The following is a 57,671-nucleotide window of genomic DNA, read 5'->3' as shown; positions in this document are numbered from 1 at the left end:
CGAGGACGGATGCCGCTGCGGGTTCCGGTTCGTTGCCCGTGGCCTCGCAGTCGCTCAGCTGTGCTTCGTGTTCAAGCGTGGCGGCCTGCACAGCGACCAGCGCGGCGATGAGATCATGCGCCGGCACAGGCGCCCGTTGCGCATTGATGCTGTCCAGCATTTCACCCAGCGCGGTGATGGCAGCGTCAGTTAGCCTGCTGTCTGGTGGCAGTGTGGCGACACTTTCGTGTAACTGGGTAAGCCATGCCTCCAGCGCGTGTGCGAGATCGGCAACAGCGGTGAAGCCGGTGGTGCCGGCGATGCCTGCCAGCGTATGGGCAGCACGCATGAAATCATACGCGACGGGTTCGCCGGGATTGATTTGCAGGTGCGCGAATTCGCGCCGCAAAGTGGTGTGGTGCTGCTCGGCTTCGCGCAGAAAAATATCCAGCAGCGGCGCGGAGATCAGATTGGTGCCGATGCTGACGCGGTCGTCTTCGGGCGGCGCGATCGACGCATCCGGACTTTCCGCAGCAGGGCTGATGCCGCTGATGTCCGCCGCGGATACGTCAGGAACGCTCAAGTCATCCGTAACGGCGATATCGGCGAGCACAGATTGACTGGCCTCGATTGCAGGCTCGGGCGCGGGGCCGGGCGCGAAGGTCAGATCGTGTACGGTATCCGCGGGTTGTGGCGTGACGTGGTGTTCCGCTGGCGGCAATTCGGCTTGTGCGGGTGTGGGTTCGGGCAATTCTCCGCTGCGTAATCGGGCGGCTTTTGTCACCAGCGCGTCTGCTGCAATGTGGGCTTGCCCGCTGGATTTGAGCGATCCAATCCAGCCGTCAAAACGGCCATGAGCGTCGGTCAGCACCTCCAGAAGGGCGGCACTGGCAGATTTTTCATCCTGCAGCCACTGGTTGAGCAATTGTTCAATGCTCCACGCGACTTCGCCCAGGTCGGTGAGGCCAACCATGCGGCCACTGCCTTTCAGGGTATGGAAATTGCGGCGCAGTGTGGTAAGGCTGGCGCGGTTATGCGGTTCGGCGCGACACATTTCCAGATGGGTGGCAATGCTGTCGAGCACTTCCCCGGCCTCTTCCAGGAAAACTTCCAGCAGCTCGGCATCAATAGCCTGATTGATGGTGGCGTCAGCGGATGCTTCAATGGCGGATTGTTGCGGCGCAGATTCGCCGCCACTGATGTCCTGGATGGCTTGACTCAGTGCCGGATTCGGGCCGCTGCCGGCAAGCTTGAGCGCATCGGCTGTCTGCTGCTTGAGCGCATAGTCACCGATGAGCTCGGCATCTTCTTCAAGCTCACGCAGTGCGCTTAAAAACTTTTTTTGGGTGTGTGCCTCTGCGGGCGCTTCCTGCCAGGCGTTAAGCTGCTTCCGCACGTCATGTTTCAGCGCATCCAGGCTGTCTTCCACACTGGGCGCAGGGGACTCTGCCTGCAGGTCTGCTGATGTGGCGGGTTCGGGACCGGCCAGTCCCAGTTGCCGGAGCGCGGGGAGCAGGAGGGTGCCGGCGCCGTTGCGCTGATGACGTAGCGCGTCAATATAGAGCCCCAGGCTGCTGAGGGCGTCGGCGATCACGGCAAAATCGGTCTCGTTAATCGGGCGCCGGGCGTCCTGAAAACCCAGCACGATAGCGTGCGCGGCGGTGAGCAGCCGGCTGGCTTCGTCAAGCTGCAGGATGTTCAGTGCGCCCTGCACTTGTGCCAGCGGCGCATTGATGCTGGCCAGGGCCTGGCGGCCATGCTGCGGATCGCGGAAGAAGGCATCCAGCACTTCTTCGGTTTGCTGCAGATTGGACTGAACCTCTTGCGCAACCTGGGCAATCAGCAGGCGCTCCTGCGCGTGACGCGACATTTCGTCGAGCAGCGGGATTTCGGGTATCTGTGTTACATCCACATCGCCATAAGCGGCAGCGCGCAGACGTTGCACTTGCACATCGGCTTGCGCAACCAGCTCGCCGGTGACGTGCTGGTAATTTTCCAGGGTGTTTTGTATCAACAACAGCGCGGTGGCCACTTCCAGTCCGAGCGCTTCGGTTTGGCCCTCGGGAAGCCTCTCTGCGGATGCTGCAATTTCGCTGATCTGGGCCAGCAGATTCAGCAGCGGTGTGCTTTTGAGTTCGGCAGTGCGCGCCAGCAGGGCGATGATCTGGGACTGGAACTGCGCCAGGCTGTCGCGGTTGCCTGCGGTGAATTTGAGCCAGGATTCCTTGGCGGGGGCGAGCAGGTTGCGCAGTTCCTTGAGCAATGGCAGCAGCGCGGCCATTGCGCTGGATTCGCCGGTGTTGTCAGGCATCATGTGGTCTAGCGCAAACGCCTGTTTGACGGCTTTGACGTGGTCGCTGACAGCGCGGCTTTTGGCCACGAAATAAAGAATGTCCTTGAGCAGGCGTTCGGCCACCTTGTAGGAGCCTTCGGCCTGACGGCGCATTTGCAGGTCAATGCGGCCACATAGTTGCTTGACGGCAAAATTGGGCTCGATGGCGTGGTTGGACAGGCAGTCCACAAATGCCGTCGCACCCCACCATAATGTACGGTTAGCGGGCAGCGTCATGGCTTGCTCGATGTCGTGCACGGCAGTACGCATCACCGCCAGACCCTGGTCTGCGTTTTGTTGGCGTAAAAACGCCAGCAGGCCGCGCTGGAACTGGGCGCGTGATTTTTTTACCAGCGCCGCCAGTTCCGTTTCGGAACGCGGCACTGCAGGCTGTGCCCTGGGTGCGCGCTGACCCAGGTCAGGAAAAAACAGGTCGCTTTCGGCGCTGTGCTCGACGCCCAGTGCGGCGCGAATTTCCTGATATAGCGGAAACAGGCGCAACTCCAGATTGGGCTTGCCTTTGATCAGGTCATCCAGATACAGGCAGATTGCGTCGATGGTACGCTGCAGCAGGTCGAATGCGGCGGCATCGACTGGCAGTGCCTGGCTTTCCAGTTGTTCCAGCAGCTTTTTCGTTTCCTGGGACAGGAGTGCAACGCCTTGCAGGCCGACCATCTCGATGGCGCCGCTGACCTGATTCAGGTAGGTGCGTGCATTGCGCAGCAGCGCCGGGTCGTCCTGCCCGATACGGAACTGGTTCAGTGTGTCGCGGGTTTGCTGCAGGGCATGGTCGATTTCGCCTTTTACCCAGCTCAGAGGGCCGGTATCGTATTCCACAATTGCGCTCATGGTGTGTCCTGTTCAGTCAGCTATTCGCAGCGCAGCGCGCCGTGCGCCACTCCGGCACCCGGTGCGTTATGCCAGTTTGAAGCCGGCAATCGATTTCTTCAGATCAGCTGCCAGACCGCTCAGCGCACCAATCGAAGATGCGGTCTGGCTGGTGCCGGTGGTGGTCTGCTCGGTAATGTTTTGAATGTCCTGCATGGTGCGCGCGACTTTGGCGGCTGCTGTGGCCTGGGCTTCGGTCGCGGTGGAAATGTTTTCGATCAGCGCGGCCAGATTGCGTGACACCTGACTGATCTCGGATAGCGCCCGACCGGCTGCGTCAGACAGCTTGGCGCCCTCCACCACACCCTGGGTGCTGGTTTCCATGGCGGCCACCGCGTCTTGTGTGTCCGACTGAATGGTTTTCACAATCGCCGCGATCTGCTTGGTGGCCTGGCCGGAGCGCTCTGCCAGACGCTGCACCTCTTCCGCAACCACCGAGAACCCGCGTCCGGCCTCACCAGCCGAGGCCGCCTGGATGGCAGCGTTGAGCGCCAGCACGTTGGTCTGTTCGGTAATGTCGGAAATCAGTTCCACAATTTCGCCGATTTCCTGCGACGATTCGCCCAGGCGCTTGATGCGCTTGGAGGTTTCCTGGATCTGCTCACGGATGCCGTTCATGCCGGCGATGGAGTTTTGCACCGCGTGGGTGCCTTTTTCGGCGGCTTCCAGCGACTGGTGTGCCACCTGTGCAGACTGGCTGGCACTGGCGGACACTTCATTAATGGATTGCGACATGTCCAGAATGGCGGTGGAGGTGTCCTCGATTTCGCGCGACTGGCGCTGTGCGGCGGACAGCAATTCGTCCGATACCTGTTTGGCTTGAGCAGTCGTCGTATTGACTTGTTCGGTTGCGCGTTCGATACCCGCAACCAGCGTGCGCAATTCGTCAATGGTGAAGTTGATGGAATCCGCAATCGCGCCGGTGATGTCTTCGTTCACCGTGGCGCTGATCGTCAGATCGCCTTCCGAGAGGTCGCCCAATTCATTGAGAAGGCGCAGAATCGCTTCCTGGTTACGCTTGTTTTCCGCCTCGCTTTGCAGGGCACGGCGTTTGGCTTCATTGGTGTTGATATATGCGAATAAAGCCACGCTGCCCGCGCCGAGCAAACCCAGCACGATGGCCAGTGCCACGCCGAGCGTGCCGAGCCCCTGATAGGCGGCAGTGATTTTTTGCGTGTCAGCCAGGAGCTTGTCGCTATCGGTAAAAATTGAATGGCCGGCCTGCTTGGCTTCCACCAGGGGCTGCATGCTGGCGAGAATGTTGTTGACGTCGATCTCGAACCCTTTGTAGGCAGTGATCAGATCCTCCAGCTTGGTGCGCACATCCGGATCCGTGACGGCTGACAGACGCAGCTTTTCGCTGCCGTCATGCAGACCGTTCATGATGTCCTTGAAAGTGGTCGCATCCTTGCCCAGCTGGAACGCCACGTCCTGGTCGATCACTTCACCGGACAGCAGCGTGTTGGCGTTTTTGGCCATGCGCTGGGTCAGCATGACCATTTCGCTGGCCAGCGCGGTGGGGCGTTGCGCCACGTTGGCGTCGTTCATGCGGCCCACAAGTTGCTCGGAGAGTTCCAGCAGTGTGCTACTGGATTTATTGATGTTGCCCACGCTCTGGTGCAGGCCAACCAGGGTTTTTTCCTGCCCCAAAATCAAATCGATCTGAGTGGCGATCGGCTTCCAGTCCCTGTCGAGACTGGACAGAAGCGGCTGAACGGAATTCGGTGAGGCGGGTATGTCGCTGTTGCCGCTCACCAGTCCTGCGAGGTCGTTTTTGTAGAGGATGCGACTTGCCTGGAGCTGTTTGAACGCTTCCGGCGTGCCGAGCACTGCCTGTTGTGCGCCCTTGGCGATGCGCTGCGAAAGCATTTGCATTTCAGTGGATGTGCCGATATATTTGGCCTTGTTGCCAGCCTGCATGTTGCTGTAAATCAACAGGCTGACGGATGCCGCAATCAGGATGACCGCCGCGCCGAGGGTGAGCATGTACTGCTTTTCGATGGGCAGGTGGCCGATCAGCGGCGTTTCTCCAGGCGCCTTGGCAGAAATTTTGCGTAATCCGCTCATGATGAGCGTGGTGTGCTCAGGCACGTCACCAGCGCTTTTCCTGGATTTGGCGGCTTTATCCTTGGATGGCTTCAGGTTGAAACCGGGAAAGCTGATGGCCATGCTTTTCTCCACTTAGAGTAGTTGGTGATTCAATGGATGGTTTGGGTGGAATACGCCTAGATGCCTGCCTGAAGAAATGCCGGATGCGAGACCAGCGCTCCCATGTCCAGAACCTTCCAGAAGACATCATGCGCATCACGATAATGGCGGGATATCCATTCCGTATCGGACGCGCCGCTTTCCTGGTGATCGATTTGGTCCAGGCTATGCAGGCCCAATGTCTGGCTGACGAGCAGTGCGGCATTGACCGCGAAGCGGCTGTGCACCAGCAATAAGCGCGTATCCGGACCCGGTGTAACGGCTGCATGGCCGGAAAAAGCGGGCAGATCGACAACGCTATACAATTTGCCGCGGATATTCGCGACTCCCAGGAACCAGGGCTTGGCAAGTGGCACCCGCACCCAGGGGGCGGGCGCAATGACTTCGCTGATATCGCCAAGTTCGACCAGCCAGTTTTCATTACCGACCCGCACCCCCAGGCTGGTGGCCAGGGTGGTGCGGGTGCCAGCATCTTGCAGGCGGGTGCTCAGATCCTGCTGGAATTGTTTGAGGCTGACGCGTTTGGACATGGCTATAGGTGAATTGTCAGAAAACAGGCGCTTACAAGGTACGAATTTTTTGCAGCAGAGCGGAACCGTCTATGGGCTTGACCATGTATTCAATGGCGCCCTGACGCATTCCCCATATCTTGTCGGTTTCCTGGTTTTTGGTGGTGCACAGGATCACCGGAATATGTTTGGTATCGTCGTCGCGCGAAATCGCGCGAGTGGCCTGGAAGCCATTGAGGCCGGGCATCACCACGTCCATCAGGATCAGGTCCGGCTTCAGCTGTTTGGCCTTGTCCAGCGCCTCGTTACCATTTTCAGCCATGCTGACATCATAGCCATTTTTGCCGAGCAGATCAGCCAGGAAAAAGCGTTCAGTGGGGGAATCGTCTACGATCAGGATGCGTTGGATAGCCATGGTAATAATCTCGTCTTAAGGTCAGGCAGCTAAGTGCTGGGTGGTGTGGCGTTGTACTGCAGTCAACAGGGTATCTTTGGTAAATGGTTTGGTCAGGTATTCGTTGGAGCCGACCATGCGCCCGCGCGCCTTGTCGAACAGGCCGTCCTTGCTTGACAGCATGACCACCGGCGTGGCGCTGAAACGGGCGTTTTTCTTGATCAGCGAGCAGGTCTGGTAGCCATCCAGGCGCGGCATCATGATGTCCACGAAAACCACATCGGGCAGATGCTCGGTGATTTTGGCCAACGCGTCAAAGCCATCTTCGGCGAGAATGACCTGACAGCCGGCCTGATTGAGAAAAATTTCTGCGCTACGGCGGATTGTGTTGCTGTCATCAATCACCATCACTTTGATGCCAGCCAGTTTTTTGGTGTCACTCACGCTGTACCCCATCCTGGTTGTGTCGGTTTGAAGCCCGCTTGTGGTGCTGTTGCAATCAGCACCGGTACGGGTTTTGTGTAATTATCGGACTGCGTGACGAAATCTTTAGCAATTGCTGTAGCTTGCTATATCTGGATCAGCTCAAAATCATCCTTGCGCGCCCCGCATTCGGGACAGGCCCAGTTGGGCGGCACATCTTCCCAGCGTGTTCCCGGGGCAATGCCATCTTCCGGGCAGCCTTTTTCCTCTTCATAAATGAAGCCGCAGATGACGCACAGATAACAGTTGAAGGGGGTTGCCATTGAATCTCCGCTTTTCGGTTAAAATGGACATTCTAATCCATCCGCACGCAGTATTTTAGTGCAGCCGCCGCGCGACCATGACCGACGAACTTCCGCCCATCGTACTCACTTTCGCCGCAACTGACCCCAGCGGCGGGGCGGGCATCCAGGCCGACATCCTCACTCTCACCAGCATGGGCTGCCATGCATTGTCGGTGGTGACGGCGATTACCGTGCAGGATACGGTGGGTGTGGAAGACTACCTGCCCATCGATGCCGAGTGGATTGCCGACCAGGCGCGCAGCGTGCTCGAGGACATGCCGGTGGCTGCGTTCAAGATTGGCTTGCTGGGCAGCGTTGAGGCGATTGCCGCGATTGCCGAAATCGTCAGCGACTACCCCGATGTGCCGCTGATACTCGACCCGGTGCTGGCATCCGGGCGCGGCGACGAGCTGGCCAGTGACGACATGCACGCGGCACTGCTGGACATGCTGATTCCGCAGACCACCATCCTCACCCCCAACAGCATGGAAGTGCGGCGTCTGCTGCAGGATGACGGCGAAGATGCTGCCGAACTCGAGCTGGGGGAATGCGCCCGGCGTCTGATTGATCTGGGTTGCGAATATGTGCTGATTACCGGCACCCACGAGAATACGCCTCAGGTCTTCAACACCCTCTACAACGAGAATGGCGTGCTGCGCCGGGATGCCTGGGACAGATTGCCGGGCAGTTATCACGGCTCGGGCTGCACGCTGGCGTCCGCCATCGCCGCCGCGCTGGCGCACGGTCTGGATCTGGCGGAGGCGGTCAGGGAAGCGCAGGAATTCACCTACGAAGCCCTGCGCGCCGCGTTCCGCCCCGGCATGGGGCAGTTCATCCCGGATCGCCTGTTCTGGGCGCGTGAGGGCGAGAAGCCGCAATGATCGGCGGGCTCTACGCGATCACCCGTGAAACCGACGACAGCGCGCGCCTGCTGAGCGAGGTCGAGGCCGCGCTCAGGGGCGGTGCAGCGGTTGTCCAGTACCGCGATAAAAGCGGCGACGTGGCGCGCCAGCACGAGCAGGCCAGCGAGTTACTGGCTTTATGCCGGCGCCACCGGGTGCCGCTGATTATCAACGACAGCCTGCGTTTGGCTGACCTGGTGGGCGCGGACGGTGTCCACCTTGGCAGTGACGACGGGGGCGTACGCGAAGCGCGTATTGTGCTGGGTGCGGACAAAATCATAGGCGTGTCGTGCTATCAAAGCCTGGATCTGGCCGTGGCAGCGCAGGCTGCGGGTGCCGATTACGTGGCGTTTGGCAGTTTTTTCGCATCCGCCACCAAACCCAGTGCGCCGCGCGCGGATATCACCCTGCTGCAGCACGCCAGCCGCGTGCTGCACCTGCCCATCGTGGCGATAGGCGGCATCACGCCGGACAACGCGGAGTCGCTCATCGAGACCGGCGCCGATGCGATTGCGGTGATTAATGCCTTGTTCGAGGCAGCCGATATCGAGGCGCGCGCGCGTTGCTTCGCCGATTTTTTCATTGCTGAAACTGAAGACTGAAAACCATGAGTAAAAATGAAGAGCTGTTCGCCCGCGCCCAGCGCCACATGCCGGGCGGGGTCAATTCACCGGTGCGCGCGTTTCGCTCGGTGGGCGGCACGCCGTGCTTTTTTGAGCGTGCGCTGGGGGCGCGCGTGTGGGACGCCGATGGCCGCGAATACATTGATTACGTGGGTTCGTGGGGGCCGATGATCCTCGGCCACAGCCACCCCGAAGTGTTGCAAGCCGTGTACCAGCGTGCTGCGCGTGGCCTGAGCTTCGGTGCGCCGACCGGGCTGGAAGTGGAAATGGCCGATCTGCTGACCGAACTGGTGCCGAGCATGGACATGGTGCGCCTCACCAGTTCCGGCACCGAGGCGACCATGAGCGCGATTCGCCTGGCGCGCGGCCATACCGGACGCGACAAGATCATCAAATTCGAGGGCTGTTACCATGGCCACGGCGACTCGCTGCTGGTCAAGGCGGGTTCCGGCGCGCTCACTTTCGGCCAGCCCAGTTCCGCCGGGGTGCCCGCTCAACTGGCTGCGCTCACGCTGGTGCTGGACTACAACGACGCGCAACAGCTGGCGGATACCTTCGCCCGCATCGGTCACGAAATCGCCGCCGTCATCGTCGAGCCGGTGGTGGGCAACATGAATCTGATTGCGCCGCGTGCGGAATTTCTGCAAACCATGCGCGACCTGTGCGCGCAGTATGGCGCGGTGCTGATTTTTGACGAGGTGATGACGGGGTTTCGCGTTGCCCTGGGCGGCGCGCAGGCGCTGTACGGGATTACCCCGGATATTTCCACTTTTGGCAAGGTCATTGGCGGTGGCCTGCCGGTGGGCGCGTTCGGCGGGCGGCGCGAGATCATGGAAAAACTCGCCCCGCTGGGTCCGGTTTATCAGGCGGGCACGCTGTCGGGCAACCCGGTCGCGGTGGCGGCGGGCCTGGCGACACTCAGGCTCGTTCGCGCAGCCGGCTTCCATGAGCGCCTGGGCGCAGCCACCACAGCTCTGGTGACCGGGCTGGCCGAGGCCGCTGCCCGCCATGGCGTGGTGTTTTCCGCGCAGGCGGTGGGCGGCATGTTTGGCCTGTATTTCCGCGCCACGCCGCCACAAACCTATGCCGAGGTGATGGAATGTGACAAGGAGGCGTTCAACCGCTTCTTCCACGCCATGCTGGACGCGGGTGTTTACTTTGCGCCCTCAGCCTTCGAGGCCGGGTTCGTGTCCGCTGCGCATGGTGACGCAGAACTCGAGGCCACACTGGCGGCTGCGGATCGGGTATTCGCGCAGATGGCGCGGTAATCTGGCTTGCCAATAAAAAACGCAGCCCAGGCTGCGTTTTTTATTGGGTATGACTGAATCAGCCCAGCAGTTTTTGCAACTCGCCATTCTGGAACATCTCGCGCATGATGTCGGAGCCGCCTACGAACTCACCGTTCACGTAGAGTTGCGGAATGGTCGGCCAGTTGGCATATTCCTTGATGCCCTGGCGAATTTCGGCGTCGGCCAGCACGTTCACGGTAAACGGATCGGTCACGCCGCAGGACTTGAGAATCTGTGTCGCGCTGGCGGAAAAACCGCACTGCGGAAACTGCGGCGTGCCCTTCATGTACAGCACGACTTTGTGTGAGGTGACTTGCTCGCGGATGGTGTCTAGTGCGCTCATTGCTGCGAATGCTCCATGAAAAATTAAACAATGCGGGAATACCCGACTAAATTCATCAGGAATAATACGCGTGAGCAGCCGCGTGCGTCAAGCATCACCAGTCCGCTTAATTACCGGGCTTTGCTTGAAATTGCGGTGCGACAGTCCAAAATGAGGGTGGATACAACTTATCCACAAAAAACTTATCCGCAAAAAAGGAAAAATCGCTGTGGAATACAAGGATTATTACAAGATTCTGGGCGTGGCGCGTGATGCATCGCAGGATGAAATCAAGCGCGCTTATCGCAAGCTGGCGCGCAAGTATCACCCTGATGTAAGCAAGGAAGCCAATGCCGAGGCGCGTTTCAAGGAAATCAATGAAGCCAACGAGGTGCTCAAGGATGCCGAAAAGCGCGCCGCCTATGACCAGCTCGGCAGCCGCTGGCAGGCGGGTGAACAGTTCCGTCCGCCACCTGACTGGGATGCGGGTTTTGAATTCAGTGGTGCCCCCCATCAGGGCGGTCAGGCGCAGGATTTCAGCGACTTTTTCGCCGAGCTGTTTGGCCGCCGGGCGCGCCATGCTGGCGCAGCGCAGCAGCGCGCGGCGGGGCAGGATCATCACGCCAAAATCATGCTGGATCTGGAAGACGCATATCGCAGTGGCACGCATCGACTCAGCCTGCGGGTGCCGGAAATTGACGCCAGCGGCCACCTTGTTTACCGCGAACGTAGCCTGAATGTACAGATACCCAAAGGTGTCCGTGCCGGCCAGCAAGTGCGCCTGGCTGGTCAGGGTGCGCCGGGTATGGGGGGAGCCGGGGACCTGTATCTGGAAGTGCAGTTCAGGCCGCATCCGCTATACCGTGTGGATGGCGCAGACCTTTACCTGAAACTGCCGGTCACCCCGTGGGAAGCTGCCCTGGGGGCGACGGTGAAAGCACCCACGCCGGACGGGACTGTTGAAGTCAAAATACCACCCAATTCGCAATCCGGGCGCAAGCTGCGCCTGAAAGGTCGCGGGCTGCCGGGCAATCCGGCGGGCGACCTGTATTTGACGCTGGAAGTGGTGCTGCCGGCGGCGACCACACCACGCGCGCGCGCGCTATACCAGACCATGGCGCAGGAGCTGGCATTTGATCCGAGGCATACGCTGGGAGTATGAAGCAGATGGAATCGCATACAAATTCAACACTCACCGCAGACTGTGTTTTTACGCTGACACTGGAGCAGCTTGCATGGACTTGTAGTGCCGAATCCACGTGGATATGCCAACTCGTGGACGAAGCCATCCTGAACCCGGCAGGCGCCACCCTGAGCGACTGGCGCTTCAGTGCGGAAGATCTGGCACGCGCCCGCCGCGCCTGGCGTCTGTATCACGAGCTGGACGCCAACCTGGAAGTGCTGGGGTTGATGCTGGATATGCAGGACGAGATCGAACGGCTGCGCGCACGCCTGCACCGCGTTTAATTTGTCGCCGCGCGTGGCGGAAACAGCGCCTTGTGCGCCAGATGGTAAGCCAGCAAGTGCGGCGGCATGCGCAGCCAGTGCGCGCGCGCATAGAGCAGAGCGCGCGCCGGCACAGACAGCGCATCGCGGCAACTGGCGTGATCGGGCGCCAGGGTGCGCTGCAGCAGTGCATTCATGAGTGTTTTCACTGGCGTAGACGGGCGCGCGCATGCGTCTATCTCGCGCAGCACGATGGGCGGCACCGGCGTGGCAAACAGCCGCGTCGCCCAGTGCAGGGCGTAATACAGCGGCCGTGCCAGATCCAGGCTTTGTGCGCGCGCCACCAGGCCATCCCAAAACCCTGCCACCGTACCGAATTCGCGCAGCAGCAAGTCTATGTCCGACAGATCGCGCAAGCCATGCCCGAATTCGCCGCAGAACAAATGGCTGGCTGAGTGCAGCACCATGTCGGCGGGTGCCAGCGTATATACGCCGGGTTCATCCGCAATAGGCTGTGCCGCAGCCAGCAGCAGGGCCGGGTCAGGACGCAGTCGCGCCGTCTCCGGCAGGATGGCATGGTGCACGTCGATCACCGACAGGCGCCTGATGTGCAGCAGCGGCGGAATTTCATGCATCCAGGTGCGGTAGTAGCGCTGGTCGTAGGCGTCATGCTGGGTGGCGACCCAGCCGTGCAGCATGAGTGCGGCTTCGACGTGATTGATGCGTTGCCTGGGCACGAGGATATCCACGTCGGAGAACACGCGTCCGCGCCCCGCCGCCAGTGCCGCCATGCAGTAGGCAGCACCCTTCAGGAGGATCAGGGGCGCACCGGTATGGGCAATCGCCGCGCGGATTTTGCGCACTTCCCAGGCGACTGCTGTCGCCTGCTTGTCGGCGACCACCCGTGCTGCCTGCAAATGGGCACGTGGTGCTTCAGGCAGGGATGCGAGCAGGTTTTTTTCTTGGACAAGCCCATGCAGCCGGGCCAGCAAATCGGCGCGTCGACCCTGACGAATGAGGGTATCCCATTCCGCCATGCTGAATTGATCGAGACGGTCTGGCTCGCGCAGCGCCCGGACAATGGCACAATCACATGTTCGCATGCCGTTGCTCCGCGATCCCATCGAACACGCTTGCCGCCTCTTCCAGATCACTATAGTGAAAACGGTAACTGGCGCTGGCACCCATCAGCGCAGTCAGGCGCCGAAAGCCTTCCTGCGCCAGCAGGCTGTAGTTGAAAGCATTTTGCGCCAGCCCCATAAAGGCTTCCGCACCCCCCATCGGCGTCAGGGTGGCGGACACGCCCGCCTGATATTTCGGGAAGATGACCCAGCCAGGCTGCGCCTGTTCATACACCCGGGCGACGCTGCCTGCGGGTGCGCGCATGTGGGCGACGGTTCCCTTGATGGTGTCCTTGACTATGCGTCCGATACAGGCCTGGGGGGCAAACTGGCTTATCACCTCTATGGACTGATTTTTCAGGCTGACGGGGCGGGCAACCGGCTGAATCATGCCCTCCCGCGATAGCAGCGTGAGTTCATCTGATAACAGGCGCCAGCCGCGATTGACCAGGCCGGCAGCAAGCGTGCTTTTGCCCGAGCCCGGCGGGGCGGGCAGGATGGCGGCAAAACCGTGCTTTTCGACGGCTGCGGCGTGGATGATGAGGTACTGATGGGCATGGCTGGAGATGCACCAGTTGAGCCCCCACTCGAACAGGGCGAACGCCTGGTCAATGGGTAAGGGTTTGAATGGTGCGTAGCCATCAGAGCGAAATATCACTTGCGGTTTGAACCAGCGCCGGTAAGTGGCGGGGGGGGCCAGGGTGACATGAAAATCCGCGAATCCGTGCGTGGGTAGAATCGATGCATCGGCATAGAGTTGATGGATGCCCTCTGCTACCTGCGAAACAGGGCTGCGGACACGGGCGACAAAAGCGCCGGTTTGAAGATATATTCCGTCCCGTGCCATTTCTTGGCGCAGACCGGCCAGGCTGTAATGTGCGACGTTCAAGCTGAAGTTTCAGTGATCAGATCGAGACGATGGAGATCGGCGAGCGTGCTCTCAAGCACTTGCAGGAGTTCGGGATCAGGCGGCGCTGGATATTGATCCGCGATCCGGTCGAGCAATATATCGGTACTCGCCGCGGTACTGCCAAGCAGGCTGATGACCTGAGCCGCCAGGGCATTGACCAGGTGGGTGTCGCCAGAAGCTGTATTGTAAATGACCGCAGCCTCTTCCGAGGCAGGCGCGTACACCAGCGTGTCAGCGGTCAGATGCCACACAGTAACGACCAGACTCAGTTGTCGTGCAAACTTTCAAGGTAGTTTTTTACGTCTTCGCTAGTCCAGGCCACACCTGGCTTTACCGTGTATTGATTATAAGTCACCACCTCATTCCAGATGCTTTTGACCTGCGCCACGCTGAGAGGGAAGTCGGGTGCAAAAGCTTGCGCATTAAGCATCGCGCCCACCACTTCACGCGCCAGTGCGCTCATGTCGCCACCATCCAGCCCTAGCACTTCCAACAGGGTTTTGGCGGTAGTAATCCCCTGCACATCCAATAGTGAACCACTCACGCCGCCTGCGTCCTTGAACAGCTGCTCAGGGTCGAAAGGTGACGGCCAAGCGTGTTTTTCGGTTTTTTTCCAATAGCCGTGACTCTTTCCAAAGATGGCGCAGTTCGTCGGTTGGCCGTGGCTGGAGACGTTGCCTGACGCGTGGCCAGAGATGGTGCATGCGTAAGGCACAGCGCCCAGCACCGGCTGGCTGGCGAGAGTGGCGATGACGGCACCGGCACCCAGACCGGTGCGGGTAAAGCGGCGCCGTGCATCGTTGGCAACACTGTCTTTGGCAATGGATTCGGTCGCCGTGGCCTGTGACTCGTCATGAATTTTATTATCCATTGCCCACCCTTTATATACCTGCATGCATGTCTGTATACGCAGATATCTAGCAACAAACATTCCAATCTCCGGGATCTCCCGGATGCATCCGCAATGGCAGGCATGCCGGGTTGACCGGGAATGATAACAGCGTGGATGGCGGCCAGGGTGTAAATTTATCCGACAGTCCCCAGCGTTACCCGCTCCACGCCGGCGAGGTCATGATAGGTGACACATTGGTGAAATCCGGCTTGTTGCAGTGCGGCGCGCGTATATTCGCCCTGGTCGTAGCCATGTTCCAGCAATAGCGTGCCCGCGGTTGCCATATTAGGCGCCGCCTGGGCGATAATCCGGGCGAGCGCGCTGCGCCCGGATGGGCCCGCGGCGAGTGCGTGTGGCGGCTCGAAACGCAAGTCGCCATGTGCAAGATGGGGATCGCCTGCGCTGACATAGGGCGGATTGCTGACAATAACGTCAAATTTTCCGACACTGCCCAGTGCACTGAACCAGTCGCTTTCAATAAACTGCACATTGCTTGCTTCCAGGTTGCGGGCATTCTCCTGCGCCAGCGCCAGCGCCGCCGGGCTGACATCCAGCGCAACCAGTTCAGCCAAGGGACGCAGCCGGGCCAGTGTGACTGCAATTATCCCGCTGCCAGTGCCCAGGTCCAGCACCCGGCATGGCCTGTCCGCTGCGATGCGCGCCAGCGCCAGTTCCACCAGCAGCTCGGTTTCCGGACGCGGGATGAGCACGGCCGGACTGACCTTGAACATCAGGCCGTAGAATTCCTTTGCGCCAAAAATATAGGCGATCGGCTCACCTGCCAGCCTGCGCTCGAGCAAATCTGCATAACGCGCTGCCGCAGCAGGAGCGAGCATTTCCTCGCCGTGCGCCAGCAGCCACGCACGGTTGACGCCGAGGGCTGCAGCCATCAGCAGCTGTGTCTCCAGGCGGGCGTCGCAGGGGTCCAGCGCGAGTGCCTGCATCAGCTGTGCCTGGTCTGCGCCGAGCCGGTCGCGGATTGCGGACAACATTAACGCTCGCCCATCGTCGCCAGCAACTCGGCCTGATACTCGGACGCCAGCGCGTCCAGCAGTTCGGTGAGATCGCCGTCCATGATGGCGTCGATCTTGTACAGGGTGAGATTGATGCGGTGGTCGGTGATGCGTCCCTGCGGGAAATTGTAGGTGCGGATGCGTTCGGAGCGGTCTCCGCTGCCGATCAGCGATTTGCGCGTGGCGGCTTCCCTGGAGGCGATTTCGCGCAGCTGCTTGTCCTTGATGCGCGCGGCAAGCACCGACAGGGCCTGCGCCTTGTTCTTGTGCTGCGAACGGTCGTCCTGGCATTCCACCACGATGCCGGTGGGCAGATGGGTGATGCGCACCGCCGAATCGGTCTTGTTGATGTGCTGGCCGCCGGCACCGCTGGCGCGATAGGTGTCGATGCGCAGGTCGGCGGGGTTGAGGCTGACCTCGGCCACCTCGTCGGCTTCCGGCATCACCGCCACGGTACAGGCCGAAGTATGGATGCGTCCCTGGGTTTCGGTGGCGGGCACGCGCTGCACGCGGTGGCCGCCGGATTCGAACTTGAGCCGCGAATACGCACCGTGGCCGACGATCTTGATGATGACTTCCCGGTAACCCCCCAGCTCGCTCATGTTTTCCGAAATCAGCTCGACCTTCCAGCGCTGGCGCTCGGCGTAGCGTGTGTACATGCGCAGCAAATCAGCGGAAAACAGCGCCGATTCGTCGCCGCCGGTACCGGCACGGATTTCCAGGAAAATATTGCGCGCGTCGTTGGGATCCTTGGGCAGCAGCTCGGCTTGCAGTTCGGTTTCGAGCTGATGCAGGCGTGCCCTGGCGTCTTCGATTTCGGCCTCGGCCAGTTCCTGCATTTCCGGGTCGGCCAGCATCGCCTGTGCATTGGCGATGTCTGCTTCGGACTGGCGATAAGCCTTGTAAAGCGCAACCACCGGGGAGATTTCCGCGTGCTCGCGGGTGAGTTTGCGGTAATTGTCCAGATCGCGGGTCACTGTTTCGCCGGCCAGCAGACGGTTGAGTTCATCCAGCCGCTCGGTAATCTGAGCGAGCTTGTTTAGCAAGGTCGGTTTCATTCGTGGTGGAGCGAGTAAAGCCGGGACAACAGCGTTGCCAGTTCGTGGCGTTCGTTATCGCCGGCGTGGCTAAGGGCGTGGGTTGGCAGATGCAGGAATTTATTGGTGAGTGCGCGCGATAACACATCAATGACTTCGCGCGGATCGTCGCCACGCGCCAGCATTTTTTGTGCACGTTCCAGCTCATGGCGGCGGTAACGTTCAGCATGGTCGCGCAGGCCGCGGATCGTGGGCACCAGCTCACGGGTTTCCATCCAGTGCACAAAGGTTTCCACCCTGGCTTCGATAATCGCCTCGGCCTGGCTGACATGCGCCTGGCGATTGTCCATGCCTTGTTTGACCACTTCGCCCAGATCATCCACGGTGTAGAGAAACACGTCGTCCAGCTCGGCGACCTCGGTTTCAATATCGCGCGGCACCGCCAGATCCACCATGAAAATAGGGCGGTGGCGGCGCGCCTTGAGCGCACGCTCGACCATGCCCTTGCCGAGGATGGGCAGCGGGCTGGCGGTACAGGTCACCACGACGTCGTAACTCGCCAGATGCTCGGGCAGGTCGGTCAGCGCAATGGCGCTGCCGTTATAGCGGTCGGCCAGCAGGTGCGCGCGTTCTTCGGTGCGGTTGGCAACCAGAATATGTTTGGGGTGGCGCGCGGCAAAATGCGTGGCGCACAGTTCGATCATCTCGCCGGCACCGATGAACAGCACATTCTGTTCGGCAATGCTGGGGAAAATGCGCTCCGCCAGGCGTACTGCGGCTGCCGCCATGGAGACCGAGCTGGCGCCAATTTCGGTGGCAGTGCGCACCTCCTTGGCCACCGCAAAGGTGCGCTGGAACAGCTTGTGCAACAGCATGCCGAGGGTGCCGGCATGCTCGGCGGTTTTCACCGCCTGACGCATCTGGCCGAGGATCTGGGTTTCGCCCAGCACCATCGAATCCAGGCCGGAAGCGACACGAAAGGCATGACGAGCAGCTTCGGCCTGGGGGAGTGCATACAGATAGGGTTCGATACTGGCGCGCTTGAGCTGGTGATAATGTGCCAGCCAGTCGAGTGCGGCTTCACCATGCAGGGTATTGCAGTACACCTCGGTGCGGTTGCAGGTGGACAGGATGGCGGCCTCCTTCACCGGTGTGTGGGTGGTCAGGTCGCGCAGCGCCTCCTCCATGCGTTCGGCATGGAACGCCACCTGCTCGCGCACTGTGAGCGGGGCGGTCTGGTGATTAATGCCAAAGGCGAATAGCTGCATGAAGTCGTATGAGCCTGGTGGGCGCGCGATAAACCGCGCTATTCTAAACCAATTGTAGAAGACACCACAGCTTTGCCGGGGTTCAGCCCAATCCCGGGCATTTATTCAGTAGGACTCTCCGGCCTCGGGCCGGCGGTCTTCAATCGGGGCAGGGGGGGTGGGTAGCGGAGCCTGTCTGTCATCTGTAATGGGTGGCGCCGGTTTTTTGGCTGGGGGAGGATTTTCATCCTGGCGCGCGGCTGGCTGCTGCCGGTCTTTGTGCCTGCTGTCCGGGCCGGGCCTGGACTGTTGCAGTATGGCCTCCGCTGCTTTGGCGCCGGGCTCGCGTTGGGCTCTGGGGGGCACTGCATTGGTCGTCGCGGTGGGCGCTGTTTTTGCCTCGATCGGCGCCAGCACATTGCTTAACGCCGGACCCATCTCCTTGAGCAGCTGTGCTGGCAAGGAACTGGTAAAGCGGTACTTGGCGGCTTCTTCGCCGGGTACCAGCGCGGTCATGGTGCCGAAGAAACGGTCGCCGAGGAAAAACACCATGGTGGCGGTGCGGTTCACCACACGCGAGGTGAGCAGATTGCCGCCTGCGCCGAAGGTTTTGTAGCGATGGTCGCCGGTGCCGGTCTTGCCCCCCATGATAATACGGTTGCCGCTGGCATCCTTGAACGCGCCATTCAGGCGCGCGGCGGTGCCTTGCTCCACCACGCCCTGCAACGCGCGGCGCACGATCTGGGTGAGCTCGACCGGGAGCAGGCGCTCGCCTTTCGGCTGCTGGCGCACAAACACGGTTTCGTAGGGTGTGCCGGCAGCGAAGTGCAGTGTGTGGATGGATACCGCAGGCAGGCGCACGCCATTGTTCACCACCACGCCCATCAATTCGGCGAGTGCGGCGGGGCGATCTGCCGAGCTGCCGATGGCGGTCGCGTAGGAGGGCACCAGGCTGTCAAACGGATAGCCGAGCCGCTTCCAGTCCCGATAGATGTTCTGGAATGCCTCGACTTCGAGCAGGCTGTGGATGCGCCGATCCTGCGCATTTTTGCGGCTGGTCCTGAACAGCCAGTTATACACTTCGATGCGCTGATCATGGCTGGCGGCGACGATGTCGGCAAAAGTGGCGGCCGGGTGGCTGCGCAGATAGCGCACCAGCCACAATTCCAGCGGATGAATCTGCGCGATGTAGCCGCGGTCGGCCAGCGAATAAGCGCCGGGCGCATGCTGCCAATAGAGCGCCCGGATTTCCGTGTCCGACAGCGTCGCGCCATCCGGCGCGCGGCTGCGCAGGAAGCGGGCGAAAACATTCAATGGCGCGTCCGGAGCGATATAACGGTAAACCGCCGCCAGCCTGCGCGGCAACGGATGCATCTCGGAAAACAGCTTTTCGGTGACCTGGGCAGGATTCAGGCCGCGGTATTTTTTATGAAAGCGCAGCAGGAAGGCCTGCCCTTCCCGGTCGGCAAAGCGCTCCAGGTAGGTTTTGCGCGCCGGATTGCCGGCATCTTCGAGAATCTTGCCGACTACGCCAGGATTCTGCGCGATGTAGTGGCGCACGATGTCGCGCATCACGCGGATATAGACCAGGTTGACCGAATTGCGCGTGGCTTCCCACAGGTTCATGCGGCGGCCATTGTCGTCCTTGTTGAAGTTGACGAAATGGAGCAGGCCGCCTCCGGTGAAGAAGCCTGTGGACGGATCCGCCGAATAAGTGCGGTTCATCGCGGCTTCGAGCATTGCGGCGAGGCTTTGGTCCTGCGCTGTCAGCAGGTATTGAGCCGCCCACCGGGCAATTGCATCGTTATCCTGATGGGCGATTGCGTGCAGGCGCTGGGCGGGTAGCCGCAGATAGGCGTCATGCAGCTTGCTGACGATTTCCAGATAGCTGATCAGGGTGCGCAGTTTGGCAGTGGAGCCCAGATCCAGCTTCGCACCCCTGTTGATGTCGAACGGCTGGTTGAGATTATCCGCCTGTACCCGCAGCAGCGCGCCTTGCGGGCTGATTTCATACAGGGTAAAGCTGTAAATGATCTTCGACAGATCGTTCTCGCGGCTAAGCAGGTTTTTGCCATAGATACCCACTGCCTGCGCACCCTCGGGCGAGTTGAGATTAATCAGAAAGCGGCTTACCGCCTTTTGCGCGGCAGCATTCAGGGTGCTGCCGGCGGACAGGTCGAGGCGGTCCACATCGTACAGGCGATGCATGCCGAGCAAGGAGGCCAGCCGCGACCGGACGGCATTGGCGGCTTTCTGCTCGACAAAGGCCCGCTTGCTGATTGCGCGCTGGATATTGAAGCGCAAGGGGATCGGTAGTGCGGCGTCGCGCAGCGCCGGGCTGATCAGCCCGGCTTTGGCCATCAGGCGCAAGTAGATGTTGGTGTGGTCGTCCAGGGCCTTGTGGTTGCTGCCCAGATAAAATGACGGCTTGCGCTGCGCAATCAACAGCGACAATACATGCTTGAATGCATTGGCGGTGGCGCGGTCAGGCTGATTGGCGTCGAGCAGCCGCACCACCTCGCGGTAATCCAGACCGTACCACGCCCACAGCGCATCGGGCAGGCCGATCACTTCGCCAAAGCCGGGCGCGGCAGAGAGCGGAACCGTGTTGAGATAATCCAGCACTATCCGGCGCCGCGCCGGCAAGGTGTTCTCGCCGTCCAGATAGGCGCGCACCGAGGCAGACGCCATTTGCTGGAGCTTGTCGCCCATGGACAAGGTCAGGCCATCCGGCGAGTGGCGATATTTTTCGATCTGCGTGGCGAGCGTGCTGCCGCCCGGCACGTCGTGCGCGGGATGAAAAATCTGCACGATCTTGTCCAGCACTGCCTGCGTCAGCCGGTCCCATTCCACTGCCGGATTGCGTTTTGGGTTGTCCGCCGACAGCAGTTCCCGGTTTTCGATAAACAGCAACGCGTTGCGGATCAGCGCCGGAATGCTCTGAAAATTGTTGAATACGCGCTGCGGTGTGCGGCTGGAAAACATCACCGCGCCGGTGGTGTCGTACAGGGTGAGGCCACCCTGATCTTTTTCATGGTAGGGCAGAAACAGGCCGTTATCGGCCATTTGCACCATGGCCGGACTGATGCGTGCCTGCGCCGCGATAGCGAAGCCGGAACCGGTCAGGCGTTTGCTGAAGTCCGGCAGCCGGGTATAGCCAAGGCGCACGTCATAAGGGCCGTCGTGCGGAAAACGGATGGATGGGCTGGCGCCTGGTTCCAGCTTGTAGTGCATGCGGGCGGCATACTCGCTGAGGAATTTTGCCTGCAGGGTAGAGGTGGTGAATTCCCAGGCGAGAAAGCCTGCCAGTACGCCCACCGTGAGCAGGCCGGTACCGGCAATAATGAGTTTGCTGCGCGTGGATGCCATGATGCCGTTTAATATTGAGTTAGTTGCAGGCGAGCCAGTCTTTGCCAGTGAGGAAGTCGCTGTACAGGCGTGCCTCCGCCGTGCCCGCTTCGGGTTGCCAGTGGTAGCGCCATTTGACGACAGGGGGCATGGATACCAGGATGGATTCGGCGCGGCCATTGGATTGCAGGCCGAACAGGGTGCCGCGATCGTAGACCAGGTTGAACTCCACATAGCGACCGCGCCGATACGCCTGAAAATCGCGTTCGCGCTCGGCATAGGGGGTGTCCATGCGGCGCTCCAGGATGGGCGCGTAGGCGGAGAGAAAATGGTCGCCCACGCTTTGTATCAGGTTGAAGCTGAAATCGAAATCACGCTCGTTGAAATCATCCAGGAAAATCCCGCCGATTCCGCGTGGCTCGTTGCGATGCTTGAGGAAAAAGTATTGGTCGCACCACTCCTTGAAACGCGGGTAATAGGCTGCGTCAAACGGATTCAGCGCGTTGCGGCAGGTGCGATGAAAATGTACCGCGTCCTCCTCAAAACCGTAATACGGCGTCAGATCCATGCCGCCGCCGAACCACCACACGGGCTCGGCGCCGGGTTTGGTGGCCATGAAAAAACGCACATTGAGATGCACGGTGGGGGCATAGGGATTACGCGGGTGGAACACCAGCGATACGCCCATTGCTTCGAAGCTGCGCCCCGCCAGTTCCGGCCGCACCGCGCTGGCGGAAGGCGGCAGATTGTCGCCGAATACGTGGGAGAAATTCACCCCGCCACGCTCCAGTACGTGGCCCTCTTCCAGTACGCAACTGGTGCCGCCACCGCCCTCCGGACGCACCCAGCTGTCGCGCAGGAAGGGCTTGCCGTCAATCTGTTGCATGCGCTCGACAATGAGTTCCTGCAGTTCCAGAAGGTATTCCTTGATTGAAACAGTGTTCATGTCCCGTTCCTTAGCTGCGCAAGATGTCACCGGTGGCAAAATCAATAATGGTACTGGGGCGCCGGGCTGTGCCGGTTTTACCGGGGATGACGCGGGTTTGGCCGCCGAACATCCGGTAGCAGTCGCGTGCGTTTTTCAGTGACCTGCCGCCTGCCCGATTGGCACTGGTGGAAACCAGCGCCGTACCCAGGTGTTCGCACAACAGGGCCGCGGCCGGGTGCGCGGTGACGCGTACCGCCAGCTTGTCATGGCGTCCGGTGAGCCAGGGCGGGCAATGCCTGGTCGCGGGCAGCAGCAAGGTGACCGGACCCGGCCAGTAGCCGGAATCCCCGGCAGCCTGTAAGGCTTCGGCATCCACGTAGCGTTTGAGTTGTTCGACGCGCGCGGCGATCAGTATCAGCCCCTTGGACTGCGGTCGTCCCTTGAGCTGCAGAATGCGTTGGACGGCGTGCGGGTTCATTGGATCGCAACCCAGCCCATAGCAGGATTCGGTGGGGTAGGCAATCACGCCACCCGACTTCAGCCAGCCACGCAACGCAGAATCAGCGGGATTTTTTGTCAATTGCACGGTAACCGATATCGCGCCGCATCTGGCAGCCGTCGAAGTGAATCTGGTCGGCAATCTCATAGGCGCGGCGCTGGGCGATTTTCACGCTGTCGCCCAGTGCGGTGACGCACAGCACGCGCCCGCCGCTGGTCACCACATTGCGGTCCCTGAGTGCCGTGCCGGCGTGAAATACGTGGAAGTCTCCGTCATCCCTGGGCAGGCCGCCAATCACATCGCCGCTGCGCGGCGCGTCCGGGTAATTCGCCGCCGCCAACACCACGCCCAGCGCGGTGCGCCGATCCCACTCGGCTTCCACTTTGTCCAGCGTGCCGTTGACCGCGTGTTCCATGATGCCGACCAGGTCGGATTTCAGGCGCAGCATGATGGGTTGGGTTTCCGGATCGCCCATGCGGCAGTTGAATTCCAGCACCTTGATATTGCCTGCGGCGTCGATCATCAAACCGGCATAGAGAAAGCCGGTATAGGCCACGCCTTCTTTTTTCATTCCCGCCACCACCGGCGCGATTACTTCGCGCAGCACGCGCGCATGGATTTCCGGAGTGACCACCGGTGCCGGCGAATAAGCGCCCATGCCGCCAGTGTTGGGGCCTGCATCGCCATCCAGCAGGCGCTTGTGATCCTGGCTGGTGGCCAGCGGCAGCACGTGCTCGCCGTCGCACATCACGATGAAGCTGGCTTCCTCGCCAGTGAGAAATTCCTCAATCACCACGCGCGCGCCAGCGCTGCCGAGTTTGTTACCGTCCAGCATCATGTCCACGGCAGCGTGAGCTTCTGCCAGGGTTTGCGCGACCACCACGCCCTTGCCCGCCGCCAGCCCATCGGCCTTGATGACGATAGGCGCGCCGTTGGCATCAATGTAGGCATGGGCTGCCTGCGCTGCGCTGAAAGTCTGGTATTTCGCGGTAGGAATGTTGTGCCGCGCCATGAACGCCTTGGCGAAATCCTTGGAGGCTTCCAGTTGGGCGGCCGCCCGGGTAGGCCCGAAAATTTTCAGGCCCGCCGCACGAAAGGCGTCCACTACGCCGGCGGCCAGCGGCGCTTCCGGTCCGACCACGGTGAAGGCGACGTCTTCGCGCCGGGCAAACTCCACCAGGCTGGGAATGGCGCTCACCGGCACATTGGTGAGTGCCGGATCGCGTGCCGTACCGGCGTTGCCGGGCGCAACCAACACCTTGGAAATGCGCGGTGACTGGGCGAGCCGCCAGGCAATGGCGTGTTCGCGTCCGCCGGAACCGATGACTAGAGCTTTCATGTTTAACCTGTTTGAACTTAGTGACGGAAATGGCGGTGTCCGGTAAACACCATGGCGATTCCGTGCTCGTCGGCAGCGGCAATGACTTCTGCGTCCTTGACGCTGCCGCCCGGCTGGATGACGGCTTTGGCGCCGGCTGCGGCGAGCACGTCGAGTCCGTCACGGAACGGGAAGAAGGCGTCGGACGCCACTGCGCAGCCCGCCAGCGGCAAGCCGGCATGGCCCGCCTTGATGACGGCGATGCGGGTGGAATCCACCCGGCTCATTTGGCCCGCGCCCACGCCCAGAGTGCGTCCGCCGGCAGCAAATACGATGGCGTTGGATTTGACGAACTTGGCCACGCGCCAGGCGAACAGCATGTCCTGGATTTCCTGCGGGCCGGGCTGGCGCTGGCTGACCACTTTCAAATCGGCTGCGGTGATGTTGAAGGTGTCCGCCGTCTGCACCAGCAGACCGCCGCCGACGCGTTTGAGCTCCAGCGCGTTGTGACTAGCAGCGAGCGGCACGGCGAGCACGCGCACACTGGCCTTTTTCGCCAGCAGTTCCAGTGCTGCCGCACTGTAGGCCGGTGCAATCAGCACTTCCATGAACTGGCCGGATACCGCTTCGGCGGTGGCAGCGTCCACTTCGCGGTTGAAGGCGATGATGCCGCCGAAAGCGGAGGCGGCATCAGTCGCGAACGCCAGCCGGTAGGCGCTCAAGGTATCCGCCGCCAGCGCCACGCCACTGGGGTTGGCGTGCTTGATGATGACGCAGGCAGGCGCGTCGAAAGTCTTGACGCATTCCCACGCCGCGTCGGCGTCGCCGATGTTGTTGTAGGACAATTCCTTGCCCTGCAACTGGGTGTAGTGCGACAGCGTCCCCGCCGCGGGATGGAGGTCGCGGTAGAACGCCGCTGCCTGATGCGGGTTCTCGCCGTAGCGCATCGATTGTAGGCGCTCGAAGTTGAGGTTGAGGCGGCCGGGAAAGTCGGCGCGTTCACCGTTCATCTCGTATGCAGTCAGGTAATTGGAAATCGCGCTGTCGTACTGGGCGGTATGCGAAAACGCCTTGCGCGCCAGGTTGTAGCAGCTTGCGGTGGACAGCGAGCCGTGGCTGGCTTTGAGCTCGGCGAGCACGCTGGCGTAATCGGCCGGATCCGTCACCACGGCGACGTGCTGGTAGTTCTTGGCAGCAGAGCGCACCATGGCGGGGCCGCCGATGTCGATGTTCTCGATGGCATCGGGCAGGGCGCAGTCCGGCCTGGCGACGGTCTGGCTGAACGGGTAGAGGTTTACCACCACCAGGTCGATGTAGCCGATGCCGGCCTCACGCACTGCTTCGGCGTGTTCGGCCAGGTCGCGCCGCGCCAGGATGCCGCCGTGGATTTTCGGGTGCAGGGTTTTCACCCGGCCATCGAGCATTTCGGGGAAGCCGGTGTAATCCGCCACCTCGGTCACCTGGATGCCGTGCTCGGCGAGCATCCTGGCAGTGCCGCCGGTGGACAGCATCTCGATGTTGAATTCGCGCAAGCCTTTGGCGAGTTCCAGCACGCCGGTCTTGTCGGAAACGCTGATCAGCGCACGTTGGATGAAAGCCATGTTGTTTGCCCTGTTGATTTAAAAGCTATGCCACGGAGTTCACAGAGAACTTAGAGATAACGGCATGTTTCTCCTCTGGGAACCCCGGGGCTAAAAATGGGTTACTTGATTCCGTATTGCGCCATCTTCTTGCGCAGGGTGTTGCGGTTGATGCCCAGATATTCGGCGGCGCGGGTCTGGTTGCCCGCGGCGAAGCGCAGGACTTGTTCCAATAGTGGCTGCTCCACGCAGGACATCACCATGTCGTATATGCCCGCAGGTATTTCCCCATCCAGATCGCGGAAATAGTCGTCCATGGCGCGGGCTACACACGCTGGAATGTCGTTTTCTTTTTTCACCTTGCTGACTCTCCCTGTACTCGCCGGCTCAGGCGGCAAGCGATGTTTCGTTGAGGCGGCTATTGTCGGTTGCGACGTAATCGAGTCGCTGCCCGCGCGCGCGGCACCGGTCGAAAAACTCATTCACCGCCGCTTCCTGCCCGGTAGCGTCTTGCAGCTGGTTCATGGCCTGGCGAAAGGTGGCGGAATCCTGCAAGCCCCTGGTGTACCAGGAGATATGCTTGCGCGCAATGCGTACCCCGGCATGCTCGCCGTAAAAGCCGTAGAGGTCGTGCAAATGATCGAGCAGCACGCGGTGGATTTCCTCTACTTCAGGCGCGGGCAGGGGGGTGCCGGTTTGCAGGAAGTATTCGATCTCGCGAAAAATCCACGGACGCCCCTGGGCAGCGCGGCCTATCATCACTGCATCAGCACCCGTGTAATCGAGCACGAATTTTGCCTTTTCCGGCGTCGTGATATCGCCGTTGGCGATGATGGGAATACGCGCTGCTGCCTTGACCGCAGCGATGGTGTCATACTCGGCGTTGCCGGTGTAACCGCAGGCGCGGGTGCGGCCGTGCATCGCCAGCGCCTGGATGCCGCTGTTCTGCGCGATATTCAGAACAGTGAGCGCATTTTTATGCTGCTTGTCCCAGCCGGTGCGAATCTTGAGCGTGACCGGCACGCCGGGCACTGCGTTCACTACCGCCTCCAGAATGCGCGTCACCAGCGGTTCGTCCTGCAACAACGCCGAGCCCGCCATCACGTTGCAGATTTTCTTGGCCGGACAGCCCATATTGATGTCGATGATCTGCGCGCCGCGATCGACATTGTGACGCGCCGCCTGCGCCATCATCGCCGGGTCGGCACCGGCAATCTGTACCGAAATCGGGTCCACTTCGCCGTCATGGTTGGCGCGGCGTGCGGTCTTGGCCGAGCCGTACAGCAGCGAGTTGGAAGTCACCATCTCCGACACCGCCATGCCCGCCCCCATCTGCTTGCACAGCTGTCGGAAAGGCCGATCGGTCACCCCCGCCATGGGGGCGACAATCAGGTTGTTCTTGAGGGTGTGGGAACCAATGCGCATGAGAAGGCGGCAATGAAGAAAAGGCTGCCTATTTTATACGCAATATTGAGCCGGGGCAAAATTGCCTGGCTAGTGCTTTTTTGCCTGCAAATACAGCGGCATTACTTTTTCGGCATACTGCTGCAGATCACGCATGCGCGATTCCGGATTGGGATGGGTGCTCAAGAATTCGAGCGGACGACTGCCGCCCAACTGGATCATTTTTTGCCATACCGTCACGGCGGCGCGCGGATCATAGCCGGCTCGCGCGGCGAGTTCCACACCGATACGATCGGCCTCGGTTTCCTGTCTGCGGCTATGCGGCAAACCAATACCGAGCTGGTATAGCTGGCTGCCGGCATTGACGGTATTCTGGCCTGCGCCCGCCAGCGCTGCGCCCAGCATGCCGAGTTGTGCCAGCGTCTGCTCGGAGGCCTGCTCACGCGCGTGTTCGCGCAACGCGTGGGCGATTTCGTGTCCCATCACCGCAGCGATTTCATCATCGGTCAATTTTAATTTGTCCAGAATGCCGGTGTAGATGGCGATTTTTCCCCCGGGCATACACCAGGCGTTGACATCCGGGGAGCGGATGACATTGACCTGCCAGTTCCACTTCAGCGCATCCGGCCTGAACACGGCGGTCTGCGGAATCAGGCGTTCGGCGATGCGACGCACGCGCGCAGTCTGTGCCGGGTCGGGATTCAGGTCGCCTTGTTTGGCTTGCCTGCCTATCAAATCGCTATAAGCCAGGGATGCCTGCTGGTCGAGTTGCTGGCTGGAGACCAGGGGTGACATGTTTTGTTTGCGATCCACCCCGACCGTGCCGCTTTGCGTGGTGCTCACGGTTTCGCAGGCAGCCGTGAGCAGGGAGCTTGCGGCAATCAGGGTGACCAGGGCGAGGCGTGCTTTATTCATTATGCATTCTCCTGAATCAGTTTCCGTATTCAGATAATCCTAAAAAACTTAGTTCTAAACCATGGAACTCGCGGCGGGCACGGAGAAAGGCCATCCTGGGGCTTTTATGGCCTCACCCAGCAGGTGAATGCCAGGCGGCCTGCAGTCCGTTGTTTTTACTCCGTGTCCTCCGTGGCTAACTGCCTCCAGGTTTATTGAAGCTTCTTGAGATAGTCTTTGGAAAAGACTTTGTCGGGGAGATCACGCAATCTCATGTTCCCGTATTCCAGTACCGACGTGTCGCCGGACTTGAGGGCATCCTGTATGAGCATGCGTGTCGGCCGCTGTTTGCCGGCCATGGTTTCGAAGTTCTCATAGGAGCAGGTCTTCAGCAGGCGGCCGGAGAGGGAGTAGAACTCGGCCTGGCGCGGCCGATAGCTGGATTTGTTTACCCATAACAAGACGCGATGGTAGGTAACGCCCCGGTCCACGGCCCGCAGTTCGAGCACGTAGTAGTCTTCGCCCTCCCGTTTTTCGATACGCAGCAATTTGGGAGTGTAATCACCGGTGAAATTGGCGCGTGCCAGGTCGCCGTTGGCTACCTGCCCGGTGAGGCGCTGGGCCAGCCCAAGCCGGATGGGCTGGGAGACATCGGGCATGAATACCCAGAGATCGCGGCCTTTCATCAGCATGATCTGACCCCGTTCTGACGCCGGTTCAAGTATCATGACCAGTGTATTGTCATTACCCTTGGAGAGGATCCGGTATTTGCGCTTTTCCGTTGCCGCGCCGGGCGTAGAGCTGGCGATATCGACGTCGACCTGGAAGCCATGGGACGGAAATCGTATCTCGTCGGATTTTTCCAGGATGCTGCGTGCCAGAGAGTCTTCCGCAGCGAGCGGCTCGGCAGCGGCGGTGATGCCTGCCAGGGCCAGGATCAAGAAGCTTGTTAAAAAACCGGCACGAAAAAGGGAGGTCATGGACATGGCATTAATCCTTCAAACGCTGCAGTCCTTCGCGGATGTGATGCAATGAGTCTGGTCCGGGTCGAAGGCGTAACCAAAGAATATTTGCTCGGTGAGCAAAAGGTTATTGCGCTGGAAGATATCACACTCTCCATCGAGGAGGGCGTGTTTTTGGCCATCGCCGGACCATCCGGCAGCGGCAAGACCACGCTGCTGAACATCATCGGCTGCATTGACAATCCAACCCGTGGCAAGGTCTTCATTGACGATGTCGAGGTTACCGGCCGCTCGCCTGACGAACTGGCTGACTTGCGCGCTCGCACCACCGGTTTTATCTTCCAGACCTTCAATCTGTTCCCGGTGCTGACTGCTGGGGAAAATGTGGAATACCCGCTGCTTCAGTTACCTGAAGTCAGCCGCGAAGAACGGCGCAAGCGGGTGATACGATTTCTGAAAGTGGTGGGGCTGGAGCGCTATGCCAAACACATGCCTAATCAGCTGAGCGGCGGACAACGGCAGAGGGTGGCCATTGCGAGGGCGCTGGCGATCAATCCGCGCATCGTGCTGGCCGACGAGCCGACGGCCAACCTGGACAGCAAGACGGGCAAGAGCATCCTGAATCTGATGCAGGAAATCAACCGGCGCTACGGCACCACCTTCATCTTTTCCACCCATGATCGTCATGTCATGGCCATGGCCGATCGCCTCATCCGTATTGAGGATGGCCGGGTCGCCATGCTCGGCATAAAGACGGATAAGAAATGGAAATCGGTCAGCACGAATTCAACACTGGCGAATGAGTGAGAGGGGATAGCATGATTTCACGTTTGGCGGGGGTGGTAGGGATGGTTGCGCTGGGTGCGCCAGTTCTGGCGGGCGCGTCGGGCACGGACGCTTTGAGTATGCCCGGCAAGCCGGCGCCATTTCTGTTGGCTGCCGGCGACATGGACCTGCCACTGTCCAGGGATACCCTCTTCGATGTTCCCCCTGCAGCAGACAAAGACGGTAAAACGATTTCGAAGCCCACAGGGGATATGTCTGAATCAAAGGATGCGCTATTCGGCGTCGACTCCAAAACCGAGCAGGGAAATGGCGGCGCCAGCAAAACGGGAAAGGATGCGCCGGCCAGCAAAGCGTCGCTTTTCGATGAGGGGCTAGGTCAGGATAAAGCGGCATCGCGCTGGCACGGGTTCTTCCAGAACGAGCTTGCCTATACTTATGCGGACCCTGCGCACTGGTCAAAGGTAATGGGGCGTCTCGAGCTAGGCACGGAGGGCAGGCTTGGTCAGGGCATCCACTGGAAAGCCAGTGGCCGCCTGGATTACAACGCAGTTTACGATCTCACCCAGTTCTATCAGGATTCAGTGCGTGATGACCAGCGGCTGGGACTCCAGTTGCGTGAAACCTATCTGGACTTTAGCGGCGGCGGGCTGGATTGGCGCGTAGGCCGGCAACAGATTGTCTGGGGCGAGATGGTGGGCGTGTTCGTTGCCGACGTCGTCTCTGCCAGGGACCTGCGTGAATTCATCCTGCCCGACTTCCAGGTGTTGCGCATCCCGCAATGGGCCGCCCGCGCCGAGTATTTCAAGCACGACTTCCACGCCGAACTGATCTGGATTCCCGTCCCCAGTTACGACAGGATCGGCAAACCGAAAGATTTCAGCCAGCCCGGATCCGGCGCGGATTTCTACCCTTATCCGCCCACTCCACCAGGCTATCCGGTGGTGTTCCGGGACGAAGTGTTGCCTGGCAATCGTCTGGGCAACACAAATTACGGCTTGCGGCTTTCCCAGCTGACCAACGGCTGGGACGTTTCCGGTTTCTACTACAGCAGCATGGATAGTCAAGCGACGTTCTATCGTCAACTCGTGGCCACGCCCACACCGTATTTCGTCTTCACCCCCAGCCATGACCGCATCTGGCAAACGGGTGGCACCGTGGCCAAGGATTTGGGTTCTTTCGTGCTCAAGGCCGAAGCTGTCTATACCAGCGGGCGCAGTTACAATACCCTGAGTGCTGCCGATATCAACGGTGTGGTGAAACAGAATACGCTCGACTGGATCGTGGGTCTGGATTTCAATCCCACTGCGCAGACCCGGATCAATACGCAGTTCTACCAACGTGTTTATTTCAATCATGATCCGAACATCATCCCGGACCGAATTGAGAACGACGTTTCTTTGCTGGTAAATCATAAGTTCGGCCACAACTGGGAAGCGGAAGCGCTACTGGTGCACAGCCTCAATCGCAGTGACTGGATGTTCCGGCCCAAAGTGGGCTGGGGATTCGAGCGTAACTGGCATCTGGCATTCGGGCTGGATACGTTCGGGGGGCCGCCCACCGGTTTGTTCGGCCAGTACAGCAAGCAGGACCGGGTCTACACCGAGCTGCGCCGCGATTTCTAGCCCGGATGTCGGAACATTCGGGACGGACGCGAAGATCTCAGACGTTCTGCCGCAGCGCATCCACAACGGGTATTCGATGTACCCGTGCCGCCGGCAGAAGCGCGGCCACGATGGTGGCAATCAGCCCCACCGCGAAGGCCCCGGCGACTACCGCAGGCACCACACGGATGTGAGCGATATAGCTCAGGTTCGCGTTGGGCGGCGGCGGCATGGGAATGCCGATGGCCGAGATGATCAGCGCCAGCACGATGCCCAGAACCACGCCGGCGGTGGCGCCAGCCAAACCGATAATTGTGTTCTCCGCGATGATCAGGGCGAATACCTTGCGACTGCGATTGCCCAACGCCATCATGGTGCCGAATTCGCCCACCCGCTCGTACACACTCATATTGACGCTATTGACCACGCTCAACAGCACCATCAACAGGATGATGAGGCGCAGCACGCCGAACTGCACGTCGTACATCTTCACGGTCTTGGCATAGAAGTCGTTCAGCTCCAGCCAGGTCTTTACTTCCAGGCCAGGCCCGATATATTTCTTCAGGGCGGTTGCCATGGATTCTGTTTCCCGGGTCTGTTTCAGGGATATCACCAGCGTGTTGACCCCATGTGTGGCGAGCAAATCCTGGGCAGCCGCCAGGGGGATACGCACCGCACGCGCATCATAATCCCTGGAGAAGGTCTGAAAGACGCCGACTACCTGGAAGTCGAGGCTGTTCAAAGCGCCGTCAGCAGTGTTCATCACCAGGGTTGCCCAGTCTCCGGGCTTGAGTTTGAGGGCGTGGGCCACGCCGTAGCCAACCATCATGCCGTGTTCATCCTTGTCCTCAAGCCTGCGCCCCGCCGAGATCACCATGCCGCTGCCGAGTCTGGCCTCCCGGGACGCTTCCACGCCCTCTCCAACGATGGGCAGATCGGAGCGGCCATTGTTGAGCAAACCGGCAAAGTAGACTCTGCCCATTACGTCATCCACCCCGGCCATCGCGGCTATTTCCTTGCGTATCGGTTCGGGTTCGGTGATCAGGTATTTCTCCGGACTGCGGGCACCATGCTCGAAATAGCCGGTGCGTGAAAGTTGCACGTGGCCGGACTGGGAATGGATAAGGGCTTCACCAAGCTGGGTGAAGATGTCATGGACGAAGCCGCCACTCAGGATGAGGCCGACCACGCCAGCGATGATGGCCAATAGTGTCATGCCGGTTCGGGCTTTGTGGCGCAGGACATTGCGCAGGGCAAGCTTCCACATACCTGGAGTTCCTCAGCGGTTGTGGCGCAACGCATCGACAATGACCAGCCGCGATGCACGCCAGGCCGGATAGATGCTGGCGATGAGGGTGGTTGTTAAAGCCAGCAGCAAGGCTTCCCAGATGATGGTGGGCGTGATCATGATTGCGGCAGTGAACCCGCGCGACATGCCTGGCGCCGGCGGCATGGGGATGCCGATTGCCGAGATGATGCTGGCCGCCAGATAACCGAGCATCACACCGCAGACACCTCCCATTGCACCCAGCAACGATCCTTCCATCAGGAATAGGCCGAGGATGCGCTGGCGCCTGACCCCCAGGGCCATCGCCGTGCCAATCTCAACCGTGCGCTCCATTACGCTCATGGTCATGGTATTGCTGATGCTGAGTATGATGATCAGGGCAATGATGGACTTGACTATATCCATCTGGCGGGAAAACAGCGCGACAGTCTTATTGTAGAAGTCTGCTAGCTTCGTCCATGGCACGATCTCGTAACTCTTTAGCGCCGGTTCAGCATTCAGTCGTCTCATGACCTCATCGGTCATTTCTGTGTGCTGCAGCGACACAACCCATAGGTGGGAACCGCTGGTGCGCAGCAATGTGCGCGCCATCTGGATCGGTACGCGTAGCATGGTATCGTCATATTCCTTCATGGAAGTTGACGCCAAACCACGCACCCGTCCCTCAACGGCATTGATGCCCCCGGATAGCGTGTTAGCGAGCAACACCACCGTGTCGCCCTTTTTTACACCCAGATTGGCGGCCAGTCCGGCGCCCATAAGGATACCCTTCGGGTCATTTGCATTTAACCCGTGCCCGTCGAGGATGGCCAGATTGCGAGCCGACGGATCCTTGGCCGGGTCAATGCCCTCGCCAATGAAGGACAGGGTGTTTTCGCCATGACTTACCAGGCCGTTGAAGGCCAGGCGTGGTGCCACCGACTTTACACCAGGAATATGTTCGAGAACATTCAATGCAGGTGCGTTTTCCGGAAGCAGGAAGGCCAACGGGTTTGCCTGGCCGTCTTCGTGATACCCGGGTCTGGCCACTTGAATATGGCCGAGCTGGTTAACGGCGACCCGCTCGCGGTTCGCCCAGAAAATCCACTCAATGTAACCCGCAGAAAGCATCATGGCGATAACGCCAAAGCCGATCGCAACGACTGCGATGAAGCTGCGTCTGCGCTGGCGCAGAATATTGCGCAGAGCAAGCCGGAAATCGACAGCCAGGGTATGGACGATCGCCAAGTTGTTGAATGTGGAACCGCAAGAAAGTTTGCCAGCCAAGCATACTCGACATCAACAGTATCTTCAAACCCTTGCAGCGCCCAAGGCAACCGTTCAAGGTCGGGAAATGAACGATCGGGACAACCCGGTAACTTGGACGGTTACTGAACAGCGCCTTGATGGGCCATCGGCATCCTGGCGATTGGATGGCGTGCCCTTGGTGATCAGTGCGCGGCTTCCCAGTTACGTCCGACCCCCAGGCCAACTTTAAGCGGCACCGCCAGTTGGGTCACATCGCACATCAGTCCGGGTAACGTGCCGCGCACGCGTTCCAGCTCCGCATCCGGCACTTCCAGCACCAGTTCGTCGTGCACCTGCATGATCAGGCGACTGTGCAGGTGTTCGCGTTCCAGCCAGCCCTGCACGGCGATCATGGCGAGCTTGATGAGGTCGGCGGCGGTGCCTTGCATGGGGGCGTTGATGGCGGCGCGCTCCGCGCCGTCGCGGCGCTGTTTGTTGGTGCTGCGGATTTCCGGCAGCCACAGGCGGCGGCCGAATACGGTTTCCACGTAGCCCTGTTCGCGCGCCTGTGCGCGCGTGCGCTGCATGTAGGCGGCGACGCCGGGATAGCGGGCGAAGTAGCGGTCGATGTAGGACTGCGCGGCGGTGCGGTCGATGCCCAGCTGGCTGGCCAGGCCGAAGGCGGACATGCCGTAGATCAGGCCGAAGTTGATGGTCTTGGCGACGCGGCGCTGTTCCGGGCCGATCTCCTGCTGGGGCATGCCGAAGATTTCGGCGGCGGTGGCGCTATGGATGTCGGCGTCCTCGGCGAAGGCCTTGAGCAGGCTGGCATCATTGGAGAGGTGCGCCATGATGCGCAGTTCGATCTGCGAGTAGTCGGCGGAAACGATGCAGCTGCCCGGCGCGGCGATGAAGGCTTCGCGGATGCGCCGTCCTTCCGCGGTTTTGACCGGGATGTTCTGCAGGTTGGGGTCGGAGCTGGACAGCCGCCCGGTCACCGCCACCGCCTGCGAATAGCTGGTGTGCACGCGCCCGGTGGCGGGGTTGATCATGCGCGGCAGCTTGTCGGTATAGGTGGACTTGAGCTTGGCCAGGCCGCGGTACTCCAGCAACAGCTTGGGCAGCGGGTAATCCAGGGCGAGCTGGGTGAGTACGTCCTCGTCGGTGGAAGGCACACCGCCGGGGGTTTTCTTGATCACCGGCAAGCCCAGCCGGGTGAACAGGATTTCCTGGATCTGCCTGGGCGAGTTGAGGTTGAACGGCTGGCCGGCAGCAGTGTGTGCCTGCTGCTCCAGCGCCAGCATTTTTTGCCCGAGTTCGCGGCTCTGCGTGTCCAGCAATTTAACGTCGAGCAGCACGCCGCTGCGCTCGATTTGCCAGAGGATGGGCAACAGCGGCATTTCCAGCTGGCGGTATACATAATCCAGCCTGGCGTCGGCGGCGATGCGCGGATACATAGTCTGGTGGAGCTGGAGTGTCACGTCGGCATCCTCGGCAGCGTATTCGGCGGCACGCGCCACGTCCACCTGCTCAAAGCCGATTTGCCCGGCACCCTTGCCGGCGACCTCGGCGTAGGTGATGGTGGTTACCCCCAGGTGGCGCAGGGCGAGGCTGTCCATGTTGCGCGACTGGTGCGATTCCACCACGTAGGATTGCAGCAGGGTGTCGTGCGCCACCCCCGCCAGATGGATGCCGTGGTTGGCGAGCACGTGCATGTCGTATTTGAGGTTCTGGCCGAGCTTGGCGCGGGTAGCATCTTCCAGCCAGGGTTTGAGCTGCGCCAGCACGCTGTCCCGATCAAGCTGTTGTGGCGCGTCGGGGCCGGCGTGTGCCAGCGGAAGATAGGCTGCGTGGTGCGGCTCGATGGCGAAGGACAGGCCCACAATGCGTGCCTGTAGCGGATCGAGGCTGGTGGTTTCGGTATCCACGCATACCAGCGGGGCGGCCATGAGCCTGGCCAGCCAGGTATCCAGCTGCGCCTGGCTGAGCAGGGTGTCGTAATGACGCTGCGCGGGGATTGCCGGCGCTGTGTCGCTGGCGAACATGTCCGCCATGACGGGAGCGGCGGCAGGGGAGGACGTGCCATTGTCCAGATCGCGCAGCCAGCTCTTGAATTCGTAGCGGGTGTAGAGCGCGCTTAGTGTGGCTTTGTCCGGCGTCCCCATTAACAGATCGTGCACACCCATGGGCAGCGTGATATCGGTGCGGATGGTGATCAGCTTGCGGCCGGTGGGCAGCCAGTCCAGCGCGCGGCGCAGGTTGTCGCCCACGGCACCTTTCACCTCATCGGCGTGGGCGATGAGATTGTCCAGGGTGCCGTATTCGGTGAGCCATTTCACGGCGGTTTTGGGGCCGACTTTTTCCACCCCCGGCACGTTGTCCACTGCATCGCCCACCAGCGTCAAATAATCCACAATGCACGCCGGCGGAATACCGAATTTGGCCAGTACCGCGGCCGTGTCCAGGGTTTCGCTGGTCATGGTATTGACCAGGGTGACGTGCTCGTTCACCAGTTGCGCCATGTCCTTGTCGCCGGTGGAGATGATGCTGTGCATGCCCTCGGCCTCGGCCATTCTGGCCAGGGTGCCGATCACATCGTCGGCCTCTACACCGTCTATCATCAACAGCGGCCAGCCCATGGCGCGGATGGCGTTGTGCAGTGGCTCGATCTGGCGCGCCAGGTCATCTGGCATGGACGGCCGGTGAGCTTTATACTCGGGATACCAGTCGTCGCGGAAGGTTTTGCCTTTGGCGTCAAATACACAGGCGCTATAATCGGCGGCGATATCCTTTTTCAGCCGGCGCAGCATGTTGAGCACGCCGTAAATGGCGCTGGTGGGTTCACCGGCGCCGTTGCGCATATCCGGCAGCGCGTGAAACGCCCGATACAGATAAGACGACCCGTCCACCAACAGCAGCTTTTTAGTCACCACGATACCCCAAAATGCAAAAAGAGAAATTACCCCTGCCCGCCGATCCCGAACTTGCCGCCCATGCGGGCTACAACGCGCGCGAATCCTGGCGCATGTTCGAGATTATGTCAGAGTTTGTATCGGCCACCGAACGCCTGGGTGAGATCCGCCCGGCGGTGAGCATGTTCGGCAGCGCGCGCACTCCCGCTGACCACCCCTACTACGCGCTTACCGAGCGCATCGCGCGCCAACTCTCGGATGCGGGCTTTTCAGTCATCTCGGGTGGTGGCCCCGGCATTATGGAAGCCGCCAACAAGGGCGCCTATTTTGGCAAATCGCCCAGCGTGGGCCTGAACATCCAGCTACCGCACGAGCAGCACGACAACCCCTACCAGGACATCTCGCAGAGCTTTACGCATTTTTTTGCGCGCAAGGTGATGTTCGTCAAATTCGCCTCGGCTTACGTCGTGATGCCCGGCGGTTTTGGTACCATGGATGAGCTGATGGAAGCACTCACGCTGGTGCAGACCGGCAAGACCCGCAAAATCCCCATCATTCTGGTACATGAGCCGTTCTGGCGCGGATTGCTGGACTGGTTCAAGGCCACGCTGGTGAACGAAGGCATGATTAACGCGGCGGATATGGATTTGATCAAAATGATCGATCAGCCCGAAGACGTGGTGTGCGCGATTTTTGACCACTACGAAAAACGTGGATTCGAGCCTTCGGCCAGGGAACGTGAAATTCAGCTTTATTTGTAGGGCGCCGTTGCAGGCTCTGCTAAAATCAGAACAATTACATGAATAAGGACGCCATCATGCGCCGCCTCATCGCTGCTTTGCTCATAGGACTGCCCATTGCTGTTGCTGCAGCGGATCGTCCAAAAAACCTGCAGCCTTTGCCGGATGTACCGCCGCCACCGCCAGGGTTGACCGCGGATGAGGCCGATGCGCCCCAGATCACCATCAAGAAACGTGGCCAGGAGAAGGTCGAGGAATACCGTGTCCACGGCAAGCTCTACATGATCAAGGTCACGCCTGCCGTGGGCAAGCCCTATTACCTGGTTGACCAACTGGGCGATGGCACGTTTGCACGCAAGGAGGGGCTGGGTTCAAACGTGCATCCGCCCATGTGGGTGGTGCACGAGTGGTAATCTCGACGTTCTAATTCTGGCCGCCTGTGTGGCGGCCACTGTCCTCCTTGTAACCATGTCTGTATTCACCACCGTCACCCCCGACGAAGCCAGCGCTTGGCTCAGCCAGTACGCCATCGGCAAGCTGGTCGAGCTCAACGGCATTTCTTCGGGGATTGAAAACACCAATTATTTTCTTACCACCACGCATGGCCGTTATGTATTGACGCTGTTTGAAAAGTTGACACATGCAGAGCTGCCGTATTTTCTCAATCTCATGGATCACCTGGCGCGGCATGGCGTGCCGTGTCCGCAGCCGGTTGCGAATATCGCTGACAGTCTGCTGGCCAGCCTGAATGGCAAGCCGGCCAGTATCGTCTCATGCCTGTCGGGCCAGTCATTGGAAACGCCGGGCATCGCGCATTGCGCTCAGGTGGGTGAAACCCTGGCGGATATTCATTTGGCAGGCAAGACTTTTCCCATCCAGCGTAGCAATCCGCGTGGCGCCGCATGGTGGAAGGCCACGGCCCAGCAAGTTGCGCCATTTCTGGATGCCGAGGCGGCGCGGCTGTTGAACGACGAGTTGCGCTTTCAGGCGCTGCACCGCTTGCAGGATTTGCCGCGCGGTGTCGTCCACGCTGACCTGTTCCGCGATAACGTGCTGTTTGACGGCGAACGCCTGGGCGGGGTGATTGACTTCTATTTTGCCTGCCATGATGTATGGCTCTACGATGTGGCGATTGCCGTCAACGACTGGTGCGTGAGCGGTGACGGTGCGCTGGATGAGGCGCACATGCTGGCTTTACTCGGCGCCTATCATGCAGTGCGGCCATTTACGCCGATCGAACGCGGTGCCTGGCCGGTGATGCTGCGTGCGGCAGCGCTGCGCTTCTGGGTGTCGCGATTGCATGACTTGCACTTTCCGCGCCCGGGCGAGCTCACTCATGCCAAGGATCCAGGGCAGTTCGAACGCATTTTGCGTCAGCGCGTAGCCGCACAGTCGCAGCTGCAGCGTGTTTGGGTCTGATTTTCAACAGGTGAACGCCATGCAAACCATCCCGGAATTTCGTCGCGTACCCGCTGGTCACGGCTGGCTATGGATCAAACAGGCGTTTGGCCTGTTCAAGCAAAGTCCGCTGATCTGGATTGCGTTGTCCGTCAGTATTTTTTTGCTGGCAGGTTTGCTGGGGATTATCCCGCGCATCGGTAGCGTGGTGTTTCAGCTCATCTCGCCGGCCTTCACCGCAGGACTGATGCTCGGATGCAAGGCGATGGAATCGGGTGAGGAACTGGAAATAGGGCATCTGTTCGCCGGCTTCAGGTCGCATGGCGCGCAGCTGGTGACCATAGGTGGCATTTACCTGGTGGGGCTGATCCTGATCGCCGGCGTGATGATGGCGCTGGGCGGCGGGGCGCTGGTCACGCTGATGCTGCAGGGGCACCCGGATGCGGGTAATGTCGTCACGCCGGAAATGCTCGGCAGCGGCGCCAGTCTTGCTGTATTGGTGGCGCTGGCCCTGCTGGTGCCGTTGTTGATGGCGTACTGGTTTGCGCCTGCACTGGTGGTATTCCGCAACATGGGTGCGGTGGATGCGATGAAGCTCAGCATGCGCGCGACGTGGACCAATGCGATCCCTTTCCTGGTTTACGGAATGATCGTGTTCGCCCTGTTCGTAGTGGCGGCAATACCGCTGATGCTCGGTTTTCTGGTCATGCTTCCTGTTGCATTTATCACGTATTACACCGCTTACAGGGATGTGTTCAACGCGGCTTGAGCAGCGCGTCAATCCATTAAAAAAGGCACCGCGCAATAAACGCTAGGGCGTGTAATATCGTGTTGATACTGCATGCAGTAATTTTAAATCGCTTGGCGTTTACAGTGAACGCCAAGCTCACCGATTATTTAGGTTAGCGGTAAAGATTTAAATTACAGGGTTTAACATTCAAAGGCGAAACTCTACGGAGTTTCGCCTTTTTTCATTTCAGGATTGGATCAGGTAATGTGCGCTACCTGCGTTATTTAGCACTCGCCATAGAAAGAAGTACCTGATACGCCCCAGGTACATTCAAATTAAGTGACGCATAATTGCGGCAAAGCAGCTCATCCGGAAGCAGCCAATCCCACTTCCCCTGCTGCTTATTCAAGACTTCGGCAACTAACCTTTCTGGAGCGATTGGAGGCTCAGCCAACAAAGCTGAAACCACCTCAGACAGCTTTGCGGTTGTAACATGCTGAATACTGACAAACAGCCCCTCGCTAATGGCTACAAGCCCTTTGAACCGTAGCATCAGCGCAATTGTATTCATCACCTGATCACCGCTCCAGAAGAACAATTGTATAGAATTCCCCGTAACGAGAATTTTCGTCGAGCCAAGATTCAGCCTGTTAAAATGGGAACGGGCTTCCGCCAGAAAGGCTGAAGCTGCTGGATCCAGGAAATTAACGGGTGCAGCCTTTGCCAGAATCTGCCGCATCTCCTCCCGAACTTTGTCTCCAACTTGACCAATGCCACCATCAAACTTTGGCACTTTGCCGCCAGCAGCAGGAATAACCTGAATGAATTTCTTATCAACATCGAGTAATTCAACTTGCCATCGGCGTCCAGCAAAAATGATATAGCTCCCCGGTTCGACTGGTTGCGAGAGCGGTAACGTACCCAATGCCTTTCCTCCACATACAACCCGGAACTCGGCATCGGAGGAAAAGGCAGCGTAGAAGGTGTAATGGTTTACAAGGCGTTCGCCCAATCCACCATGTAACAGCAACCCAGTATCTGTTTGCATGAGCACATCTTTGGATCCTAACGCACGCAACAAAACCAGAAAATCTTGCTTGCTCACCGCATGGAATGGGCCGGACCCACAGAGCACCTGCCAAGCATCGGCCGCAGTTACGCCTCCATATTGGGCAATCAAGGACAGTACCTGTTGTATCAGCGTGGAAAGATGCATACCCTTGGTTTGCGGTGGTTCATACCAGCCAGCAATCAACAGGTGGATTTGCGCAATAGATTGAAGTAAGCCCTCTCTTAGCAGGTCAGACAAACCTGAGTCTGGTTTGATCTCCGCTTCCAAGGCATAGCAGCGTAGAATTGCAGGCTCGCCCTTTCGACGCCCAGACCGACCTAACCGTTGACGCAAACTTGCCACCGAAGGGGCTGGCCCAATTTGCGCGACACTTTTCACCAAGCCAATATCGATGCCCAGCTCCAATGTCGTGGTGCAAACAGCAGACGCCGGGCGTTCGTGGGATTTCAACGCCTGTTCGGTTTCCTCACGAATTTCCTTCGCTAGACTGCCGTGGTGTGGCCAAAACTCATTGGGCAGGCCCTCCCGCTCGCAATAGCGGCGCAACATGTCTGAATAGGACTCCACTTTGGCTCGGCTGTTTGGGAACACTAGATTGTTCGTGCCACGCAAAGTCTTAAACAAATGGTCACAAATCGCCAGTTCCCCTTGAGGCGTAATGTCCTCAAGTTTGGCATCTTCCCGATTAGCAGCTTCCTCGTCGGACGATTTGGCAGGCAAGGCCAAGTAGCCTTTGATGATGACTTTCAGATCCTGAGTGTTCTCCTTGCTGATTACAAGCTCAAAGCCAAAGCTACTGTGCGGCCGCAAAAATTCGGCAGCCAGGTTCATGTCGCCAAGCGTGGCGGACAGCGCTATTCGAGGTACTTTGCGTTTCAAACCAATATCAATGCGATGCATTAAGGAAACTCTGCAAAACCCCCACTTCTGCGCCCCGCACCCGAGTCCATTGTGGCAATATTAAGCCCATGAAACAAACCACCCTGAATCTAGACCTCAGTCTCAAGCGCACGCGCAAGCGTGAATTTCTCGAGCAGATGGAACACGTCGTACCGTGGGCAGCGCTGGTCAAGCTGATTGCCCCGCACTACCCCCAAGGCAACAACGGGCGTCCGCCGTTCCCGCTCGAAACCATGCTGCGCATCCACTTCATGCAGCAATGGTTCAGCCTGTCCGATCCGGGCATGGAAGAAGCCTTCTTCGACATCCCGCTGTACCGCGAATTTGCCCAACTCGAAGACTATGCCCGCCTGCCTGACGAGAGCACCATCCTGCGCTTTCGCCACCGGCTCGAGCACCACCAGCTGGCCGAACAGATTCTCGCCACCGTCAATCAGCTGCTGATCCAGCAAGGCCTGCTGCTCAAAGTCGGCAGCGTGGTGGACGCCACCCTGATCCCGGCGCCCACCTCGACCAAGAACAAAGACAAGACCCGCGACCCCGAAATGCATTCCAGCAAAAAAGGCAATCAATGGTACTTCGGCATGAAAGCCCACATTGGTGCGGATGCCGATTCCGGACTGGTGCATACCGTGCGCGGCACGGCTGGCCATGTGCATGACGTGATCGAAGCCAATGGGCTGTTGCATGGCGAGGAAACAGAAGTGTATGGCGATGCCGGTTACCAGGGTGCCGCCAAACGCCCGGACGCCAAAGCGAGTATCAACTGGCACATCGCCATGCGCCCGGGCAAGCGCCGGGCGCTGGACAAGGACAAACCCATTGATGCATTGATCGACCAGTTGGAGAAACTCAAGGCGGGTATCCGCGCCAAGGTAGAGCACCCGTTCCGGGTGATCAAGCGCCAGTTCGGATTCGCCAAGGTGCGCTACAAAGGATTGAAGAAGAATACGGCCCAGCTCATCACCCTGTTTGCGCTATCCAATCTGTGGATGGCGCGGCACAAACTGATGGCACTACCGGGATGAGTGCGCCTGGAAATCAGGAAAGCGGCCTGAACGGGGCTAAAAACTCTAAAAACAGCGCGGGAATAGGCGCTTATTAAGCATTTCGCGTGGCTGATTTGAAATTTAAAGCAGCGCCGCCTGCCGCTGCGCGGTGGATGGGGTTGTTCAGAGCATCCTTAAGGATTGCAACTGTTTTCCACGCTCCGTTCCAATAAAAGCATGCAATTCGTCGACTACCAGGTACATCAAGCCATTGAAAATGCCAGCAAGCGAATGCCCCTGTTTCATAAGCAAAGCTTCTAGTGATTCAGGCGTAATCAAAAGACAGCCTTGAGGCTTTTTTAGGAACTGCTTTTTTTGAGTATTGGAGATATCGCCATGCCAAGGAGTAACTGGAATCTCCAGTGTTTCGCAGAGCCCGGCCAAACGGCCCCATTGGTCGTTAATCAACGCTTTAAGGGGGCTGAGGTAAACAACGCATGCCGGCGTGTCTTGTTGAAGCAATCGGGTCAGAATGGGCAGAAAGGCAGCTTCTGTTTTGCCCGAAGCTGTGGCTGCGGCAACAATGATATCCTGGTTTGCTGCCAGGATAAGCGGAATGGCCTTTTCTTGCGCGTCTTTCAGCTCATCCCATCCAGATTCCCATATCCAACGCTGGATACGCTCATCCAGCTCGAAAAAGCTGCTGGACGCTTGGCTAGAGTTTGAAATTGGCAAAACCATCTTCATCCGTTTGTGAACCGGGCATAAGTGCGGCTGCCTCCTCAATCAAATCAAGCGAATCACCTTGGTCGGGTTGCACGACTACCTGGTCTAAAAGGCGCATCCAGTCCGCACCTGGGTTCTGTTCCAAAACGGCCAACAAATCTATAAAAGCGGTAATCGTTTTCCGTGGAGTACGGAAATACACTTCGCCAATACGTTTGTAGCAATGCTCCATAAATGCAGGCAACGCTTCGTTCGGTAGCAAATATTGAGATGGCTCCCCAAAGGCATAAACATGCCGCAGTTTGTCCAGCAACACTAGAAAATCTTCTTGTGAAAGCCTCGATAACCGCATAACGGGACCGGATAAGTCCACCAGACCCTCACGGGCGAACGTATTTTCTGCCAAGCGGGATTGCAAGGCCGAATAGCTATACAGCCCGCGACGTGTATCAAGCAAGAACTCTGGCGTTCCCCCGAGGACAAATCCCAAGCCTTCTGCCGTACCCTGCAGCGAATCATTCAGAATGCGCAGAATTTGTTCGTAATTGGAATTACGCGCCTGGGTATTCGCCAACTTGTACAAGTTGACCACCTCGTCCAGGTTAACCAGCAAGCCGGAATAGCCAGCTAGACGAACGAACCGTGCCATGAGTTTCAACTGATCATAAAACGAAGCATCTTCCACAATGGTACGCACACCCAAGGCAGCTTTGGCATCTGTCTTGGTAGTAAATTCACCACGCAGCCAGCGGATAGCATCAGCTTTGAGCTGTTCGTTACTTTCCTCGAAACCACGCCAATAAGCCGCGATTACCGCTGCAAAATCATAGCCATTTACCATTTCGGAAAGATGTTCCAGCTTTTGGTGAATCGCTGTTTCGGTGCTCACCCCATTCGCCTTGGCTTCGTTGATGGTTGAGGCAACAAACTTTTCCACAATCCCGGCCAAAGCACCACCATCGGGTTTAGTTCGTGTTGCCAGATTGCGCATCAACTCGGCATAGAGGGAACGAGCCTGCCCGTTTGTGGCATGCAAACGGCGATCTGGGTTTAAGTCCGCATTGACGGTAACGAGCTTCTTCTCCAGTGCAACGGCTCGGATCAGATTCAAGAAAAAGGTTTTACCTGACCCGTATTCCCCAATGACCAACCTAAAGGATGAGCCGCCGTCAGCAATGCGGTCAATGTCCTTCAAAAGTGAGTCGATTTCCAGTGCTCGACCTACCTGGATAAGGTGTTGGCCAATGCGGGGCACGACCCCAGCACGCAAGGATTGAATAACCGCATCCCGGTCTTTGGCACGAATTGCCGTCATGCGTAAATCTTCTTCACTGCGTCCTGATTGATTTCAATGGGATCATCACTTTCGGTGAAAGGCATATCTACATGGTCAAACGCTGCATCATTAATCTGTTCGAGTGCTCCGTCCAACATCAGCCCGCGATCGGTCATAATCTCTTCTAACTCCATACGGGACCACTCCATTCGAGAGGACAACAATTTCACTAAATCCGAATGCGCCGAATCGAGCCCCATTATCCCTTGTTCTGCATTGTCGGATATCTTCGCTGTCGACACGGCTTCGGCAGCCTTTTCTAGGGCAGGCTCCTCGGTAAAAATGGCCCCTAAAATTGCGCTAACTTTTTCTGATTCGGCCTTAAGCGCTGCTACCTTGCTCATATCCAATTGCAGCACCCCGCCAGCCCTTTGTGGAGGCTTAGGGATGGAATGTCCGCTGGGTTCCGATGTGGATGTGCGAACTGTAACCGGCTCGTTAGGGACCGGCTGCAAAGTGCTGTAAAGGTGCTTCGTGTCCAATTCCAACAGCTTGAATATTTTTTCCAGCATTTTGACTTCTGCCGGGGTAACTTGATTGTCAACTTGCGCCACTTCTGTAAGAAAATTTCCCAGTGCCGATTTGGCCTCAGCTGACAGCATTTCAATACGTTTCTGGATGCCATTGAGCCCGGGCTTCTCCGTCAGTAACCATCGTAAATGAGCACGAAGCCGTTGTTTCTCTGAAGGCTCCAGATGCAACCATTTCTCCAGTTGCGTTGTAAGCAATTCTTTTTCCGATGCGCCTGGGTCACCCTCTACGGTCGATACGGATACAGCCAGATGTAAGGAAAGTGACGCAATAAAGTAACGCTGATTAGGCTTGGCAAAGCTGCCATCGTCTGTAAACAAAACCACATAACCCGCTTCAGATAAAACTGCACCCCCAAAGCGAGGATCCGGCTCCATAGCTAGGCCCAGTTCTGTAATTCGCTGTGCAAAGAGGGTCATGCGTGGTTTTGAAAAATCGTTCCAGTCAGGGAACCATGCCCGAAATTTTGCTGAGAGAATAGCAAGCGGAAGCGGAGCTGCTTCAATGAGCGTTTTGATTTGCAGAAGTTGTTTTGTGTATTGCTCTGGCCATACAACGGTGGGCAGTTCCAGCTGGGCTTCAAAGGTGTTGGCTTTGTCCGGACTGCGGCCCAAGAAGCGGCTATATGCATCCAGATCGGCCATACACTGATCCACAATGGCCTGTAGTAGCTTCAATGGGCTGCTTACGACAGAAATGTCAGGCAGGTCCAACGTTCGGGTAAAACTTCTTTTCGAGAACGTGGGGCTGGCTGCCTGATATGTCAATTTCAGGCGCGTTTTGTTTTTAGTTAGTTTTAGTCCGGTTCCGAATTTTTCTTGGTAGCGATGCTTGAAGAGGGTGTGGAACTCTGTATCGCAACGGTGAGCCGGTGTGCGTAACCGGATGGAGGGCTCTGCCATAATCCAAGTGTAAGCCCATTCAGCAGGAACTGGCTGTGAATCCTGTGCCAATTGCCCTAATGCAAGTTTCACGGTAAAGGGGAGTCCCTGCGGCTTGCGTTCAAGTTGTGGAGGCACCTGCAAGTAAACTTTTTCTGAGTTGTTAGCGCTGTCCAGATAATCCAAAAACGTGGAGGCATGGTGCTGAAATGAACCTTTATTATAAAGGGACAGAAGCCGGCGAACCTCTTGTTCAATTGCGGGCAGCTCGGCTTTAGCTTGAGAGCTGGATTCGGTGTCAGCTAAGGCCCTACGCTCCAGTCCATAGTAGTACAGGAATATGTAGCCGATATCCGCATCGGGGTCATTTTTCCCCTTCAGAAGCCAATGCAGGTAAGCAGTGCGAGCTTCGGGGGATGCCTGAGCATAAGAGGACCAATACGATAATTGGGCTACCCGGTAATCCGCAGCGAGAATGTCTTGTATTTGATATTTCGGGTTGAGGAGCGCTGGCTCTTCTTGATAAGCACTACCAACAGAAGACAGACTTTTTCCAACATATAAAAATCCGCTTTCAAATTTTAAACCGTGAATCTCTACCGTGTCGCCTGGCTTTATCCAGAGATTATCGGGTACGGCCAGCTGTTGCAGTTTATTCCCGTCAGCTTCACGCGTAATGCTTGCCTGTACCTCAAACGTGGGCGTAGAGATTTTAGTTTCCTGGGTTTTCTTGGTTGGCGACGCACCCCATTTACCAATCTGGCCAATTAACCAAATAAGCAAGCCTACCCAAAGTAATGTAGCAACTATACCGCCGATTTCAATCAATACAAAAATCGCAGAAATCGTCAGAATGACGACCGTTGCACGGTGGGTAAAAGAAGGGCTAGCCATGTGTCCCAAAGTTTCCTTAGCACTGTATCCGGATGTAGCTACAGCATAAAATCCGAGTCTTCAATGATATACAATACCATTGCATTCGTCTTGCCAAGCTAAGGATGCTCTGAACAACCCCATCCACCGCGCAGCGGCAGGCGGCGCTGCTTTAAATTTCAAATCAGCCACGCGAAATGCTTAATAAGCGCCTATTCCCGCGCTGTTTTTAGAGTTTTTAGCCCGGTTCAGGCCGCTTTCCTGATTTCCAGGCGCACTCATCCCGGTAGTGCCCTCAGTTTGTGCCGCGCCATCCACAGATTGGATAGCGCAAACAGGGTGATGAGCTGGGCCGTATTCTTCTTCAATCCTTTGTAGCGCACCTTGGCGAATCCGAACTGGCGCTTGATCACCCGGAACGGGTGCTCTACCTTGGCGCGGATACCCGCCTTGAGTTTCTCCAACTGGTCGATCAATGCATCAATGGGTTTGTCCTTGTCCAGCGCCCGGCGCTTGCCCGGGCGCATGGCGATGTGCCAGTTGATACTCGCTTTGGCGTCCGGGCGTTTGGCGGCACCCTGGTAACCGGCATCGCCATACACTTCTGTTTCCTCGCCATGCAACAGCCCATTGGCTTCGATCACGTCATGCACATGGCCAGCCGTGCCGCGCACGGTATGCACCAGTCCGGAATCGGCATCCGCACCAATGTGGGCTTTCATGCCGAAGTACCATTGATTGCCTTTTTTGCTGGAATGCATTTCGGGGTCGCGGGTCTTGTCTTTGTTCTTGGTCGAGGTGGGCGCCGGGATCAGGGTGGCGTCCACCACGCTGCCGACTTTGAGCAGCAGGCCTTGCTGGATCAGCAGCTGATTGACGGTGGCGAGAATCTGTTCGGCCAGCTGGTGGTGCTCGAGCCGGTGGCGAAAGCGCAGGATGGTGCTCTCGTCAGGCAGGCGGGCATAGTCTTCGAGTTGGGCAAATTCGCGGTACAGCGGGATGTCGAAGAAGGCTTCTTCCATGCCCGGATCGGACAGGCTGAACCATTGCTGCATGAAGTGGATGCGCAACATGGTTTCGAGCGGGAACGGCGGACGCCCGTTGTTGCCTTGGGGGTAGTGCGGGGCAATCAGCTTGACCAGCGCTGCCCACGGTACGACGTGTTCCATCTGCTCGAGAAATTCACGCTTGCGCGTGCGCTTGAGACTGAGGTCTAGATTCAGGGTGGTTTGTTTCATGGGCTTAATATTGCCACAATGGACTCGGGTGCGGGGCGCAGAAGTGGGGGTTTTGCAGAGTTTCCCTAACTTATAGTTAAAAAAGCAAAAGTTAATCTACGGACATTTATTCACTGCTATGAACACCATACTCATACTATTCGTAATCGCAGTTGTCGGATGGGCTGTAATTTCAAGTCATTTGAAAAAGGAACGACTCGAAGCCCGTCGCGAAGCTCTGTATTCGAAGTATGGAGACTATGAAATTGTTGATAAGCTCATGGGCGGTGGCATCTGGCAAGGACAGAGCGCTGAGCAGCTGACTGACTCTTTGGGAAAACCTGTTGATGTGGACTTAAAAGTTCTCAAAACAAAATCCAAAGAAATATGGAAGTACGCTCAAACAGGACGTGGGCGATATGCACTTCGCGTCACGCTTGAAAACGATGTTGTAGTCGGGTGGGACAAGAAGGCTTAAATTATGGCCCCATTGCCATGCTTGGGGGCCGCTCAATACCGAGCCTATCGGTTAATGCGTTAACGAATTAAAGTGCAAAAAATCTGACGTGGTAGCTATACCTGGGGACTGATTAACCTGGCACCCAAAAATGAAAACCAAAATTCTCGCCTTCGCTGCACTAGCTTTACTGGCTAGCAGTGCTCTCGCCGCCACCCCCACCTACTTGTATAGGCTGTACAGCCCAGGCGTTAAAGGTGCCACTGCCGTCGACAACCTCCTGCCCACAGCAAGCAGCGTATTCGCTACCTGGAATCCGGCGGACAAGGGGACCGCTATGATACTGAGCCCTGGCAATCTAACTGCCGTTGGTAATGGGTCAGCCTTCGCCTCTGTCAGGGCAACACAGAGTGAGTCCTCCGGTAAGTGGTACTGGGAGAGCACTATCACCGGTGCCAATGCCACAAACTATGGCTACATTATGACCGCAGGCACCAGCACTTTTGATTTGAATGCATATCTGGGCACAAGTAGCACCGGCAACTACTTTGGGTGGTACCCCCCTCAAACCCCATCCTATAGTTCAAGCTGGCCCGGCACTACGGTCGCTGCTCCTCCCGGAGGTGTGAACTATCCGGTAGGCACGACCTTTATGATGGCAATGGACATGGACAACCATGCACTGTACGTGGGGGTGAATGGCACTTGGAACGGGGGCGGGGTGCCTACCTCGGGCGCAGCTAAAACAGGGGCTGCGGTAACAGGGCTTTCCGGAACGGTGTTCCCGGCAATAAATGTCGTCACAACTCAGAGCACCTCGAACTTTGGTGCCACCGCCTTCAAGTACGCAGTTCCAACGGGCTATCACGCTGGCGTTTTCCAGTAACGGTAGGCCGTAGCATTGTAGAAATAAAGAGGCGGGCTGCTTGGTACAGAGGCCGCCTTTAAGGTTGATCAAAATGCCCACGGTTTCCAAGTGTTATCCTCCCCCGTCCTATTTGCAACACTAGCCTTGGCGTTGACCTTTTGTTGATCAATGGGCCGTTTAGTTCTCGCTTTTCGAGTAGAGGCAAGAGGCTCGAAATAAAGAATATCCTCTGGCGCCACCGGGCCCCGCGCCAAACCCAGTTTCATTGCTGGCGTCTTGCCATCCGATCCTGTGAGCGAGTAGTTATAGAATACACGGAAGATATCAAGCAGCTTGGCCAGGTTGTCCGGTCGATATGCGTTATAGCCATACCATTTTCGTCCTGCTTGGCTCGCTGATCCGTAAGCCCTCTCAGCAAAGGAAAGCCTACGCCGCACCAGCATGAAGAAGCGATCGATTGGGTGTAAGGATGCCCGCAGATACAGCCGTGCTGCGTGGTCATCTGAATAGTCGCTTATATTCGTCAGCCAACATACGCGTTTGGCTGGTTCGCTTTTGTTTGGTAATGGATGCACCAGCCACCAGTCATCGGGATACCCGTGCGATACCGCACGCTGCATCTCGGCCTTAGTCATCAAGATCTTGACTTCTAAATCGGTGAGCCCGGGATTAGCAGTTTTTACAGACTGGAACACGCGCTGGCTTGCGGCGACAGCCTGATCTTTCTCGTCGATGGTTGCTTCTTTCAATACTTTGACATACCAGGCATCGGCAGTCCGCGCCTTGACTCTATCCTGGAATGCCGCCATAAAAGCCGCTCTAAAACCGGAATCCTGATCCAGGTAAAAGCGTACCTTGGGCGCATTGGCCAACATTTTTGCCATCAGCAAGAAATGGGCTTGCATGGCGTATTGCTCGCGAATCTGCACTCCTTTAGTAGGCAGCATTACATTGCTGTTCTTCTCGTCACTATCCTCAATATCATCCCGGCCTTTTGCAGCTTCGTATTCGCCAATGATTTCCGCGGTCAGCGTATCGGTGCCTCGGGCAATCTGCAGCGCACGGGCAATTCTTCCCTTGGCTTTCGATGAGCTCTTTATCAGCGCTGCATCATAGTCAGGTTTTAGCCAGAATCTGGCGTATTTCCGATAGGGTTGCGAGAGTTGATAGTCACCCGCCGTTTGAGCTAAAAGTTCCAACTGATCCTGATCGATACTTTCGTCGAAATTGAGATGCATGCCAAATACATAGCCGGTTTTCATATCCGCGGTGCCAATCGCATTTAATTGAATATTGCGTCTGTTTTTACGGCTATTCCAATTTACGATATGCGTTTGCCGATCCACGGCAACATACATCTTTGGCAGGGGGAAGTCTTCCAGCAGAGCCTTTTCCCGGCTCTGGGCTAACAGCAGACACTGGCGGTGTATGAAATCAATCTTTCCATAAAGGGACTTTCTATCCAGGCCGGTAACTTCTGCAATTCGGCTTAGGGATGCTCTGAACAACCCCGCCCGAAGTACAGCGGCAGGCCATCCTGTTTCAAATCGTAGAATGGGTGCCGTGAAACGCACAAACAATACTGTTTCCGACGCTGTTTTGGACGTTTTTCGCCCCGTTTAGGGCTTTTGCCCGGTTTTCAGGCGCACTCATCCCTGAGTCTCGATCAACTTGCTTCGTACCATCCACAAGTTGGACAGCGCAAACAGCGTGACAAGCTGCGCTGTGTTCTTCTTGAGGCCGCGGTAGCGCACCTTCACGTAGCCAAACTGGCGCTTGATCACCCGGAACGGGTGCTCTACCTTGGCTCGAATGCCGGCCTTGAGTTTCTCGACCTGGTCAATCAGCGCGTCTGTGGGTTTGTCCTTGTCCAGCGCACGGCGCTTGCCCGGGCGCATGGCCACGTGCCAGGTGACGCGGGCTTGGGCATTCGGGCGTTTGTCTGCGCCCTGGTAGCCTGCGTCGGCAAAGACATCCGTCTCCAGGCCCTGCAACAGGTCGTTGCCTTCGGTCACGTCGTTCACATGCGCGGCAGTGCCGCGCACGGTGTGCACCAGCCCGGACTCGGCATCGGCGCCAATGTGGGCTTTCATGCCGAAGTACCACTGCCGGCCCTTCTGGGTGGAGTGCATTTCGGGGTCGCGTGCCTTGTCGGCGTTCTTGGTGGAGGTGGGCGCTGCAATCAGGGTGGCGTCTACCACAGTGCCCGCTTTGAGCAGCAGGCCACGCTGGATCAGCAGTTCGTTGATGGTGGATAGAATGCGGTCTGCGAGCTGGTGCTTTTCCAGCCGATGGCGGAAACGCAGGATGGTGCTCTCGTCGGGCAGGCGGGCGTAGTCTTCAAGCCGGGCAAATTCGCGGTATAGAGGGATGTCGAAGAAGGCTTCTTCCATGCCCGGGTCGGACAAGGTGAACCATTGCTGCATGAAGTGGATGCGCAACATGGTTTCCAGAGAAAACGGTGGGCGGCCATTGGTGCCTTTGGGATAGTACGGGGCAATCAGCCCGACCAGCGCTGCCCAGGGCACGACTTGTTCCATCTGCTCCAGAAACTCGCGCTTGCGGGTCTTCTTGAGGCTCAGGTTGATATCCAGTGTGGTTTGTTTCATAGGCTCAATATTGCCATACTTGCCTTGAACAATGCGCTCTGGGTGGGGGAGTTTTGCAGAGTTTCCTTAGCGGCATCTTATTCATCAGCAGCATCATGACATCACGGTTCTTGTGCGGCGCCTTGTGTTTACGCGTAGATTTGCCGCCAACCGTAAAGGTTTTCCGACAAACGTTGCAACGCCAGCGTGGTGTTCCTGCTGCGGTCGCACCAAATGCGGCGTAATCAGCTCCGCCTTGGGACAAAGGAACGCCATGCATAACGCAAGCTGAATTCGGACAAGAAGGCTCAGGTCTGAGCTTTAGGTAGGCTGATATTCGATCGATATCCTCAAGAATCGAGGCATTGTTGCGTATTGGTTGCCTGTCTCCGCAGATGCTGCATTTCAGATGAGGATCATCTTTTCCCTTCCCAACGCGTATATAAAAGCCTGGCAGCGCGGTCGAACCCTTTGGCCGATATCGCCTGCCGGGTATTTCCGGTACGCCAAAGTTGGCACATTTTGGATTTTTGCAGAAATTGACGTTCAACCCGTTATGGGGTGGAGGCAGCCGATAGCCTGAAGAAGATTTTATCGCCAAAAAAATGCTCCTTGGATCATGACCCAAGAAGCATTGTAGTTGAATTATGCAGAAATTATCAACACGATATTACACGCCCTAGCAATAAACGCGGTGCCTTTTTTGTAGAGCAGCTTCTGTGCTATGTCACGCAGTGTTGCCCCGGGCCGGGCGGGTATCGCGCGGCGGCGATCAGAGCGTGCCGTAGGAATGCAGGCCCGACAGGAACATGTTCACGCCGAGGAAGGCGAACAGGGTAACGAACAGGCCGACCACCGCCCACCAGGCCAGCATCGGGCCGCGCAGGCCTTTCACCAGACGGATATGCAGCCAGGCGGCGTAGTTGAGCCAGACAATGAGTGCCCAGGTTTCCTTGGGGTCCCATGACCAGTAGCCGCCCCAGGCCTCCGCTGCCCACAGGGAACCGAGAATGGTGGCAACGGTGAAAAAGCCAAAACCAACGGCGATGGATTTGTACATGACATCATCAAGCACTTCCAGTTTCGGCAAACGCGAGGCGAGTATGCCCTTGGACGCGAGCAGGTACGCAATACCCACCATGGCAGCAAGCGAAAATGAACCATAGCCGATGAAATTGGCGGGGACATGGATTTTCATCCAGTAGGATTGCAGCGCCGGCACCAGCGGCTGGATTTCCTGTGCCTGGCGGTCAAACGCGTACCACAGTAAAAACCCTACCGCCGCACTGATCACGGGCAACACGAAAGCGCCCAGTTGACGGTTGTTATAGAGGCGTTCGTAGTGCAGATAAAGGAGTGCGGTAATGATGGAAAACAGGATGAAAACTTCGTACAGGTTGGAAATGGGGATGTGGCCCACATCCGGGCTGATCAGATAGGATTCATACCAGCGCACCATCATGCCGACCAGACCCATCAGGATGGCGGCCCAGCTAAGTCCGCTGCCGACCCTGGCGGCGAATTCAGAGCGTGATGCCAGGCTGATCCAGTAGCTCAAAGTGGCCATGACGAACAGTGCGCTCATCCACATGATGGCGGACTGGCTGGCAAACAGGTACTTCAGGAAAAACGCCTGATTGGCACGGGCGAGATCGCCGTGGTAGTCCGAGATGGCAAACAGGCTCAACACCGCCACTGCAATCATCAGGGGGCGGATGGGTTTCCAGTTCCAGCCGAGCACGGAAAACACCCCCACGGCAGCCAGCAAAATGCTTTTATCATAGACATTCATGTAGCTGCTATACAGATTCAACGCGTATCCGGCACCGCCGATCAGAAACGCGGCGAATAACCAGTCGAACCACGACAGGCGCTTGAAAAATGATTCCTGCGGAGCGGTTTGGGTCAATTCCATGGCTTCAGTCCTTCACGATTTCAGAGATGCGCTGTTTATGGCGCTCGAATTCTTTTTCAAAATCCAGGGTTTTGCGGTTGCTGGACATGGCAAACAAGACATGCCCGGGTTTGACGAGCAGCCACAGCCTTCGTTCCCTGATAAAGAACATGGCAAATATGCCCATTACCAACAGGGCAGAGCCGCCGAAAACAATATTCTCGCCGGGTGAACGTGTCAACTGCAGGCCGCTGGCGTTGACCTGGTCATATTCGGCAAGCTGCAGGTAAACGGGCGCGCCGTAGAAAAAGATATCGCTGATGCTGTTGAGCGAATCGCGGATAAACCAGCCGGTTTCCTCGTCGGCTTTGGGCGCCGGCGCTCCCGCCTGTTGCTGCGCCATGATGTAGGCTTCAAACGTGGATAACTCGAGAATTTTCAGATAGGTCTGCGCAGCGCGGTCACGCTCGGCGGCCGGAATATGTTTTTCGATAAAATCGGACAGTGCCTGATAACCGCCCTTGCCAAACAGATCCAGCACTTTGGTCGTGCTGTCAGCCAGTTTGGTGCGCACGTCGACCGGCATTTTGCCGCCCTGTAATGCACTGGCGGCGAAACGGCGTGCAATTTCAGCATGCCGGGCAGGGTCGAGCATGATGCCGCGCAGGCGCATGAAGCCGCCGAGGCGCCGCTGCGGATCGAGTGGAAAGCGGATGTAGTGGAGTGGCTCGCCGGGTGTGTTGCGCACGCCGGAGAGCATGTACCAGCGTTTGTCGATGAGTAAGGGCAGCATATAGTTGTTGTACTCGCGTGCCTGGCCCTGGGCATCGCGCACCTTGTACTGGAAACTGGGCCCGACGTTGTGCAGATTGGTCTTGTCGGCGACCGCATTGCCGCCCATCAGGCTGCGCGCATCTTGATTCTGTTGCCGGGGCGCCGGCGTCGCGCCGGTATTTTCGATATTGAAGGGACGAAAATCGGTGAATTCCAGTGTGTATTGCTGATTATTGGCAGAGATCTTGGTATTGCTGTTCACCGCGCCATTTACCTCGAACGGCTTGCTGCCGGGGTTGAACAGATTCCAGCCATTCATTTTCAGCCTGGTTCCGCCATCGCCAAAGCTAGCCTGGAAAATGGCAATGCCGTCATAGATGAGTGGATGATTGACAGTAATGGTGTGTTGCAGCAACGGCTTGCCGGTGGCTTTATCGAGAATGGCAATGTCGCTGGCAAAGCTTTTCGGTTGCCCGGTGCTGTAATGCTCAATGTGGAATTTCTTCAGCGCGATGGTGAATGGCAGATCCTGCACCATGTAGCCATCGGCGATATTCAGAAACACCACGTCGGCGCTGGATCCCTCGGGGATGGTGACATTGCCGCGAAACGACAGGCTGTCAGGCGCCAGGCGACTGGCAGCAGGCACCTGGCTTTCGGGGATGTCGCGCGTTTCAATGCGTTTCAGGCCAAACGCCTGTTCAATCTTGAGCGGGATATTGCTGTCCAGCAGCGCGCCGAGGCAGATGATCACGATAGCGGCATGGGTGAAGATATAACCGAGCCGGTTGACGCTACCGACTTTGGCTGCCAGCAGGGTGCCTGCGCCGTTATCCAGTGCGCGCTGTTTGTAACGATAGCCTTGCTCGGTCAGGTATTGGGTCAACGCCTCAAGCGCTGGGGCCGGCGCAGTGAATTCTGCATGATGCTGGAAGTGCCGTAGCGAGTTTTCGCTGGCCTGTTCGCGGTAGCTGCGTATCTCGCGCAGCATGCTGGGCAGATTGCGGTAAATGCAGGTGCTGGTGGATGCGACCAGGAAAGCCAGAATGGTCACAAACCAGGTTGTGCGGTAAACATCATACAGACCCAGCCATTCAAATACGGTAAACCAGTACTGACCGAACTGGATGATGTAGTTCTGGTAAGGCTCGTTCTGCTGGAGCACCGTACCAATGATTGAGGCAATGGCCAGCACGGTGAGCAAGCTGATGGCGAAGCGCATCGAGCTCATCAGCTCGTACACTGATTTTGCGAAGGTGGCGGAAGATTTACTCATGGCTTGCCTGGAAAAATAGGGGGTGACTCGCGCCACCCCCTATTGATTGCTTATATGCCGGCAGGTTCCGGCAGGCAGTTCAATTAATGCAGGCCGGAGATGTATTCGGCAACCGCTTTCATTTCCTGGTCAGTCAATTTGGCGGCGATGATGCGCATCATTTTGCCGCCGTCGTTGGCGCGTTCGCCGGTGCGGAAGTTGTTCAGCTGAGACAGGATGTATTCACTGTGCTGGCTGGCCAGACGCGGAAATTGAACTGGAATGCCGGCCCCGGTGGGGCCGTGACATGCAGCACAGGCGGGTACGCCGCTACTGGCGTTGCCGCCCTTGAAGATTTTTTCGCCTTCCAGCGCCAGCGCCTTGTTTTTTGCGCTGCCCGGTTTGGGCGTCTGTGCAGCAAAATATGCGCCCAGGTTTTTCATGTCGTCCGGGGTCAGGTTGTTAGAGCTGACTATGCCTTGCATGATCGCGTTCTTGCGCTCGCCAGACTTAAAGTTCATCAGTTGCTTGGTGATATACTCGGCGTGTTGGCCAGCCAGACTCGGGTTGGCCGGCGCCATGCTGTTGCCGTCTGCACCGTGGCAGGCTGCGCAAACCGATGTCACCAGCTGTTGAGCTTTGGCTGGGTCACCTTTGGATGTGACTTCAGCCTGAGCCGGGGAGAACGCAGTGAATGCGGCAAGCGCCGCAAGCGCCATGGTGTATTTCATTGTGAGTTCCTCTTACCGTTACATTCTAAAAAGCTAATATTTTAGCTGCGTTTTGGTTTCGACGCCAGTTCCCCCAGGATTTCTTTACATGAACCTATTTCAGCAAGCAGTGTTTTACACCACGGTTAATCACTTGCGCGACCTGCCCGCAGAAAGCGCAGTCGAGGTGGCTTTTGCCGGGCGCTCCAATGCCGGTAAATCAAGCGCAATCAATACCCTGGCCAACCGTACCCGGCTGGCGTTTGTCAGCAAAACACCAGGGCGCACCCAGCACATCAATTATTTCAGCCTGGGGCACAACCGCTTTCTGGTGGATCTGCCCGGCTACGGCTATGCCAAAGTGCCGGGTGCCATCAAGGATCACTGGCGCGAGTTGCTGGCGCAGTATCTGGCGCAGCGTGCGCAGCTTGCCGGCCTGATCCTGATTATGGATTCACGGCATCCGATGACCGAGCTGGACCGGCAGATGCTGGAATGGTTTCTGCCCACCGGCAAGCCGGTGCACTGCTTGCTGACCAAAAGTGACAAGCTGAATCGCAGCGATTCCATTGCCGCTTTGCGATTCGTGCAAAAGGAACTTGCGACCTTGTCGCCGCTCTACACAGCGCAGTTATTTTCCAGTCCCAAGCGTTTGGGGATGGATGAAGTGGGTGAGGTGTTTGCGCGCTGGCTCGGCATCAGCGCAAATGACGGGCATAAAAAAGCCCCGGTTAAAGGGGAGTAAAACCGGGGCCGAAAATGCCTCAACTGGTGTCGAGGCGCCCGCTCAGGGAGGAGAAGCGGGAGACGGCAGCGAGCCGTCTGCATGATAAGATAAGCCTTCGTTAAAGAAGTTCAAATTTTTTTTAAATTCTTTGTCAACTAATTGATTAATATGGTAATTAACATAGGCGGCAACTACCCCAGGACGCGGATGCGGCGCATGCGCCGGGACGATTTTTCACGTCGGCTGATGCGCGAAAACCAGCTATCCGTGGATGACCTGATCTATCCGGTTTTCGTGCTGGATGGCGCGGGCCGAACTGAAATAATCAGTTCGATGCCGGGAGTGGGCCGGGTTTCTCTGGATCGGCTGCTGGAGGTGG

52 protein-coding genes (2 of these 52 only partly in view) are annotated in these 57,671 nt (G+C 58.1%); 16 read left to right on the top strand and 36 right to left on the bottom strand.

All coding sequences use genetic code 11. The features are described 5' to 3' along the window. The 6 genes from GZH91_RS15795 to GZH91_RS15770 all read right to left on the bottom strand — a co-directional run. On the bottom strand, positions 1–3,160 hold the 5' portion of the coding sequence (locus GZH91_RS15795) for an Hpt domain-containing protein (protein WP_147074207.1). It extends 2,369 nt beyond the left edge of the window; 3,160 of the gene's 5,529 nt are visible here — the first part of the coding sequence; the start codon lies at positions 3,158–3,160; its stop codon lies beyond the left edge, outside the window. Between the two features lie 66 nt (positions 3,161–3,226). Further along, the gene (locus GZH91_RS15790) at positions 3,227–5,368 is read right to left on the bottom strand and encodes a methyl-accepting chemotaxis protein (RefSeq protein WP_147074209.1); all 2,142 of its coding nucleotides are present in this window, start codon (positions 5,366–5,368) and stop codon (positions 3,227–3,229) included. Positions 5,369–5,424: 56 nt separating this feature from the next. Continuing rightward, the gene (locus GZH91_RS15785) at positions 5,425–5,937 is read right to left on the bottom strand and encodes a chemotaxis protein CheW (RefSeq protein WP_147074211.1); all 513 of its coding nucleotides are present in this window, start codon (positions 5,935–5,937) and stop codon (positions 5,425–5,427) included. A 31-nt stretch (positions 5,938–5,968) separates the two neighbouring features. Beyond that, entirely contained in the window at positions 5,969–6,331 is a 363-nt protein-coding gene (locus GZH91_RS15780) for a response regulator (protein ID WP_147074213.1), read from the bottom strand. Between the two features lie 21 nt (positions 6,332–6,352). Then, positions 6,353–6,718, bottom strand: coding sequence for a response regulator (locus GZH91_RS15775; RefSeq protein ID WP_371860378.1), 366 nt, complete (start codon positions 6,716–6,718; stop codon positions 6,353–6,355). A gap of 161 nt (positions 6,719–6,879) precedes the next feature. Continuing rightward, entirely contained in the window at positions 6,880–7,056 is a 177-nt protein-coding gene (locus GZH91_RS15770) for a rubredoxin (protein ID WP_147074216.1), read from the bottom strand. Between the two features lie 77 nt (positions 7,057–7,133). On the opposite strand from GZH91_RS15770, the gene thiD reads away from it, so the two are divergent. The 3 genes from thiD to hemL are packed head-to-tail and all read left to right on the top strand — an operon-like array spanning position 7,134 to position 9,870. Continuing rightward, a complete protein-coding gene (gene thiD, locus GZH91_RS15765; RefSeq protein WP_147074218.1) occupies positions 7,134–7,958 on the top strand; it encodes a bifunctional hydroxymethylpyrimidine kinase/phosphomethylpyrimidine kinase in 825 nt (274 codons plus the stop codon). Next, positions 7,955–8,581 carry a thiamine phosphate synthase gene (thiE, locus tag GZH91_RS15760; protein ID WP_147074220.1) on the top strand — a complete coding sequence of 209 codons (627 nt, stop codon included), beginning with the start codon at positions 7,955–7,957 and terminating at the stop codon, positions 8,579–8,581. The genes thiD and thiE overlap by 4 nt, the downstream gene beginning before the upstream one ends. Positions 8,582–8,586: 5 nt before the next feature. Further along, positions 8,587–9,870, top strand: coding sequence for a glutamate-1-semialdehyde 2,1-aminomutase (gene hemL / locus GZH91_RS15755; RefSeq protein ID WP_147074222.1), 1,284 nt, complete (start codon positions 8,587–8,589; stop codon positions 9,868–9,870). Positions 9,871–9,928: 58 nt separating this feature from the next. On the opposite strand, the gene grxD is transcribed toward hemL, so the two are convergent. Next, positions 9,929–10,234: a Grx4 family monothiol glutaredoxin gene (grxD, locus tag GZH91_RS15750; RefSeq protein ID WP_147074224.1), complete on the bottom strand. Its 306-nt coding sequence runs from the start codon at positions 10,232–10,234 to the stop codon at positions 9,929–9,931. A gap of 208 nt (positions 10,235–10,442) precedes the next feature. Here grxD and GZH91_RS15745 point away from each other — a divergent pair, with 208 nt between their 5' ends. Continuing rightward, positions 10,443–11,375, top strand: coding sequence for a DnaJ C-terminal domain-containing protein (locus GZH91_RS15745; RefSeq protein WP_147074226.1), 933 nt, complete (start codon positions 10,443–10,445; stop codon positions 11,373–11,375). Next, entirely contained in the window at positions 11,372–11,680 is a 309-nt protein-coding gene (locus GZH91_RS18465; RefSeq protein ID WP_408646874.1) for a chaperone modulator CbpM, read from the top strand. The genes GZH91_RS15745 and GZH91_RS18465 overlap by 4 nt, the downstream gene beginning before the upstream one ends. On the opposite strand, the gene GZH91_RS15735 is transcribed toward GZH91_RS18465, so the two are convergent. The 16 genes from GZH91_RS15735 to GZH91_RS15660 form a co-directional block, all read right to left on the bottom strand. Beyond that, positions 11,677–12,762, bottom strand: a complete 1,086-nt coding sequence (locus GZH91_RS15735; protein WP_174861862.1) for a nucleotidyltransferase domain-containing protein — start codon at positions 12,760–12,762, stop codon at positions 11,677–11,679. The two genes, GZH91_RS18465 and GZH91_RS15735, sit on opposite strands and share 4 nt — an antisense overlap. Beyond that, complete coding sequence (locus GZH91_RS15730) at positions 12,749–13,669, bottom strand: HprK-related kinase A (RefSeq protein ID WP_223264593.1); 921 nt, start codon at positions 13,667–13,669, stop codon at positions 12,749–12,751. The genes GZH91_RS15735 and GZH91_RS15730 overlap by 14 nt, the downstream gene beginning before the upstream one ends. Next, positions 13,666–13,941 carry an HPr-rel-A system PqqD family peptide chaperone gene (locus tag GZH91_RS15725; protein ID WP_161984300.1) on the bottom strand — a complete coding sequence of 92 codons (276 nt, stop codon included), beginning with the start codon at positions 13,939–13,941 and terminating at the stop codon, positions 13,666–13,668. Before GZH91_RS15725 ends, GZH91_RS15730 begins: the two co-directional genes overlap by 4 nt. Before the next feature lie 14 nt (positions 13,942–13,955). Then, positions 13,956–14,561: a hypothetical protein gene (locus GZH91_RS15720; protein WP_147074231.1), complete on the bottom strand. Its 606-nt coding sequence runs from the start codon at positions 14,559–14,561 to the stop codon at positions 13,956–13,958. 155 nt (positions 14,562–14,716) lie between these two features. Further along, complete coding sequence (prmC, locus tag GZH91_RS15715) at positions 14,717–15,574, bottom strand: peptide chain release factor N(5)-glutamine methyltransferase (protein WP_147074233.1); 858 nt, start codon at positions 15,572–15,574, stop codon at positions 14,717–14,719. Next, entirely contained in the window at positions 15,574–16,653 is a 1,080-nt protein-coding gene (gene prfA, locus GZH91_RS15710) for a peptide chain release factor 1 (RefSeq protein WP_147074235.1), read from the bottom strand. Before prfA ends, prmC begins: the two co-directional genes overlap by 1 nt. Beyond that, the gene (gene hemA / locus GZH91_RS15705) at positions 16,650–17,900 is read right to left on the bottom strand and encodes a glutamyl-tRNA reductase (protein ID WP_147074237.1); all 1,251 of its coding nucleotides are present in this window, start codon (positions 17,898–17,900) and stop codon (positions 16,650–16,652) included. Before hemA ends, prfA begins: the two co-directional genes overlap by 4 nt. A 105-nt stretch (positions 17,901–18,005) precedes the next feature. Then, on the bottom strand, positions 18,006–21,248 hold the full coding sequence (locus tag GZH91_RS15700; protein WP_147074239.1) for a transglycosylase domain-containing protein: 3,243 nt from the start codon (positions 21,246–21,248) through the stop codon (positions 18,006–18,008). 19 nt (positions 21,249–21,267) lie between these two features. Beyond that, on the bottom strand, positions 21,268–22,173 hold the full coding sequence (hemF, locus tag GZH91_RS15695) for an oxygen-dependent coproporphyrinogen oxidase (protein WP_147074241.1): 906 nt from the start codon (positions 22,171–22,173) through the stop codon (positions 21,268–21,270). A gap of 10 nt (positions 22,174–22,183) precedes the next feature. Beyond that, positions 22,184–22,741, bottom strand: coding sequence for an L-threonylcarbamoyladenylate synthase (locus tag GZH91_RS15690; protein ID WP_332835329.1), 558 nt, complete (start codon positions 22,739–22,741; stop codon positions 22,184–22,186). Further along, positions 22,716–23,993, bottom strand: coding sequence for a phosphoribosylamine--glycine ligase (purD, locus tag GZH91_RS15685; RefSeq protein ID WP_147074245.1), 1,278 nt, complete (start codon positions 23,991–23,993; stop codon positions 22,716–22,718). The genes GZH91_RS15690 and purD overlap by 26 nt, the downstream gene beginning before the upstream one ends. A gap of 17 nt (positions 23,994–24,010) precedes the next feature. After that, positions 24,011–25,573, bottom strand: a complete 1,563-nt coding sequence (gene purH / locus GZH91_RS15680; protein ID WP_147074247.1) for a bifunctional phosphoribosylaminoimidazolecarboxamide formyltransferase/IMP cyclohydrolase — start codon at positions 25,571–25,573, stop codon at positions 24,011–24,013. A gap of 101 nt (positions 25,574–25,674) precedes the next feature. Then, positions 25,675–25,869, bottom strand: a complete 195-nt coding sequence (locus GZH91_RS15675; RefSeq protein ID WP_147074277.1) for a helix-turn-helix domain-containing protein — start codon at positions 25,867–25,869, stop codon at positions 25,675–25,677. A 70-nt stretch (positions 25,870–25,939) separates the two neighbouring features. Then, on the bottom strand, positions 25,940–26,977 hold the full coding sequence (gene dusB, locus GZH91_RS15670) for a tRNA dihydrouridine synthase DusB (protein WP_147074249.1): 1,038 nt from the start codon (positions 26,975–26,977) through the stop codon (positions 25,940–25,942). A 69-nt stretch (positions 26,978–27,046) separates the two neighbouring features. Then, the gene (locus GZH91_RS15665) at positions 27,047–27,871 is read right to left on the bottom strand and encodes a M48 family metallopeptidase (protein ID WP_147074251.1); all 825 of its coding nucleotides are present in this window, start codon (positions 27,869–27,871) and stop codon (positions 27,047–27,049) included. 191 nt (positions 27,872–28,062) lie between these two features. Further along, a complete protein-coding gene (locus GZH91_RS15660) occupies positions 28,063–28,836 on the bottom strand; it encodes an outer membrane lipoprotein-sorting protein (RefSeq protein WP_147074253.1) in 774 nt (257 codons plus the stop codon). 45 nt (positions 28,837–28,881) lie between these two features. On the opposite strand from GZH91_RS15660, the gene GZH91_RS15655 reads away from it, so the two are divergent. After that, on the top strand, positions 28,882–29,619 hold the full coding sequence (locus tag GZH91_RS15655; protein WP_147074255.1) for an ABC transporter ATP-binding protein: 738 nt from the start codon (positions 28,882–28,884) through the stop codon (positions 29,617–29,619). Between the two features lie 11 nt (positions 29,620–29,630). Further along, a complete protein-coding gene (locus GZH91_RS15650; RefSeq protein WP_147074257.1) occupies positions 29,631–31,220 on the top strand; it encodes a DUF1302 family protein in 1,590 nt (529 codons plus the stop codon). 37 nt (positions 31,221–31,257) lie between these two features. Here GZH91_RS15650 and GZH91_RS15645 read toward each other — a convergent pair whose 3' ends face one another. The 3 genes from GZH91_RS15645 to polA all read right to left on the bottom strand — a co-directional run bounded on the left by GZH91_RS15645 (position 31,258) and on the right by polA (position 36,647). Next, positions 31,258–32,466 (bottom strand): ABC transporter permease, encoded by a 1,209-nt coding sequence (locus tag GZH91_RS15645; RefSeq protein ID WP_147074259.1) that lies wholly within the window; start codon positions 32,464–32,466, stop codon positions 31,258–31,260. A 12-nt stretch (positions 32,467–32,478) separates the two neighbouring features. After that, on the bottom strand, positions 32,479–33,753 hold the full coding sequence (locus GZH91_RS15640) for an ABC transporter permease (protein WP_223264595.1): 1,275 nt from the start codon (positions 33,751–33,753) through the stop codon (positions 32,479–32,481). Between the two features lie 164 nt (positions 33,754–33,917). Beyond that, the gene (polA, locus tag GZH91_RS15635; RefSeq protein WP_147074263.1) at positions 33,918–36,647 is read right to left on the bottom strand and encodes a DNA polymerase I; all 2,730 of its coding nucleotides are present in this window, start codon (positions 36,645–36,647) and stop codon (positions 33,918–33,920) included. Between the two features lie 11 nt (positions 36,648–36,658). Here polA and GZH91_RS15630 point away from each other — a divergent pair, with 11 nt between their 5' ends. The 4 genes from GZH91_RS15630 to GZH91_RS15615 are packed head-to-tail and all read left to right on the top strand — an operon-like array spanning position 36,659 to position 39,533. Continuing rightward, complete coding sequence (locus GZH91_RS15630) at positions 36,659–37,387, top strand: LOG family protein (RefSeq protein ID WP_147074265.1); 729 nt, start codon at positions 36,659–36,661, stop codon at positions 37,385–37,387. Positions 37,388–37,425: 38 nt separating this feature from the next. Further along, positions 37,426–37,779: a DUF2782 domain-containing protein gene (locus GZH91_RS15625; protein WP_307723886.1), complete on the top strand. Its 354-nt coding sequence runs from the start codon at positions 37,426–37,428 to the stop codon at positions 37,777–37,779. 55 nt (positions 37,780–37,834) lie between these two features. After that, complete coding sequence (locus tag GZH91_RS15620; protein WP_147074267.1) at positions 37,835–38,785, top strand: homoserine kinase; 951 nt, start codon at positions 37,835–37,837, stop codon at positions 38,783–38,785. Between the two features lie 19 nt (positions 38,786–38,804). Further along, positions 38,805–39,533, top strand: coding sequence for a BPSS1780 family membrane protein (locus GZH91_RS15615; RefSeq protein WP_147074269.1), 729 nt, complete (start codon positions 38,805–38,807; stop codon positions 39,531–39,533). Between the two features lie 241 nt (positions 39,534–39,774). Here the strand turns inward: GZH91_RS15615 and GZH91_RS15610 are convergent, their stop codons facing one another. Continuing rightward, positions 39,775–41,466: a helicase-related protein gene (locus tag GZH91_RS15610; RefSeq protein ID WP_161984299.1), complete on the bottom strand. Its 1,692-nt coding sequence runs from the start codon at positions 41,464–41,466 to the stop codon at positions 39,775–39,777. 68 nt (positions 41,467–41,534) lie between these two features. On the opposite strand from GZH91_RS15610, the gene GZH91_RS15605 reads away from it, so the two are divergent. Continuing rightward, positions 41,535–42,494 (top strand): IS5 family transposase, encoded by a 960-nt coding sequence (locus tag GZH91_RS15605; protein ID WP_161984272.1) that lies wholly within the window; start codon positions 41,535–41,537, stop codon positions 42,492–42,494. A 144-nt stretch (positions 42,495–42,638) separates the two neighbouring features. On the opposite strand, the gene GZH91_RS15600 is transcribed toward GZH91_RS15605, so the two are convergent. From GZH91_RS15600 to GZH91_RS15585, 4 genes are all read right to left on the bottom strand, one after another. Continuing rightward, a complete protein-coding gene (locus tag GZH91_RS15600; RefSeq protein ID WP_198415334.1) occupies positions 42,639–43,202 on the bottom strand; it encodes a DEAD/DEAH box helicase in 564 nt (187 codons plus the stop codon). Then, on the bottom strand, positions 43,171–44,496 hold the full coding sequence (locus GZH91_RS15595; protein ID WP_147075161.1) for an ATP-binding protein: 1,326 nt from the start codon (positions 44,494–44,496) through the stop codon (positions 43,171–43,173). The genes GZH91_RS15600 and GZH91_RS15595 overlap by 32 nt, the downstream gene beginning before the upstream one ends. Next, the gene (locus tag GZH91_RS15590) at positions 44,493–46,823 is read right to left on the bottom strand and encodes a tellurite resistance TerB family protein (RefSeq protein WP_147075160.1); all 2,331 of its coding nucleotides are present in this window, start codon (positions 46,821–46,823) and stop codon (positions 44,493–44,495) included. Before GZH91_RS15590 ends, GZH91_RS15595 begins: the two co-directional genes overlap by 4 nt. Positions 46,824–47,080: 257 nt before the next feature. Further along, positions 47,081–48,040 (bottom strand): IS5 family transposase, encoded by a 960-nt coding sequence (locus tag GZH91_RS15585; RefSeq protein WP_161984269.1) that lies wholly within the window; start codon positions 48,038–48,040, stop codon positions 47,081–47,083. 118 nt (positions 48,041–48,158) lie between these two features. Here GZH91_RS15585 and GZH91_RS15580 point away from each other — a divergent pair, with 118 nt between their 5' ends. Continuing rightward, the gene (locus GZH91_RS15580) at positions 48,159–48,497 is read left to right on the top strand and encodes a DUF2845 domain-containing protein (protein ID WP_147075164.1); all 339 of its coding nucleotides are present in this window, start codon (positions 48,159–48,161) and stop codon (positions 48,495–48,497) included. A 130-nt stretch (positions 48,498–48,627) separates the two neighbouring features. After that, positions 48,628–49,362, top strand: coding sequence for an SPRY domain-containing protein (locus tag GZH91_RS15575; protein WP_147075163.1), 735 nt, complete (start codon positions 48,628–48,630; stop codon positions 49,360–49,362). Positions 49,363–49,430: 68 nt separating this feature from the next. Here the strand turns inward: GZH91_RS15575 and GZH91_RS15570 are convergent, their stop codons facing one another. The 5 genes from GZH91_RS15570 to GZH91_RS15550 form a co-directional block, all read right to left on the bottom strand. After that, positions 49,431–50,924 carry a hypothetical protein gene (locus GZH91_RS15570; protein ID WP_161984298.1) on the bottom strand — a complete coding sequence of 498 codons (1,494 nt, stop codon included), beginning with the start codon at positions 50,922–50,924 and terminating at the stop codon, positions 49,431–49,433. Positions 50,925–50,993: 69 nt separating this feature from the next. Then, positions 50,994–51,953 (bottom strand): IS5 family transposase, encoded by a 960-nt coding sequence (locus GZH91_RS15565; protein WP_161984131.1) that lies wholly within the window; start codon positions 51,951–51,953, stop codon positions 50,994–50,996. 751 nt (positions 51,954–52,704) lie between these two features. Next, complete coding sequence (gene ccsB / locus GZH91_RS15560) at positions 52,705–53,847, bottom strand: c-type cytochrome biogenesis protein CcsB (protein ID WP_147072875.1); 1,143 nt, start codon at positions 53,845–53,847, stop codon at positions 52,705–52,707. A gap of 4 nt (positions 53,848–53,851) precedes the next feature. Next, the gene (locus GZH91_RS15555) at positions 53,852–55,876 is read right to left on the bottom strand and encodes a cytochrome c biogenesis protein ResB (RefSeq protein ID WP_147072877.1); all 2,025 of its coding nucleotides are present in this window, start codon (positions 55,874–55,876) and stop codon (positions 53,852–53,854) included. Between the two features lie 83 nt (positions 55,877–55,959). After that, positions 55,960–56,586, bottom strand: a complete 627-nt coding sequence (locus GZH91_RS15550; RefSeq protein WP_147072879.1) for a c-type cytochrome — start codon at positions 56,584–56,586, stop codon at positions 55,960–55,962. 88 nt (positions 56,587–56,674) lie between these two features. Here GZH91_RS15550 and yihA point away from each other — a divergent pair, with 88 nt between their 5' ends. Both yihA and hemB read left to right on the top strand, forming a co-directional pair. Further along, positions 56,675–57,310: a ribosome biogenesis GTP-binding protein YihA/YsxC gene (gene yihA, locus GZH91_RS15545; RefSeq protein WP_147072881.1), complete on the top strand. Its 636-nt coding sequence runs from the start codon at positions 56,675–56,677 to the stop codon at positions 57,308–57,310. A 189-nt stretch (positions 57,311–57,499) separates the two neighbouring features. Continuing rightward, positions 57,500–57,671, top strand: partial view of a porphobilinogen synthase gene (hemB, locus tag GZH91_RS15540; protein ID WP_174861844.1) — the 5' end (the start) only. 809 nt of this gene lie beyond the right edge of the window; only the first 172 of its 981 coding nucleotides appear in the window; it begins with the start codon at positions 57,500–57,502; its stop codon lies off the right edge, out of view.

The organism is Sulfuriferula plumbiphila (assembly GCF_009938015.1).
GTDB lineage: Bacteria > Pseudomonadota > Gammaproteobacteria > Burkholderiales > Sulfuriferulaceae > Sulfuriferula > Sulfuriferula plumbiphila.
This window is presented reverse-complemented; position numbering and strand designations above follow the sequence as displayed.

Bases quoted from the DNA above. Each gene is read 5' to 3' on its own strand.
- GZH91_RS15790 (WP_147074209.1), bottom strand. From the start codon at position 5,368: ATGGCCATCAGCTTTCCCGGTTTCAACCTGAAGCCATCCAAGGATAAA.
- GZH91_RS15785 (WP_147074211.1), bottom strand. From the start codon at position 5,937: ATGTCCAAACGCGTCAGCCTCAAACAATTCCAGCAGGATCTGAGCACC.
- GZH91_RS15780 (WP_147074213.1), bottom strand. From the start codon at position 6,331: ATGGCTATCCAACGCATCCTGATCGTAGACGATTCCCCCACTGAACGC.
- GZH91_RS15775 (WP_371860378.1), bottom strand. From the start codon at position 6,718: ATGGTGATTGATGACAGCAACACAATCCGCCGTAGCGCAGAAATTTTT.
- GZH91_RS15770 (WP_147074216.1), bottom strand. From the start codon at position 7,056: ATGGCAACCCCCTTCAACTGTTATCTGTGCGTCATCTGCGGCTTCATT.
- thiD (WP_147074218.1), top strand. From the start codon at position 7,134: ATGACCGACGAACTTCCGCCCATCGTACTCACTTTCGCCGCAACTGAC.
- thiE (WP_147074220.1), top strand. From the start codon at position 7,955: ATGATCGGCGGGCTCTACGCGATCACCCGTGAAACCGACGACAGCGCG.
- hemL (WP_147074222.1), top strand. From the start codon at position 8,587: ATGAGTAAAAATGAAGAGCTGTTCGCCCGCGCCCAGCGCCACATGCCG.
- grxD (WP_147074224.1), bottom strand. From the start codon at position 10,234: ATGAGCGCACTAGACACCATCCGCGAGCAAGTCACCTCACACAAAGTC.
- GZH91_RS18465 (WP_408646874.1), top strand. From the start codon at position 11,372: ATGAAGCAGATGGAATCGCATACAAATTCAACACTCACCGCAGACTGT.
- GZH91_RS15735 (WP_174861862.1), bottom strand. From the start codon at position 12,762: ATGCGAACATGTGATTGTGCCATTGTCCGGGCGCTGCGCGAGCCAGAC.
- GZH91_RS15720 (WP_147074231.1), bottom strand. From the start codon at position 14,561: ATGGATAATAAAATTCATGACGAGTCACAGGCCACGGCGACCGAATCC.
- prmC (WP_147074233.1), bottom strand. From the start codon at position 15,574: ATGTTGTCCGCAATCCGCGACCGGCTCGGCGCAGACCAGGCACAGCTG.
- prfA (WP_147074235.1), bottom strand. From the start codon at position 16,653: ATGAAACCGACCTTGCTAAACAAGCTCGCTCAGATTACCGAGCGGCTG.
- hemA (WP_147074237.1), bottom strand. From the start codon at position 17,900: ATGCAGCTATTCGCCTTTGGCATTAATCACCAGACCGCCCCGCTCACA.
- GZH91_RS15700 (WP_147074239.1), bottom strand. From the start codon at position 21,248: ATGGCATCCACGCGCAGCAAACTCATTATTGCCGGTACCGGCCTGCTC.
- hemF (WP_147074241.1), bottom strand. From the start codon at position 22,173: ATGAACACTGTTTCAATCAAGGAATACCTTCTGGAACTGCAGGAACTC.
- purD (WP_147074245.1), bottom strand. From the start codon at position 23,993: ATGAAAGCTCTAGTCATCGGTTCCGGCGGACGCGAACACGCCATTGCC.
- purH (WP_147074247.1), bottom strand. From the start codon at position 25,573: ATGGCTTTCATCCAACGTGCGCTGATCAGCGTTTCCGACAAGACCGGC.
- GZH91_RS15675 (WP_147074277.1), bottom strand. From the start codon at position 25,869: ATGGACGACTATTTCCGCGATCTGGATGGGGAAATACCTGCGGGCATA.
- dusB (WP_147074249.1), bottom strand. From the start codon at position 26,977: ATGCGCATTGGTTCCCACACCCTCAAGAACAACCTGATTGTCGCCCCC.
- GZH91_RS15665 (WP_147074251.1), bottom strand. From the start codon at position 27,871: ATGAATAAAGCACGCCTCGCCCTGGTCACCCTGATTGCCGCAAGCTCC.
- GZH91_RS15660 (WP_147074253.1), bottom strand. From the start codon at position 28,836: ATGTCCATGACCTCCCTTTTTCGTGCCGGTTTTTTAACAAGCTTCTTG.
- GZH91_RS15655 (WP_147074255.1), top strand. From the start codon at position 28,882: ATGAGTCTGGTCCGGGTCGAAGGCGTAACCAAAGAATATTTGCTCGGT.
- GZH91_RS15650 (WP_147074257.1), top strand. From the start codon at position 29,631: ATGATTTCACGTTTGGCGGGGGTGGTAGGGATGGTTGCGCTGGGTGCG.
- GZH91_RS15645 (WP_147074259.1), bottom strand. From the start codon at position 32,466: ATGTGGAAGCTTGCCCTGCGCAATGTCCTGCGCCACAAAGCCCGAACC.
- GZH91_RS15630 (WP_147074265.1), top strand. From the start codon at position 36,659: ATGCAAAAAGAGAAATTACCCCTGCCCGCCGATCCCGAACTTGCCGCC.
- GZH91_RS15625 (WP_307723886.1), top strand. From the start codon at position 37,426: ATGAATAAGGACGCCATCATGCGCCGCCTCATCGCTGCTTTGCTCATA.
- GZH91_RS15620 (WP_147074267.1), top strand. From the start codon at position 37,835: ATGTCTGTATTCACCACCGTCACCCCCGACGAAGCCAGCGCTTGGCTC.
- GZH91_RS15615 (WP_147074269.1), top strand. From the start codon at position 38,805: ATGCAAACCATCCCGGAATTTCGTCGCGTACCCGCTGGTCACGGCTGG.
- GZH91_RS15610 (WP_161984299.1), bottom strand. From the start codon at position 41,466: ATGCATCGCATTGATATTGGTTTGAAACGCAAAGTACCTCGAATAGCG.
- GZH91_RS15605 (WP_161984272.1), top strand. From the start codon at position 41,535: ATGAAACAAACCACCCTGAATCTAGACCTCAGTCTCAAGCGCACGCGC.
- GZH91_RS15600 (WP_198415334.1), bottom strand. From the start codon at position 43,202: ATGAAGATGGTTTTGCCAATTTCAAACTCTAGCCAAGCGTCCAGCAGC.
- GZH91_RS15595 (WP_147075161.1), bottom strand. From the start codon at position 44,496: ATGACGGCAATTCGTGCCAAAGACCGGGATGCGGTTATTCAATCCTTG.
- GZH91_RS15590 (WP_147075160.1), bottom strand. From the start codon at position 46,823: ATGGCTAGCCCTTCTTTTACCCACCGTGCAACGGTCGTCATTCTGACG.
- GZH91_RS15585 (WP_161984269.1), bottom strand. From the start codon at position 48,040: ATGAAACAAACCACCCTGAATCTAGACCTCAGTCTCAAGCGCACGCGC.
- GZH91_RS15580 (WP_147075164.1), top strand. From the start codon at position 48,159: ATGAACACCATACTCATACTATTCGTAATCGCAGTTGTCGGATGGGCT.
- GZH91_RS15575 (WP_147075163.1), top strand. From the start codon at position 48,628: ATGAAAACCAAAATTCTCGCCTTCGCTGCACTAGCTTTACTGGCTAGC.
- GZH91_RS15565 (WP_161984131.1), bottom strand. From the start codon at position 51,953: ATGAAACAAACCACACTGGATATCAACCTGAGCCTCAAGAAGACCCGC.
- ccsB (WP_147072875.1), bottom strand. From the start codon at position 53,847: ATGGAATTGACCCAAACCGCTCCGCAGGAATCATTTTTCAAGCGCCTG.
- GZH91_RS15555 (WP_147072877.1), bottom strand. From the start codon at position 55,876: ATGAGTAAATCTTCCGCCACCTTCGCAAAATCAGTGTACGAGCTGATG.
- GZH91_RS15550 (WP_147072879.1), bottom strand. From the start codon at position 56,586: ATGAAATACACCATGGCGCTTGCGGCGCTTGCCGCATTCACTGCGTTC.
- yihA (WP_147072881.1), top strand. From the start codon at position 56,675: ATGAACCTATTTCAGCAAGCAGTGTTTTACACCACGGTTAATCACTTG.